The organism is Marinobacter mobilis (assembly GCF_900106945.1).
Taxonomy (GTDB): Bacteria; Pseudomonadota; Gammaproteobacteria; order Pseudomonadales; family Oleiphilaceae; genus Marinobacter; species Marinobacter mobilis.
In genome coordinates, this window is sequence record NZ_FNNE01000002.1 from 449,703 (window position 1) to 493,673 (window position 43,971).

Annotated in this window: 38 protein-coding genes (1 of these 38 cut by a window edge); 22 read left to right on the top strand and 16 right to left on the bottom strand. The window is 52.2% G+C overall.

The genetic code is table 11. The features are described from left to right. Positions 1-175, top strand: the 3' end of a protein-coding gene (locus BLV11_RS04635) for a Nif3-like dinuclear metal center hexameric protein (RefSeq protein WP_091811778.1). 569 nt of this gene lie to the left of the window's left edge; the window shows 175 of its 744 coding nt (coding positions 570-744); its start codon lies off the left edge, out of view; the stop codon is at positions 173-175. Between the two features lie 78 nt (positions 176-253). Here BLV11_RS04635 and BLV11_RS04640 read toward each other — a convergent pair whose 3' ends face one another. Further along, positions 254-691, bottom strand: coding sequence for a Z-ring associated ZapG family protein (locus tag BLV11_RS04640; protein ID WP_091811779.1), 438 nt, complete (start codon positions 689-691; stop codon positions 254-256). A 266-nt stretch (positions 692-957) separates the two neighbouring features. Here BLV11_RS04640 and zapE point away from each other — a divergent pair, with 266 nt between their 5' ends. From zapE to BLV11_RS04665, 5 genes are all read left to right on the top strand, one after another. Continuing rightward, positions 958-2,055, top strand: a complete 1,098-nt coding sequence (zapE, locus tag BLV11_RS04645; protein ID WP_091811780.1) for a cell division protein ZapE — start codon at positions 958-960, stop codon at positions 2,053-2,055. Between the two features lie 68 nt (positions 2,056-2,123). After that, positions 2,124-3,308: a thiolase family protein gene (locus BLV11_RS04650; RefSeq protein ID WP_091811781.1), complete on the top strand. Its 1,185-nt coding sequence runs from the start codon at positions 2,124-2,126 to the stop codon at positions 3,306-3,308. 297 nt (positions 3,309-3,605) lie between these two features. After that, positions 3,606-5,447: a DUF1302 domain-containing protein gene (locus BLV11_RS04655; RefSeq protein WP_091811782.1), complete on the top strand. Its 1,842-nt coding sequence runs from the start codon at positions 3,606-3,608 to the stop codon at positions 5,445-5,447. Positions 5,448-5,478: 31 nt separating this feature from the next. Then, the gene (locus BLV11_RS04660) at positions 5,479-6,840 is read left to right on the top strand and encodes a DUF1329 domain-containing protein (protein ID WP_091811783.1); all 1,362 of its coding nucleotides are present in this window, start codon (positions 5,479-5,481) and stop codon (positions 6,838-6,840) included. 383 nt (positions 6,841-7,223) lie between these two features. Then, positions 7,224-9,923, top strand: a complete 2,700-nt coding sequence (locus BLV11_RS04665) for a LuxR C-terminal-related transcriptional regulator (protein ID WP_091811784.1) — start codon at positions 7,224-7,226, stop codon at positions 9,921-9,923. A gap of 29 nt (positions 9,924-9,952) precedes the next feature. On the opposite strand, the gene BLV11_RS04670 is transcribed toward BLV11_RS04665, so the two are convergent. The 12 genes from BLV11_RS04670 to pilB form a co-directional block, all read right to left on the bottom strand. After that, positions 9,953-10,894: an acyltransferase gene (locus tag BLV11_RS04670; RefSeq protein ID WP_091811785.1), complete on the bottom strand. Its 942-nt coding sequence runs from the start codon at positions 10,892-10,894 to the stop codon at positions 9,953-9,955. Between the two features lie 48 nt (positions 10,895-10,942). Further along, positions 10,943-11,878, bottom strand: a complete 936-nt coding sequence (locus BLV11_RS04675) for a glucosaminidase domain-containing protein (protein WP_091811786.1) — start codon at positions 11,876-11,878, stop codon at positions 10,943-10,945. 144 nt (positions 11,879-12,022) lie between these two features. Beyond that, the gene (locus tag BLV11_RS04680; RefSeq protein ID WP_091811787.1) at positions 12,023-14,218 is read right to left on the bottom strand and encodes a hypothetical protein; all 2,196 of its coding nucleotides are present in this window, start codon (positions 14,216-14,218) and stop codon (positions 12,023-12,025) included. Positions 14,219-14,376: 158 nt separating this feature from the next. After that, positions 14,377-14,934: a YfaZ family outer membrane protein gene (locus tag BLV11_RS04685; protein ID WP_091811788.1), complete on the bottom strand. Its 558-nt coding sequence runs from the start codon at positions 14,932-14,934 to the stop codon at positions 14,377-14,379. 177 nt (positions 14,935-15,111) lie between these two features. Then, a complete protein-coding gene (gene yacG / locus BLV11_RS04690) occupies positions 15,112-15,303 on the bottom strand; it encodes a DNA gyrase inhibitor YacG (protein ID WP_091811789.1) in 192 nt (63 codons plus the stop codon). Next, positions 15,304-17,634 carry a response regulator gene (locus tag BLV11_RS04695; RefSeq protein WP_091811847.1) on the bottom strand — a complete coding sequence of 777 codons (2,331 nt, stop codon included), beginning with the start codon at positions 17,632-17,634 and terminating at the stop codon, positions 15,304-15,306. Between the two features lie 84 nt (positions 17,635-17,718). Further along, positions 17,719-18,507 (bottom strand): tRNA (N6-threonylcarbamoyladenosine(37)-N6)-methyltransferase TrmO, encoded by a 789-nt coding sequence (gene tsaA, locus BLV11_RS04700; protein WP_091811790.1) that lies wholly within the window; start codon positions 18,505-18,507, stop codon positions 17,719-17,721. Further along, positions 18,504-19,577 (bottom strand): hypothetical protein, encoded by a 1,074-nt coding sequence (locus BLV11_RS04705; RefSeq protein ID WP_245725911.1) that lies wholly within the window; start codon positions 19,575-19,577, stop codon positions 18,504-18,506. The genes tsaA and BLV11_RS04705 overlap by 4 nt, the downstream gene beginning before the upstream one ends. Next, positions 19,570-20,172 (bottom strand): dephospho-CoA kinase, encoded by a 603-nt coding sequence (gene coaE, locus BLV11_RS04710; protein WP_091811791.1) that lies wholly within the window; start codon positions 20,170-20,172, stop codon positions 19,570-19,572. Before coaE ends, BLV11_RS04705 begins: the two co-directional genes overlap by 8 nt. Before the next feature lie 25 nt (positions 20,173-20,197). After that, positions 20,198-21,073, bottom strand: coding sequence for a prepilin peptidase (locus BLV11_RS04715; RefSeq protein WP_091811792.1), 876 nt, complete (start codon positions 21,071-21,073; stop codon positions 20,198-20,200). A 9-nt stretch (positions 21,074-21,082) separates the two neighbouring features. Next, positions 21,083-22,300, bottom strand: a complete 1,218-nt coding sequence (locus BLV11_RS04720; RefSeq protein WP_091811793.1) for a type II secretion system F family protein — start codon at positions 22,298-22,300, stop codon at positions 21,083-21,085. Positions 22,301-22,302: 2 nt separating this feature from the next. Next, positions 22,303-24,015 carry a type IV-A pilus assembly ATPase PilB gene (gene pilB / locus BLV11_RS04725; protein ID WP_091811794.1) on the bottom strand — a complete coding sequence of 571 codons (1,713 nt, stop codon included), beginning with the start codon at positions 24,013-24,015 and terminating at the stop codon, positions 22,303-22,305. A gap of 331 nt (positions 24,016-24,346) precedes the next feature. On the opposite strand from pilB, the gene BLV11_RS04730 reads away from it, so the two are divergent. The 6 genes from BLV11_RS04730 to BLV11_RS04755 all read left to right on the top strand — a co-directional run bounded on the left by BLV11_RS04730 (position 24,347) and on the right by BLV11_RS04755 (position 30,532). After that, positions 24,347-24,787, top strand: coding sequence for a pilin (locus BLV11_RS04730; protein WP_091811795.1), 441 nt, complete (start codon positions 24,347-24,349; stop codon positions 24,785-24,787). Between the two features lie 49 nt (positions 24,788-24,836). Continuing rightward, complete coding sequence (locus BLV11_RS04735) at positions 24,837-26,546, top strand: hypothetical protein (protein WP_139173208.1); 1,710 nt, start codon at positions 24,837-24,839, stop codon at positions 26,544-26,546. Further along, a complete protein-coding gene (locus tag BLV11_RS04740) occupies positions 26,543-27,250 on the top strand; it encodes a hypothetical protein (protein ID WP_091811797.1) in 708 nt (235 codons plus the stop codon). Before BLV11_RS04735 ends, BLV11_RS04740 begins: the two co-directional genes overlap by 4 nt. A 119-nt stretch (positions 27,251-27,369) precedes the next feature. Further along, complete coding sequence (locus tag BLV11_RS04745) at positions 27,370-28,260, top strand: glycosyltransferase family 2 protein (RefSeq protein ID WP_091811798.1); 891 nt, start codon at positions 27,370-27,372, stop codon at positions 28,258-28,260. A 2-nt stretch (positions 28,261-28,262) separates the two neighbouring features. Then, positions 28,263-29,492 carry a glycosyltransferase family 4 protein gene (locus BLV11_RS04750; protein WP_217634532.1) on the top strand — a complete coding sequence of 410 codons (1,230 nt, stop codon included), beginning with the start codon at positions 28,263-28,265 and terminating at the stop codon, positions 29,490-29,492. Further along, positions 29,489-30,532, top strand: coding sequence for a glycosyltransferase family 4 protein (locus BLV11_RS04755; protein ID WP_091811799.1), 1,044 nt, complete (start codon positions 29,489-29,491; stop codon positions 30,530-30,532). Before BLV11_RS04750 ends, BLV11_RS04755 begins: the two co-directional genes overlap by 4 nt. Before the next feature lie 40 nt (positions 30,533-30,572). Here BLV11_RS04755 and BLV11_RS18650 read toward each other — a convergent pair whose 3' ends face one another. Next, the gene (locus BLV11_RS18650; RefSeq protein ID WP_091811800.1) at positions 30,573-31,373 is read right to left on the bottom strand and encodes a glycosyltransferase family 25 protein; all 801 of its coding nucleotides are present in this window, start codon (positions 31,371-31,373) and stop codon (positions 30,573-30,575) included. Beyond that, positions 31,370-32,188 (bottom strand): glycosyltransferase family 25 protein, encoded by an 819-nt coding sequence (locus BLV11_RS04765; protein ID WP_091811801.1) that lies wholly within the window; start codon positions 32,186-32,188, stop codon positions 31,370-31,372. The genes BLV11_RS18650 and BLV11_RS04765 overlap by 4 nt, the downstream gene beginning before the upstream one ends. 557 nt (positions 32,189-32,745) lie before the next feature. Between BLV11_RS04765 and BLV11_RS04770 the strand changes: the two genes are divergently transcribed. The 10 genes from BLV11_RS04770 (at position 32,746) to BLV11_RS04815 (ending at position 43,577) form a co-directional block, all read left to right on the top strand. Next, positions 32,746-33,834, top strand: a complete 1,089-nt coding sequence (locus tag BLV11_RS04770; RefSeq protein ID WP_091811802.1) for a hypothetical protein — start codon at positions 32,746-32,748, stop codon at positions 33,832-33,834. A 136-nt stretch (positions 33,835-33,970) separates the two neighbouring features. After that, the gene (pseB, locus tag BLV11_RS04775; protein ID WP_091811803.1) at positions 33,971-34,978 is read left to right on the top strand and encodes a UDP-N-acetylglucosamine 4,6-dehydratase (inverting); all 1,008 of its coding nucleotides are present in this window, start codon (positions 33,971-33,973) and stop codon (positions 34,976-34,978) included. A 2-nt stretch (positions 34,979-34,980) separates the two neighbouring features. Beyond that, positions 34,981-36,150, top strand: a complete 1,170-nt coding sequence (pseC, locus tag BLV11_RS04780; protein ID WP_091811804.1) for a UDP-4-amino-4,6-dideoxy-N-acetyl-beta-L-altrosamine transaminase — start codon at positions 34,981-34,983, stop codon at positions 36,148-36,150. Beyond that, complete coding sequence (gene pseF, locus BLV11_RS04785) at positions 36,150-36,854, top strand: pseudaminic acid cytidylyltransferase (protein ID WP_091811805.1); 705 nt, start codon at positions 36,150-36,152, stop codon at positions 36,852-36,854. Before pseC ends, pseF begins: the two co-directional genes overlap by 1 nt. Beyond that, positions 36,838-37,920, top strand: a complete 1,083-nt coding sequence (gene pseG, locus BLV11_RS04790; RefSeq protein ID WP_175528285.1) for a UDP-2,4-diacetamido-2,4,6-trideoxy-beta-L-altropyranose hydrolase — start codon at positions 36,838-36,840, stop codon at positions 37,918-37,920. Before pseF ends, pseG begins: the two co-directional genes overlap by 17 nt. Next, positions 37,920-39,068, top strand: a complete 1,149-nt coding sequence (locus tag BLV11_RS04795; RefSeq protein ID WP_091811807.1) for a pyridoxal phosphate-dependent aminotransferase — start codon at positions 37,920-37,922, stop codon at positions 39,066-39,068. The genes pseG and BLV11_RS04795 overlap by 1 nt, the downstream gene beginning before the upstream one ends. Beyond that, positions 39,065-40,264, top strand: coding sequence for an ATP-grasp domain-containing protein (locus BLV11_RS04800; RefSeq protein WP_091811808.1), 1,200 nt, complete (start codon positions 39,065-39,067; stop codon positions 40,262-40,264). The genes BLV11_RS04795 and BLV11_RS04800 overlap by 4 nt, the downstream gene beginning before the upstream one ends. Beyond that, positions 40,261-41,079, top strand: coding sequence for an amidohydrolase family protein (locus BLV11_RS04805; protein WP_091811809.1), 819 nt, complete (start codon positions 40,261-40,263; stop codon positions 41,077-41,079). The genes BLV11_RS04800 and BLV11_RS04805 overlap by 4 nt, the downstream gene beginning before the upstream one ends. Next, entirely contained in the window at positions 41,063-42,112 is a 1,050-nt protein-coding gene (gene pseI, locus BLV11_RS04810; protein ID WP_091811810.1) for a pseudaminic acid synthase, read from the top strand. The genes BLV11_RS04805 and pseI overlap by 17 nt, the downstream gene beginning before the upstream one ends. Positions 42,113-42,299: 187 nt before the next feature. Continuing rightward, a complete protein-coding gene (locus tag BLV11_RS04815; RefSeq protein ID WP_091811811.1) occupies positions 42,300-43,577 on the top strand; it encodes an oligosaccharide flippase family protein in 1,278 nt (425 codons plus the stop codon). Between the two features lie 80 nt (positions 43,578-43,657). Here the strand turns inward: BLV11_RS04815 and BLV11_RS04820 are convergent. Further along, on the bottom strand, positions 43,658-43,971 hold a 314-nt coding region (locus BLV11_RS04820), incomplete at its 5' end, for an integrase core domain-containing protein (protein ID WP_091811812.1).

Here is a 43,971-nt window from a genome sequence, read left to right on the forward strand (position 1 = left end):
TATCAGTGGGGAAATATCGGAACCCACGACCCATACCGCGCGGGAGTGCGGTATCCACTATTTTTCTGCGGGTCATCACGCCACGGAGCGATACGGCGTGCAGGCGCTGGGTGAGGCAATTGCTGAGCGCTTTGGCCTGGAGCACCGGTTTGTCGACTGCGACAACCCGGTCTAGGAAAGTCTGATCGCCAGAGCTGGCCCGGAGTAAGTCGAAGTCTTCCGGGCCATTATGTACCGGGCGGGGGAGTGGCGGTTACGCCTTCTCCCCAGATTTTGACGCCAGTCCGTAGTCTTCAGCCAAGGTGCCTTTTTCGCTGGGATCCACTTTTGGTGCATAGTCCCTGGGCGGCTCGACGCCATTGTCACGGTCATCGCCCAGTCGGGCTCGCGATGTTTCCTTGTCCAGTTCTTCCAGCCAGTCTTCGTCGTTACACAGCCGGTTGGCGCCGCGCGCCATGTGCTGGTTGACGTCCCGGTAGGTGTCGTTGAACCGGCGCAGCAGGTGCGCCGACTCCATAAAGTGTTCATTGACCTGGGCCTGATAGCGGGTGTATTCGCTACGAAGCTCGTCAATCTGTTGCTCGGCACGCCGCTGGCGTAGCGTTGAGCCCTGCCCGGAACGGCCAATGAATATACCAATGACAACGCCGGCGGTGAGCGCGACGATGGCTGCCAGAATCAGGTTGGTCATAAGCTACGGTGTCCCTTCATGTGATAAACGACGCCAGAAATTCTGTGGAACAGGCCTGAATTTTTGGTTGTTGGTAAGGCCTTGTCAAACTCCTGTATCCGAGTATAACGCCCTATTGCCTCGCCGCCCATGGGGATTGGCTGCGCCAATCGTCGTATTGCCTGTTGATCCGGTAGCGGAGAACAGTAGCCCCCGTGGCGAAAATAGCCAAAATCAGCGACAATAGCGCGCCGTAAAGAACCATCCAATTTCGGGAACTGCCGTCGATGACACCCTGGGAACGTTACCAGCAAGATCTTACCCGCCCTGATTTTCACAAAGATGCCGCTCAGGAAGATGCCGTCCGTCGGCTTCAGGCGCTCTATGACAACTTGGTGGACGCCGAAAATCAGCGCCAGAAAACGGTGACCCGGCTGCGCCGGAAACTGAAGAAGGGGCGTCAGGAGCCAATCAAGGGGCTCTATTTCTGGGGGGGGGTCGGACGTGGCAAGACCTATCTGATGGACACCTTCTTTGAAGCGCTGCCTTTTGAGCGAAAAATGCGGGTGCACTTTCACCGCTTCATGCAGCGGGTTCACCAGGAGCTCAAATCTCTCAAGGGCGAAAAAAACCCCCTGGAACTGGTCGCGCGCCGTTTTGCTGATGAAGCATGCGTGATCTGTTTTGATGAGTTCTTTGTGTCGGATATTGGCGACGCCATGATTCTCGCGACCCTGATGGGGGCGCTGTTCAGTCGTGGAGTGTCGCTGGTTTGTACCTCGAACATCGTGCCAGACGGCCTGTACAAGGACGGCTTGCAGCGAGCGCGCTTCCTGCCAGCCATTGAGTTGGTAAAAAAGCACACCGATGTGGTCAATGTTGATGGCGGCGTCGATTACCGCCTGCGTACCCTGGAGCAGGCGGAGCTGTTTCATTATCCCCTTGACGACAGCGCTGATGTCAGCCTGGCTCGGAGTTATGAGAGTCTTGCGCTGGAAGCGGGCAGTCATACCCTTGACCTGGACGTTAACGGCCGCAAACTCAAGGCTTTGAGGCATGCCGACGATGTGGTCTGGTTTGAGTTCGCGGAACTCTGCGACGGACCGCGGAGCCAGAATGACTATATTGAGCTGGCGCGGGAGTTTCACGCAGTCATCGTGAGTAACGTGCCGGTAATGGGCGGAGACAAGGACGATCAGGCCCGTCGTTTTATTAACATGGTTGACGAATTCTATGACCGCAACGTCAAGGTCATCATGTCTGCCGCAGCCCCTATCACAGAGCTTTATGCCGGAGGAAGGCTGAGCTTTGAGTTCGAGCGTACGGAATCCCGTTTATTGGAAATGCAGTCACGGGAGTACCTCGAAGCACCCCATCGCCCGTAGTTTCGGGTGGAGATGATCAAAATAATAAAAATACCCCTATCCCATTGAATTAAGAGGTCCAGAGAGTCATGAGTAACGACAGCGTAGTGATTGTTAGTGGTGTCCGTACCCCCATGGGTGGATTCCAGGGTTGCCTGAGTCCAGTATCAGCGATTGAGCTGGGTGCTCTGAGCATTGCCGAAGCTGTTCGCCGTGCGGGTATCGAGTCGGCCGACGTTCAGGAAATCATTATGGGTAACGTGTTGCCTGCGGGTCTGAAGCAGGGTCCGGCTCGCCAGGCCATGCGCAAGGCGGGGTTGCCCGATAGTACCGGTGCCACCACCATCAACAAACTCTGTGGTTCCGGTATGAAAGCCACCATGCTGGCCCATGACCTGATCAAGGCCGGTAGCAATGACGTGATGGTTGCTGGTGGTATGGAAAGCATGTCCAACGCGCCCTATATCCTGCCCAATGCCCGTAAAGGGTACCGCATGGGTGCGGGTGATACTGTTCAGGATCATATGTTTCTGGACGGGCTGGAAGATGCCGAAACCGGTCGTCTGATGGGGGCATTTGCCCAGGAAATGGCGGACAAGAAGGGCTACACCCGGGAAGAGATGGATAATTACGCCATCAACTCCCTCAAACGTGCTCAAAATGCCATCAAGGAAGGTCTGTTGAAGGATGAGATCGTGCCGGTCACGGTCAAGTCCCGCAAGGGTGATGTCGTTGTTGAAGAAGACGAGCAACCGTTGACCGCTAACCTGGACAAGATCCCTACCTTGCGCCCGGCCTTCAGCAAGGACGGCACTGTAACCGCCGCCAACGCGTCTTCCATTTCCGACGGTGCGTCTGCTCTGGTGCTGATGAGTGCTGCTGAAGCTGAGCGTCGCGGTCTCAAGCCGCTGGCACGGATTGTGGCTCACGCGACTCACTCCCAGCACCCGTCCGAGTTCACCTGTGCACCGGTTGGCGCGATCAATACCCTGCTTGATAAAGCGGGCTGGAGCAAGGATGAGGTTGATCTGTATGAGATCAACGAAGCCTTTGCCATGGTTGCAATGATGCCAATTCGCGAACTGGGTCTGGATCCTGAGAAGGTGAATGTCCACGGTGGTGCATGCGCTCAGGGACACCCTGTGGGCTCCACCGGTTCCCGTCTGCTGGTAACCCTGATGTACGCCCTGAAGCGTTACGGCAAAAGCAAGGGTGTGGCGTCGCTGTGCATTGGCGGTGGTGAGGCTACGGCCATGGCGATTGAGCTGATCTGATCCGGTCACTCAATGCTCTGCTAAAGGCGTTCCTGAGGGAACGCCTTTTTTTTAGTTGTAACCCGCTGAGATAGCGAGGGTGTCTGACTGGTTGCCCTCCGAATTGTTGTCTATATTGAGGCAGTGCGGGACATGGGGAGTGATACCCCAAACAGAAAATCATACTTTTGACTGATCAAAGCATCAGGCAGCCTAGCTATAGTGCGAGCATCACGAGCACTGCGCGTGAAGCCTCCAAATACGTAAGCACCAATAATCAGAGCAGCGACTCAGAACAACAAATGGAGTAGCCTTCCAATGACAAGAAAAACTCACCAACGGCTTTCCTGGGCCAAATTGCCTTTGGCCGTAGCTGTTGCAGCTGGCATGTCCGGTCAGGCGTCAGCGTTTTCATTCTACGTAGGGGATGTGGAAGCCTCTTTTGATACCAACCTGTCGGCGGGTGCTACATGGCGTGTAGCTGAACGGGATCGCCGATTGATTGCCCAGGGTAACCAGGGTCCGGAATACGCCCCAGGCGGATCTCTGGCCAACATCGGTTCTTCCAGTAACAACTTCGATGACGGCAACCTGAACTTCGACAAAAACGACACGGTGTCCAAGATCGTCAAGGGCACCAGTGAATTGTTCATGAGCTACGACGTCGACAGCGACGTGCTGACCCGTGTCGGTGGCTTTGTTCGCGGTCGTTACTGGTATGACTTCGAGCTGAAAGACGAAGCTCGTGCCGTCGACTACGTCGGTCAGCAGCGTGAACTTAATGACCAGGCCAAGGGCAACGCCTCTGGTGGGGAGTTCATGGATGCCTACATCTTCACTGACTGGTACGTTGGTGACGTACCGCTGAGTGTCCGCTACGGCAACCAGGTGGTGAGCTGGGGTGAAAGCACGTTCATCCAGGGCGGCATTAATACCATCAACCCGATCGATGTGCAGGCTTTCCGGGCTCCTGGTTCCGAATTGAAGGAAGCCCTGTTGCCGGTCGAGATGCTTTACCTGTCTGCCGGTGTCACCGAAAACATCACCATTGAAGGTTTTGTACAGACCGATTGGGAGCCTGTGCGTCCGGACGACTGTGGCACCTTCTTCTCGACCAACGATTTCGCCGCCGATGGCTGTGGCCCTGTGTTGCTGGCTGGCCAGCTGCCGGATTCCCAGGCTTTCGCTCAAGGGTTCATAGCCCCGCGTGTTGGTGATGAGCAGCCGGATGAAAAGGATCAGTTTGGGGTGGCCATGCGCTGGTACATTCCGGAGCTGAATGAGTCCGAACTGGGCTTTTACTACATCAAGTACAACAGCCGTCTGCCTTACGTGAGCGGCGTTGTTAACGATCCGGCTAACGGCAAAATCTTCCCGGATTACTTCATCGAATACCCGGAAAACATCAATCTGTACGGCATCAGTATCAACACCACCGTGCTGAATGGCTGGTCATTGGGAGCCGAGTACAGCTTCCGCGACAACATGCCGTTGCAGTGGAACGCGTTCGAGCTGATTTACGGCGGCCTGCAGCTGAATAACCCGGTTACCGGTGATCCTGCAAGCCTGTTGCAGATCCAGCGTGAACAAGAAGCGGGTGGCTCTCTGGCGGGCCAGGAAGTGGCTGGTTGGGATACTTATAACGTTTCCCAGGCTCAGTTTACCCTGATCAAGTTCTTCGATCAGGTCATGGGTGCGAGCCGTATGTCGCTGATCACCGAATTCGGCGCGACTTATGTTCACGACCTGCCTGATCTGGATGAAGCCCGTTATGGCCGTTCCGGTAATTTCGGTATCGGTACTCTGGACGGGGGCGCGTGTCAGCTGCTCAACATCAACCAGAATAACTGTACCAATGATGGCTTCACCACGGACTTCTCCTGGGGCTACCGTGCCCGGCTGGTGTGGGACTACTCAAACGCCTTTGCCGGTATCAATTTGAAGCCACAGCTGGCCTGGTCGCATGACGTGAAAGGTTTTGCGCCGTCTCCAGGTGGCAATTTCCAGGAAGGAAGCAAGGCGCTGGGTCTGTCGCTGACGGGCGTCTACCAGAATCAATACTCCGCGACCATTGGGTATACCAACTTCTTTGGTGGCAAACCGTATAACGAAAGAACTGACCGAGACTTCGCGAGTGCGAGCGTATCCTACTCGTTCTGATAGGCCTGAGTTCGTTTTTGAGGAAAACCAGATGAAATTTAACAAGACCCTACTGGCAACCGGTGTGTTGACAGTCTCCATGTTTGCTACTGGTGCTCATGCTGCGGTTTCCGCAGCTGATGCCGCCAAGCTCGGCGATACCCTGACCCCCATCGGTGCAGAAATGGCTGGCAATGGGAATGAAATCCCGGCTTGGGATGGCGGTTTGCAGACCATTCCTGCGGGCTACAAGAACGACGGCATCTACCTTGACCCGTTCGCAGATGAAGAACCTCTGTTCATCATCAATCAGGGCAACGTCAACGAGCATGCTGAGCGTTTGTCCCCGGGCCAGATCGCTATGATCAACAAGTACCCTGATTATGTGATCCCGGTTTACCCGACTCACCGGACGTCAGCGTACCCGGATAACATTGAGCAGGAAACCGTTGCCAATGCAACCAGCGTTGAGTTGGTGCAGGGTGGTAATGGCCTCGCCAACTATCAGAACGCGACGCCGTTTCCCGTTCCGCAGAATGGTCTGGAAGTGATCTGGAACCACATTACGCGTTACCGTGGGGGTTCTGTGCAACGAAATGTTGCCCAGGTTACGCCGCAGGAAAATGGTGCATACAGTCCTGTTAAGTTCCAGGACGAGCTGACCTGGCGGGCATCTCTGACCGATTACGATCCGAACGAAGATGCCAACGTATTGTTCTACTTCAAGCAGGCCATCACCGCCCCGGCTCGTCTGGCAGGTAACGTGCTGCTGGTTCACGAAACCATCGACCAGGTGTCCGAGCCGCGTCGCGCGTGGCTCTATAACGCCGGTCAGCGTCGTGTACGCCGTGCTCCTCAGGTCGCTTATGATGGTCCAGGTACCGCGTCCGATGGCATGCGTACCTCGGATAACTTCGACATGTACAATGGTGCCCCTGATCGTTATGACTGGGAGCTGGTGGGCAAGAAGGAAATGTACATTCCGTACAATTCCTATCGTCTGGTTGACCGCAGCCTGAGCTACGACGATCTGGTCAAGCCTGGTCACATCAACCAGGATTACACGCGTTACGAACTGCACCGGGTATGGCATGTTCGCGCCACTCTGAAGAGCGGCCAACGTCATATCTACGCACAGCGTGACCTCTATATTGATGAGGACACCTGGCAGGCGTCTGTCATCGATCACTATGATGGCCGAGGTGAGCTGTGGCGCGTCGCAGAAGCACATAACATGTACTTCTACGATCGTGACGTTCCCTGGTATGCCATTGAAACCCTGTACGACCTGCTGTCTGGGCGTTACCTGGCGAATGGTCTGACTAACGAAGAGTCGAACCCGTACCAGTTCGGTGTTGACCGGGCTTCCCGGGATTACACGCCGGCGGCGTTGCGCCGTGCTGGTACCCGTTAAACCTTCGGGCCAGCAATAGAAAACGGCAGGACCTGTGTCCTGCCGTTTTTTTTTGTCTGGATTCAGAAGGTTGTGACTGGCTATAGATGTAACAGTTTGTTCAATATTTGTCGCAAACAGGGCTCAAGCCTGTCAAATATTTTGCAGGTTGGTCCTTTTCTGGTTTAATCGACATCGCATTCATACTAAAGGCGTACCCTATGCCGGTCGCCACTACCGGGTCATACCTGAATTACCCAGAACGTAATACTTAAGGTGCGTTAAGGGCGTTCTTCTGGTTTGGCTTGAGTTCAGATTCTTAATCAATTCTTTGGCGTGCGACCTTGGGGGTATGTTCATATCGTCACCCGCAAGGCTATGTGCGCCCGGTACAGGGGCAGCGAGTGAAAGCATTCGACAGCAATGCGGCAGCGAACGATGAAGGCCAGGTTTCCCGTGACGATCGGGGGAGCGGCGAACTCATTTGGGAGCTGGTGCGACACCGAGTTCAGCCCGCCCAGCTTTCACAGAATCATTACCGCCGGCCCGAATTAACCCAGAAGCTGGCATCCACCCTAAAACCCGGTGCCATCCTGCACCTGGAGGCGCCGGCCGGTTACGGCAAGTCCGGGGAGCTACGGGCGGCGCTGGCGACACTGAGTCCGGCGCCGGCCAACATACGCTGGCTCTCGCTCAACGAGCAGGATAACGATCCCCTGCGCCTGTATGCACTTTTGGCCGTTGCGCTGACAGACCGCATCGATTCCCGTATGTCTTCCCTCGAACGCCGTGGTCAGGTGTTTGCTGATGCGTTGGAATTGCTGCTCAGTACAACGACCTTCGACCAATCAACCATTCTCGTGCTGGATGGCGTTGATCTGGTGTGTAGTCAGCCTGCTCTGGTTGTGATGAAGCACCTGCTTCGGCACCAGCCGAAAAACCTGACGCTGGTGCTGATTTCCAAAAAGTCATTGCCGTTTGAGACGCACAGCTTTGAGCTGGAAGGACGCTTTACCCGAATTACCGCAGAATCCCTGGAGTTCAGCCGGGAGGAAACAACCGAGTTCTTCCGCCCGGCGCTGGAAAGGGGGCTGCTCACCCAGGTTGCCATTGAGCATCTGTACAGTCTCACCGAAGGCTGGATTACGCCGTTGGCGCTATACCTCAGGGAGCTTGAGTCACAGGGGGCAGGGCGGGTACCGGTACAGGAATCCCGGAGTGTGGTGGCGTTCCTGCGAAGTCTGGTGCAGGAGCAAATGTCTCCGGCACAGGTGCGCTCACTCGCCATCATGGCGGAACTCGAAGTGATGAACGACGAGCTTTTTCTGGCCATTGCCGACGGTCAGTGTGATCGACAGTTCCTGCCGTCTGTCGCCGTTGCTCAGGGCCTGCCGGTTCGCTGTATTCCCAATCGTGGTCACTGGTACCGCATGGTGCCGCTGGTTCGGGAATGGTTGCTGGCGTCGCCGATGTTGGGACGGGAAGCCCGGGCAACCCTCGCCTGTGAATGGTTCTACGAGCACGGCCAGTATGGCGAAGCCTTACGCTACGCTCTGATTTGTCATGACCCGGAGCGTGCTGGCCGAATCGCGGCAAAAGGTTCCGAGGCCTTGCTGGTGGGTCAGGATACGGCCTCCTTGCTTAGCCTGGCGCAGTCCTTGCCCAGTGAGCTTATAGATGGCAGCCCCCGGCTTCGTGTGGTCTATAGCTGGGTCCATGCCTTTGGCGGCCAGTTCGCAGAGGCGCGCGCGTTGCTGGATGGGATTCCTGATAGCTCACGCCAGGCGTTGAGAGGGCGTCTGGCGGCATCGCGGGTGTTCCTTCTCAGTGGCGAAGGGCATGTACAGAAGGCTCTGGCCGAGGCCGAAGCTGCATTGGATGAGCCGGACCTGACCCCCCATGGCCGGCTGATCACCCTGTTGGTCAAGTCCAGTGCCCTTTGTGCATTGGGCAAGTCGGCGGCGGCTCGTGAGGCGCACCGGGATGCGGCCAAGCTGGCACGCCAGTCCGGCGACGCGGGCGCTGAGTTGCTGGCGGTCTACGCCCATTCCAAGATCGAGCTGAGCAAGGGGGCGCTTAAGCACGCCGAGAACCTGCTCAGAACAGGGCTGGACGCTGCCGCCAGTGAACCAGTGCGGCCGCCGAGAGCCGGTGAATCAAGGCTGATGCTCAACCTGGCTCTGGTGTTGTGGCATCAGGGACGGTTGGCCGAGGCGAACCATCTGTTGATCCGCTTTGTACGTCAGGCCGAAAAAGGGCGCGATCTGGTGCTGCTGGTGGCCTTGTCGCTGAGGACACTGAGCGCCAAGGTGCAAGGCCGGCTGGAGGAAGCGTTTTCGTGGATAGGGCAGGCGGAACGGGTCATGCAGGCCTGGCACGTGGACGAAGTGGTGTATGAACCGGTACTCGAGGCGCTGAAGATCAGCTGCTGGCTGGCACAGGGCCAAACTGACAGTGCTGCTCAGGCGATGGCTCGTCTGAAACCTTACCGTGAACAGCACCGAATTCTTGAGCTGTTCCCGATGATGCCAGGCTTGCTGGATACTCTGGAAGTTCGTCTGGCCCTGGCCAATGACCAGATCGAAGAAGCCCGTACGCTGCTCGATAGCAAGGCCTTTCCAGATGACCATGACACCCCGTTTGGCCATCGCCTCCATGGTGGGTTGTTGAAGGCTTTGGTGTTGTTCCGTCAGGGCTCAAGTGGCAAAGCGTTTGAGCTGGTAGCGAAACTGGTTGATCAGGCTGGTGCGGAGCATTACGTCAGCCCGTTTTTAGAGTTGCGAAGTGAAATCCGCGACTTGGTCGTTCAGGTACTGGCTGGCATGGGGCGGTCGCCGTTTACCGATACCCTGCGAACCCTTTACGGTGTAGAAGCCAGTGCCGGCGAGGGTGGCCGGGGGGTTGAGCTCCCCGAACCGATCAGTGACCGCGAATTTGGGGTGCTCGAACTGATTGCCATGGGCTTGTCCAACCAGAGCATTGCCGACAAACTCCATATCTCATTGCACACCGTCAAGACCCATGCCCGTCGTATTAATGCGAAGCTCGGTGTGCGGTCCCGCACCCAGGCGATTGTCCGGGCACGGGAATTGGGCTTGCTGTAGCCGTGGCTTCGGCCCAGGCCCCCCCAGTGTCAGGATGATTCGGCGACCGGCTTGGATTCGGGGTTTCTTGCGGAGGAAGGGGCCTGTTTCAGCTGGTCGATCAGGAGGTCCTTCTGGCCCCATAACCCACTTACCCATTGCTGGAATTCGTCACGGATGACGTCGTCGTTCTGGTAGTCCATGCCCAGAAACTGCTGTGGAATTTCCACGGTACGTACATCGATCACCACGCGCTTGATGCGCCCGCACAGGAAGTCCCAGAATCCCGCGTGGTTATCAGGATAGACAATGGTGACGTCGAGCATGGTGTGCAGCGTGTCGCCCATCGCCCCCAGAACAAACGCAGTGCCGCCGGCTCGTGGTTTTAGCAGGTTCCGATAGGGGGACCCCTGAGCGGCGTGCTTGGCTGGTGTAAAGCGGGTGCCTTCCATGAAATTGAAGACGGTTACCGGGGTATAGCGGAACTTTTCACAAGCCTGGCGGGTGGTTTCCAGGTCTTTGCCTTTCAGCTCTGGGTTCTTTTCAATCTGTTCGCGGGTATAGCGACGCATGAACGGGAAGTCGAGGGCCCACCAGGCAACGCCAAGTAACGGAACCCAGATCAACTGCTGTTTCAGGAAGAATTTCAGCAGCGGGATGTGCCGGTTCAGGGCGTACTGAATGGCGGGAATGTCGGCCCAGGTCTGGTGGTTACAAGTGACAAAATACCACTGGTCGGGGCTGAGGTTCTCAACCCCGCGGATGTCCCACTCGACCCTGTGCAACAGGTCGTTCACCCGGTTGTTAATGCCAATCCAGATAAACGCTATGAAGTTCAACGCGATGGTGCACAGACGGCGAAAACCTTCGGCAGGCACAATCAGCTTTGCCAGGGCGAATGCCAACAGCACAGGGAACAGCAGCAGGGTGTTTAGCAGGATCAAGGTGACCGCAAGGATTCCCCGGAGGGGGGCGGGCAGGAAGTTCAACATGCTTTGACTATCTCCGGTGTTATGAATCGCGGGCTGGTTAACAGTGACTCAGCCTTCATTGTCTGAAGCCTGACGACTGGATGCCAGAGGCTCGGAAATCTGCTGTTCATCGTCACTGGCGGCAATCAGGCGAAGGGTCCGGGCGCTTCGATTCTCCAGTAACGCGTTGAACTGACGATCAAAGTAGCCCAGGTTATTGTGGTGAATCATGCTGCGGATTTCCTCAACATAAGCCTGGCCACGCTCGGAATAGCGGGAAAGCCCCTGGGCGAGAAGGGCTCCGTCCGCAAATTGTCCGTTATCCCGGGCCTGTGTACGAAGTTGTCGTAGCTCCCGGTAGGAGCGATGGCGATTGATGTTGAGAATGTACCCGGTTACTGAATCGTAGGGCGAATCAAAAGATGCCACCTCGTGGTTGGCGCCGTCAACGCGATTCAATGGCACCAGCCCGCAGCCACGGGTAAAGCACCACTGGCCAAAAAGGTTGTTGCCAACACGGGCAAAACGGGAGGTTCCCCAGGCCGATTCATTGGCAGCCTGGGCGAGAATGAGCGAGGGCGGAATGGCGTCCAGCTTGTGTGTAAGTTCCGTCAACGTGGCCGCACTGCCCGGCTCACCGTCGACCCGCAGCCGCCCCATCAGCTTGTCGAGCCATGCCAGTTCGTCTGGTGACAGCGCGGGCTTCTGTGCCAGTGTCAGCAGGTATTGGCGGGCCAACAACAGGCGGGAGTTGGCGAGCACAATGCGGGGGTATAGGAATGAAAAGAACGCGGCTTTCTTTTCCGTTGTGTCCCGGTAGTCAGAGAAAACGGGTAGCGGGGCTTTGGCCCACGCCGGCAAGGCGGGTAACTGGCCGGAAGCTGACAGGCTGAAATCGTCGTTACCGTCGGGATCGAGACTCAGGTTGCTGCCATGAAATACGCTGAACACCGCCACCATTGCCAGCGGCACGAGTAACAAACTTGCCCGGAAAACAGCAGACATAAAACCTCACTCTGTATACAGCTTGTAGGCAGTATAACAGGTAAGGCGGTGGAGGCCGTTAGCTGAGGCAACCCTGAGACTGGGCCATTGTGGCAAATGGTTGGCTGCGGGCTGCACTGGCAGGGGGTGCGGGAAAGGGCGAATCTAAGGCAGCTTGGTCGCCATTACCAGACCTATGACTTTTTCAGACGCCCCGTTGTCCACTAATCGAAAGAACATCTTTTCCTGGTCGTCGGTGACGAAGCCGGTAAGTTCGAGGCTGTTCCCGGTGAGCTGAATCTGGCCATTACCGTTATCGATGTAGTTCAGAGTGAGCGTTTGCGAGGCATCGGCGGGCTTGCTGACGAACTGGGGCAGTACCGTATGCTCGACTTCTAGAGCGGCCAGCTGAAGGGTGGCTGTGGTGGGAGAGTCCAGGGTGAGGGTCGCGTCGCTGAAATGGGTCAGCCGGTTGCTATTGGTGTCCAGTCCAAGGGAAAAGCCCTGCATGCGGTAGCGACCTTCCGCTGGTGCGGGCGCTGAGGCCTGCTGTGCGGCAATGAGCACACCGTCACCCAGATCTTCCGGACCGGTCACATCGAGGACATTGTCGAGGTTGAACGCAAGCAGCGATCCATCGGGTGAACTGGCGCCGATGAGCGTGCCGGTGTAGCCAGCACCGGCGGAAAGGTTGAGCCGCCCGGTTTGTTGCTCGCCGCTTGTCAGCCGGGATGGTCGCAACGACAGTGCGCGGCCTGTCGCCGTTCTCGTGGCGCCGGTTGTGGTGACAGTGGCGTCGGAACCATTACGTTCCAGCCCCTGATAAGCCAGCAGTTCGGCAACGGCAAGTCCATCCGGGTCACCCGTGTCGGTCACACTCCAGGTTCCAACATCGGCTTCAATAACCATCGGCGTGATGGCGCCGCCGCCGGAGAACAGCAGGTTTAGGCGGACGATGTTGTAGTCCTTGTCGACCAGGTTGCTCAGGGCGAAATCCTGGGTCTGGGCCAGATTGACCTCAAATACCGACAGATAGTGATCTTCCAGAATGCCTTGGCGGGTCAGTTTGCCACCGGATTCGTTAAGTTCGATGGCCTTGCCGGCACTGAAATACCCGCTGAGGACTTCCGTGGGGGTCTCGCCACCCCCGCCAAGATAGGCGTCCAGATAGAACGGATTACGGGTCCAGCCGATGATCTCTGAGCTGTCACGACCACTGATGCTCTGGTATAGCGCCCGCCCGGTTACCAGACGAAGGCTGTCTTGCAGGGTGGCTGCGCCGGGCGCGGTGGTATGGCCATTGAGATCCCAGGTGTCGGTGCCGCGCTTATAGAAATCATTTCCGGATGTTTGCATCAGGGTCTCACGGTCGTAGGGAACGTCGCTGGCAAGGGATGTGACGCGGATATTGAATACCTCGAAGTTGGTCAGGGTGAGTCCCGGGTAGACATGGGCGACGCCGTTCTGATCTTGCAGAACTTCTTCCTGTGCAATTCGAACACCCCACTGGCCTGGGCCATTCAGGCTGGGCTCGCGAAAGCTTTGTCCCAATTCGATACCAAGCAGAACGGTATTGAAGTCGATGGCGGAGGCGGTGATGGCTCCCGCGGAGAGGGCATCAATCAGAGCGTAGTCGGCCATGTTGGTGACGTAGCCGGCGAAGTCGGGCCGTGCCGCCAGGCTGCTGACGGCCTGTGAAACAGAAAATCCATCGGGAACATCGATCTCGAAATCATGGATCTGGTCGTTGAGGGTGGACCAGACATATTTGTTGAGGCACAGACTGTTGGCATCGTTTTCGACGCAGGCCATCACCTGATCAAACTCAGTGCTGGTATACCCACCAAGCCCGTTATTGACCAGGTACTCCGAGAAGGGGTTGATCTTGACGTCGCGATCCTCATCGGTGGCCAGCGAGCGAAGAATGGTGTTGCCAACGTAGGCCTTGATGATGACATTGGGCCCGATTGGAAGGCCGTCATTGAAGGTGATTACCCGGCGACCACTGTCGTCACGACGGATATCGACATCCACCGATACACCTTCACGGAGAGAGGCGTCGCTTTCATAGACCTGGAGGCGATCCGGTTCGACAATACGGAGGTTACGGCGGGTCAGCTCTCCGTCGGGGGCAATGGATGCAGGCACTTCGACGGTTACCCGGATTTCATTAGCGGCAAGCCCGGAGGCGTTGTTGGAATCGCCAGTGGTGCCGGAATCGAAGTCGTCCAGTGAATTACTGCCCTCGGGGAAGGTGTTGGGACGGCTGCCGGCTTCAGACACGGCATCGCTGCCACTGCAGGCGGCAATCAAGGCGGTACAGAACACAACAGCGAGAGCCGGAAGACGAACCGTGGGCATGTCTGGGAGTCCATTCGCTAGAATTGGCGCTCAGTCTAGCAAGGACGGTGGGGCAAAAAAGTGAGTCAGGGCACGAATTGGTGTGGCTCAAGACTGGGAATCGCCGGTGAAGTGGGGACTGGCCCGACTTCACCGGCGGAGCCGATGAGGCGGGCGGATCAGAAGTACAGCTTCATACCTGCGAGTACGCCTTCATCCAGGTTGAGGTCTCCCGGAAAATCTTCAAAGTCGGTGTTGAGGTATCGGTAGCCGGCAAAGACTTCGGCGTTACGGATTACACGGTAGCTACCCCGCAATTCCAGGCTGGTCATGTCCTGGGAGTCGCCAAAGGCCAGGATGTCCGGTGCGTAATGAGCCATTCCGGTAAAGGACAGGCCTGGAACGTCTGGAATATTCACGGTGGCAAAGCCGCCCAGTCCCAACGCGCCGCCGTCCAGGCGATCTACGTCCCAGTAGATGCCACGCAGGCCGATGCCGGCCGTAGTGGGCAGGTTGCCAAGGGCGGTGCGGCCCTGGGCATGGAGGTCCAGGTTGGTAATGTGGCGGCTGCCTTCGTGATAGGTGTAGCCGACGCCGACCTGGGTGTTGGCGTTGGCATCGAACACATTGACCTGGCCCTTGACGGAGTCGTCAGTCAGGCTCAGGTCCAAGTCGGTTGCAAAGGCTGGCGCTGAGGCCAGCGTCAGGGCAACCACAGCAATACGGGAAATGTTCATGGAGCTACCTTTTGCTTGGTTCATTACATAGAAAATCGTTGCCACCAGGCCCGGTAGGGCAGGTGAGCGCCCGTTATCGGTATCTGATTACTGTTGGCGCCCATGGTAGCCGCGTACCTTGGGGAGCTCAACTTACAATCGGGTAAGTGACTGGCAAGCAATACCCTGGCGGGAAAGTCAGTGCTGGGTGTCCGTATGGTCGCCCTGGTCAAGATCGGATGGGTCTGCGTTCTCGGCAGGTACCCGGTATTCCTCGTTGGCCCAGGCCCCGAGGTCAATCAGCTTGCAGCGTTCCGAGCAGAACGGACGATGGGGATTGGACTCACTCCATTCCACGGATTTTTTACAGGTGGGACAATCAACTAGCATTCAGGAAACCGCCTTGCAGAATTGTTCGAGTACAGCTCTTAGCATTTCGATATTAACGGGTTTTGCGACAAAGGCATTCATGCCGGCCTGGCGGCAGTGCTCCTCATCCTGTTCCATGGCGCTGGCGGTCAGTGCCACCACCGGAATGGCGGTCCGGCCCTCCGCCTCTTCCCATTGCCTTAGCCGTCGGGTTGCTTCAAAGCCATCGACTTTGGGCATGACGCAATCCATAAATATGATATCAAAAGGATGCCACATCCACAGGCTTGCCGCGGCCTCGCCATCGTTGGCGGTCATGACGTCGCAGCCAAGTTTTTCCAGCAAGCGACGGGTGAGGGTACGGTTGACCGGGTTGTCTTCCACCAGAAGCACTCGCATCCGCCCGCAGGGAAGGCTCTGCTGTCGGGAGGTGGTGTGCACGCTTTGGAGTGAGAATCGGGTGAGAAACCGGCGTTTGTCCCGTTCTACATCAACAAAGAGCTGGTGCAGGATAGGGCTCAGACAGGATTCCCTGAGCGATTTGCTGAGAAAGGCATCCGCTCCGGCCTGGCGAAAGTGCTCTGCATCGCCCCGCTGAGGGTTGGACGACAGAATCAGCAGGCGGGTTTGGGTCCAGTCCGGGTTACTGCGGATCTGGCGACAAAGCAGATCGCTGTCCATATCCGGCACAAAACCATCCAGTATTACCGCATCGAACGGGCGCTGGCCATCGGCGGCGAGCCGCAGGCTGGTCAGGGCTTCCCCGGCGGACTTGACCGCTTCGATATCGATGTCATAGCGAGACAGCATTTCGAGGGTGATCTTCCGTGACAACTCGTAGGAATCCACCACCAGAATATGGCGCCCGTTGACCATTCGGGTGTCGGGCCTGATACGCGTGGCGCCGGACGGTGCCATTGGCAGAGTCAGTTCCACCCAGAAGGTGGTGCCTTCGCCGGGCTGGCTTTCGACGTCCAGCGATCCACTCATCAGATTGACCAGTTGACGACAAATGGCCAGGCCCAACCCGGCACCGGGAGACTGGCGCTGGAAGCGCTGGCCGAGCTGAACGTAGGGTTCGTAAACCAGGGGTAAATCTTCCGGATTGATGCCCACCCCGGTGTCTTCCACCGCCAGCCGCAGGCGAACATGGTCATCCTGACGGCCAAGTACCTCGATGCTGATGAGCACGTGGCCGGAGTCGGTGAACTTGATGGCGTTGGAGGTCAGGTTGAGCAAAATCTGGCGAATCCGCACGGGGTCCCCTTCCAGGGCAAAGGGCAGGTTCTCGTCAACCCTCAGTTCCAGCGCCAGACCCTTTTCCCGGGCCCGGCTGCCGAGCATGTGGACCAGATCATTCAGGGTTTCCCGCAAATCGAAGGGGATGGGCTCAAGGATCAGCTTACCGGCTTCGATGCTGGAAATATCCAGCAGGTCGTTGATGATGGCCGAGAGGTTTTCTGATGCGCTTTGCAGGGTCTGGACGTATTCGTGTTGCTCCTGATCCAGCTGGGTGTCGGCCAGCAGGCTGGCATAGCCGAGTACCGATTGCAGGGGGGTGCGGAGCTCATGGCTGACATTGGCGAGGAACTGGTTCTTGGCGTGGTTCGCCTTGATGGCTTCGTCCCGCTCGTCCCTGGACTGCAGACTGCTCTGGCGCAGGTTGCGGGTTTCTTCCAGTAATTGCTCCCTCATGATGTTTAGAGCCAACTCCATTTCGCTTAGCTCATCCGGGTGCTTGGGAGGTTTGCGCTTGAGCTTGAGGGGCTCTATCAGGGCATCCAGGTTCAGCCGTGCGGCGTATCGGGACATGGCTTCAAGATGTCTCGACAGCGTAATGCGAACGATCAACAGCAGCCCGAGCGTGCCCAGCATCACGATGAACGATTGGAACAGCAGGGTAAACAGCGCCCGCTCAATCATTTGCTGGTATACCAATTCCACTGATGAGGTCAGGGTCAGTGTTCCAAGCGTCTGGGGTTCATTCAGCGGGGAGCGGTCGTAGATCAGAGGGAAGGTCTGGGTAATGACCCGGTCGCCAGAGGGTTTGCCGGCGCTGAACTGATCGCCGTCGGACACGGTGACCTGGGCGTGGGCGATATCGGGAAGCCGGACAATGTCGTCGGTGGCGTTGGCGACTTCACTGTAGTTAAGCAGCCAGAGGTTGGTCGCGAGTGTGCCCGAGATGAGATCCGCTGCTTTGGCCTGGACGTTTTCAAGATCCCGGGTGCGGCTGTCCAGTTCACCGATCATTTGCAGGCCGGTGGCAACGAGAGAGAGAACAACACTGAATAGCATCACGTAGACGAGCAATCGAGCCGCCAGGGGGCGAACACCCATCTTTTTCAGCATGCTGGTCAGTGGCAAATCACGAATTCCCTGTGGAGAGTCTGGTCGTGTCCTGAATGACGTTGTTATTCAGTGATGTTCCCGAGTTTAACAGACCGTCAGAATCTCGACACCATCCGCAGAGGTCATTTCGCCAGCGTTACCCGATTTCTGGTTACTGCTCGAAACAAAGCGAAAGCGGACGTTAACGTCATACAGATGGGCACCGTAAACTCGATCTTCGTCGCGCCCGCGCCGGAACGATGGGCGGGGGTCGTAACTGACCACGTCTTCGATGAGTGCCCTGAAATCGGGATAACGCAGAGGATCAAGGTTGGCAAGTTGCTGTTCCGCCTCGGCGCTGAAAACCACCGGCAGTCGCCCGGTTGGTGGTTCCTCTGCCCACCCCAGGCGGGCGTTAGGGACTGCGTCGGCAAAGGGAAGGTAGGGTTTGATATCGAGAATCGGTGTACCGTCGATCAGGTCGTGGTCACGGATCCGCAGCAGCAGTTGCCCGTTTTCCCGTCGTAATCCCTGATTACTGACTACCGACAGGCCAAGGCTGTTTGGCCGGAAAGGGGAGCGGCTGGCGAATACCCCGACTTTCTTGTTGCCCCCCAGGCGCGGCGGCCGCACCACTGGCCGCCACTCGGCCCGCACCGCTTGGTGGAACTGAAAGGTCAGCCAGATATGGCTGCAGTCTTCCAGGCCGCGAAAGGCGTCTTCGCGATCAAACGGTGGCTGGATTACCAGGTCGGCCCAGGCATGCCGGGTCAATCCCGGTTGCCTTGGCACACCAAACTTGTCGCGAAAACAGGAGCGGGTGATGGCCACAGGCGTCAGCGTCAAGGCCTCCGAGGCGGGTCTGGAGGCGTGTCTGGTGGGAGCTCTGGTCATTGATTGAGGTTGCCTGATAAGTACATTTCGATACGGAGCACCAGCGAAGCCTGGTCCTTAAAGCTCTTGTCACGGGGGAAGTCGAAGGCAGGGATGATTTCTCCAAACAACCAGTCATCATAAAGCCGGTAACGATAGGTAACGTCGGCAAAGTAGCTGGTGGTTCGCCAGCCGGGCTGGCTTTCACCCAGTACACCCAACCGGGGGTTTATGGAGGAGCGGTTGTTCAGGTCCTTGTAGACGTTAAACACCTGGGACATCTCAAATTCGCGGTTACTGTGTACCCACTCCAGTTCTGAGGAGGTCAGGAACAGCCAGCCATTGCCGATATCCCTGCCAATGCCCATCCAGGTGCTCTCCCCCCAGCCACTCAGGTGGTAGTAAAAAACACGTTGCTGGACCTGGAGCTTCCAGTGTTCATCCAACGGCCACTGCTTGCGTGCCGTGGCCCGCCAAAAGGCATCTACCGGCAACCGCAGACGAATACCAATATCGTTATTAAGGTTTATGGCATCGCCTATCTCGGAGATGAATCGCAAGGCGCCGGTAGGCTCATTTTCGGTACGCTCATCGGATGGAATCTGCCGGCTCCGGCGCCGTTCGGCCAGGGGTATCAGTTCGTCGCTCTCGCTCTCGACAATCAGTCGCAGTTTTTCCTGAACGGTAGGAATGTCCAGGCGAAAGCGACCTTCCGGTTCAAACTTGAACGGATCACCGTACTCGGAGGCGGTTGCAAAGCCAATGCGCAGGTAGCTGGCATTGCTCGGCAGCGCCTGGGGACTGCCTGAGAGCGTTCGGTCAGCCCATTCGCCGAACTTTTCAACGAGTGCGGAGTTCGCACGCTGGCTGGCGATCACCCAATTGGAAAATTGCAGCCAGTAGGAGTCATCCGGATGCTGCCAGAACTCGGCTGGCTGGAAGGTGTAGATGTCCGGGGGCAGCACATCGCCGGGGAACAGAGGGGCGGGTGTATCGGTAATGACGACCGGGTCACCGTCAGCATGCACGAACCCCGAAGACATGGCCAGGCAGGCACACAGGACGACAAGACGAAGTTTAATGCTATCCAAACGCCACCAGTAATGTCTTGTGAATGGCCTCAACCTGGCGTTTCACGTCGTTTAGGGAAACATCATTATCGATGACTTCGTCGGCTTTTTTAAGCTTTTCTTCTCGGGGCATCTGGGCTGCAATGATCCGCTCCACCTGTGAGCGGTCATTGTTGTCCCTTGCCATGGTACGGGTGATCTGGGTTTCAACAGGCACATCGATGACAACAATGTTCTGCACCATCGTGTGCTGATCGGTTTCAAGCAGCAGTGGCGATACCAGAATCGAGTACGCCTGATCATAGTGTTCCGGAACCAGCTGGCGCTGCAGTTCCTGCCGGATCAGGGGGTGTAGCAGACCCTCTAGCCAGGTGCGCTGGTCCGGGTCGCGAAACACAATCGCCCGGAGAGCGGCCCGATCCAGCCCGCCTTGTGGATCGAGAATGCGGTCACCGAAGTGCTGACGGATCTGTTCCAGTGCGGGTGTACCAGGCTCAACCACCTGGCGTGCGACATCGTCGGCGTCGACCCAGTGAATTCCTAACTCCCCAAACAGGCGGGCAACGGTCGATTTGCCGCTGCCAATTCCGCCAGTCAGTCCAATAACGGCTGTCATTATGTGTCAGACCTTCTGTTGCAGATCAGAGCCCGAGGTAGCCGAGCCACCAGGCCTGCAGTTGCTCGCCAAACCAGAGTGCGAGCAATCCCGCGCCGGCCAGGTAGGGGCCAAACGGAATCGGTGTTTCCCGGCCATGCTGACGGAATACCATCAGGCTGATGCCAACCACAGCCCCGACCACCGAGGACAGCAGAATAACCACCGGCAGCATCTGCCATCCCAGCCAGGCGCCAAGGGCGGCCAACAACTTGAAATCTCCATGCCCCATGCCTTCCTTGCCAGTGACCAGTTTGAACAACCAGTACACCGACCACAGCGACAGATAACCGGCAACCGCACCCCAGAACGCGCTGTTAAAATCGGTCATCACGCCAAAGTAGTTGAGCATCAGGCCCAGCCACATCAGCGGCAAGGTCATGCTGTCTGGGAGTAGCTGGGTGTCCAGGTCGATCATGGTCAACGCAACCAGTACCCAGACCAGTACCAGCGACCACAACCCCGCTTCAGTCGGGCCCAGCAACCAGACCGTGAATACCGAAAACAGGGCTGTCAGGGCTTCGATGATGGGGTAGCGCGGTGAAATCCGGGTCTTGCAGGAACCACATCTACCCCTCAGCAGAACGTAGCTGATGACCGGTATGTTTTCCCAGGCACGAATCTCGTGGCCACAGGAAGGGCAGGTGGAGTTAGGTGTCGACAGAGTGATCCTGTCCGCCTTGCCCCGCTGCTTTTCCGGAACCTCCAGAAACTCCTCACACTGGCAGCGCCAGTCCTGCTCCATCATCTTGGGAAGACGAAGGATCACAACGTTCAGGAAGCTGCCAATACAGAGAGATACGAAAACGACAATGAAATAGAGCAGCCAGGGGCTGCTCGTGAAGATGGAAATGTCTGGCATAGGAATCGCTTATACAACCTGGCCCATTTGGAAGATTGGCAGGTACATGCCGATAATCAGGCCGCCGACCAGCACACCCAGTACGGCCATGATCATCGGCTCCATCAGCGCGGTCAGGTTGTCGACCATGTCGTCAACAACGGCTTCAAAGTGGTCGGCTACCTTTTCCAGCATTTCGTCGAGGTTTCCTGATTCTTCACCGATGGCGGTTAGCTGAACCGCCATGACAGGAAATACGCCGCTTTCCCTCATGGACGCTTGGAGTTGGGTTCCGCCTGAAACATCCTGCTTGATCTTTTGGATTGCATCTCGATAAACGGCGTTACCTGTTGCGCCAGCAACTGAGTCTAAAGCGTCAACCAATGGGACGCCCGAAGCAAAGGTGGTAGAAAGTACCCGGCCAAACTTGGCAACGGCGGACTTGTCAAGGATCTCTCCAACTATCGGCAGTTTCAGCATGTATTTGTCGACTGCGTCCGAAAATTTCTGGGATCGGGTTTTAGCTTCCTTGAAAACAAATATTGTGGCTGCGATGCCTAAGAGAACGATAAACCACCAGGCTTGCATCCACTCTGACACGTTGATAATAAATTGAGTGAATACGGGGAGCTCAGCTCCAAACCCTTCGAACAGAGACTCAAACTGGGGTACAACCTTTACCAGCAGAATGGCCGTTACTACGATTGCCACGACGACAACCGCTATCGGGTACGTCATGGCTTTTTTGACCTTCTTCTTCAGCCGTTCAGTCTTTTCCAAGTATGTAGCGACACGGTCAAGCATCTGCTCTAGAGCGCCAGCTTTCTCCCCTGAATCTACGAGGTTGCAGTAGAGGTCGTCGAAGTGTTTGGGGTGTCGGCGTAGTGCGCCGGCAAAGCTTGTGCCTGCGGCAACATCGTTGCGGATGCTGCTAACGAGGTCTTTCAATCCTTGATTTTCCAAACCATCAGTGACGATATCAAAGCTCTGAACCAAGGGGACGCCGGCTTTCATCATTGTCGCCATCTGGCGCGTGAACATGGCGATATCGAACGGCGTAATTTTCTTACTGCCGCCGAACAAGGGCTTGGGCTTTTTGCGGACTTTATCCGGGACAATACCCTGCTTACGTAATTGGGCCTTGACAAGGGCAAGGTTGGATCCGGAAATTTCGCCTTTTGTTTTATTGCCTTTCCGGTCTTTGCCTTCCCAGACGAATGCCTGAAGTTGTTGTGCTTTCTCTGCCATGTTTAATCCTTAGTCACCCGGTTGGCTTCTTCTAGGCTGGTCACGCCCTGCATCACTTTTAAGAGGGCAGACTGCCGTAAGTTACGGAAGCCTTCAGCCTGGGCCTGCTTCGCAATCTGGATGGAGGTGGCCTCCTCCATAATCATATTCGCGAGTACATCCGTGATCTTTACGACCTCGTAAATGCCGACGCGCCCTTTATATCCACCATTGCATTTATCACAGCCCTTGGGGCGGAACAACGTAAAGCCTGTATCAATTTGTTCCTGTGTGAACCCTTCCTTCAAAAGCACGTCCTGAGGGATATCTGCTGCTTCTTTGCAACTACTGCAGAGCCTTCTTCCAAGTCGTTGGGCAATGATAAGGCTCACTGATGTTGCGATGTTGAATGCTGGAACCCCCATGTTCATCATCCTGGTGAGGGTTTCTGGTGCGCTGTTCGTGTGCAAGGTAGAAAGTACCAAGTGGCCGGTCTGGGCGGCCTTAATGGCAATGTTGGCGGTTTCAAGGTCCCGAATCTCGCCGACCATGATAATGTCCGGGTCTTGCCGCAGAAATGCCCTAAGTGCTTCAGCAAAGCCTAGCCCGACTTTGGTGTTGACGTTAACCTGATTGATCCCCTCAAGGTTAATCTCCGCCGGATCTTCAGCGGTGGATATATTGAGTTCTGGTGTGTTGAGGATGTTCAGGCCGGTATACAGTGAGACGGTTTTTCCTGAACCAGTGGGGCCGGTCACCAAGATCATGCCCTGCGGCTGTTCCAGCGCTTTCAGGTATAAATTCTTTTGATCTTCTTCATAGCCCAACACGTCGATGCCCAGTTTTGCCTGGCTGGGGTCAAGTATTCGAAGCACTATCTTCTCACCCCACAACGTTGGCAGGGTGTTGACTCGGAAGTCTATGGCCTTTGTTTTGGACAGCTTCATCTTGATCCGGCCGTCCTGAGGGACTCGCCGTTCGGAAATGTCCAGTTGCGCCATGATCTTAACGCGGGCCGCAATCTTGGGGGCAAGCTTGATCGACGGCTTTGATATTTCCTTTAGAATGCCGTCAGTGCGGTATCGAACGCGGTAGGCTTTTTCATACGGCTCAAAATGAATATCCGAAGCGCCGGTGCGAATAGCATCCAGAAGCATCTTGTTGACGTATTTTACGATCGGGGCGTCGTCAAGGTCTGCCGTGCCAACAGACTCTTCTTCCTGTTCCCCGCCTTCGGTTTCAACACCTTCTAAATCGGCGTCATCCAGGTCGCCCATCGTCGTATCCTGGGCTTCCAGGAAACGATCGATAGCGGCATGTAGAAGTGTCTCGTCAGCAAGAACGGCATCTGTGCTCAGGCCAGTATTAAACTTAATTTCGTCTAGGGCCTGAATGTTGGTTGGATCAGAGACTGCAATAAAGAGACGATTGCCTCGCTTATACAGGGGGAGGGCGTTGTGTTTGCGAATGAGCTTTTCGTCTACCAGCTTTTCCGGAAGCATCTCCGGAACGAAGGCTCCCAGATCGATCACTGAGACCCCAAACTCCATGGCTGCCGAATAGGCGAGGCCCTTGCTCTCGGCCAAGTTGTTCTGAACGAGGTAGGAGATTAATGGGATTTTGTTATTGGACGCCTGGATAAAGGCGTCCATGGCGGTATCTTCATCCAATAACCCGTCTTCGACAAAGCGACGGGCAAGGCCGGTGAGCGTGATGCTTTTCTTGTTGGTAGACATAAGAATGGATGAACGAGTCCTAAGTAACTGAATGTCGGTTCCTAAATCCTACGCAGAGTTTAGTTGCCTGTGGAGGGTTTGGAAAGGTGTAGCTGCGCGTAACCTCAGAAGAGCACAAGAGACGGCTGTCAGTGACGTTTTTTGTCACCCAATGACGGAAGAGGGCAGTATTCTTTGTCGGGCTTGGTTATGGTGGGTTTTATGAAAAGCCAATAATTACATGAATTTGGTGGTAAATTTTTCATTTTCTTGCAATTGGCACGGTCAATGCTACAGTTCTGGCAGGTCGCTCTGCAGAGGGGCGTCACTGTCAAACTTCCGGAGATGAAGCATGAAAAAAGTTCAACAAGGTTTTACTCTGATTGAATTGATGATCGTTGTTGCGATCATTGGTATTCTGGCTGCGGTCGCGATTCCTGCGTATCAGGATTATACCATTCGTGCCAAAGTGACCGAAGCAATGTCCATTGCTTCCCAGGCAAAAACTGCGGTGTCTGAGTACTATATTTCTCAAGGTTCAATGCCGGCTGATCAGACCACTGCCGGTTTGGAGACTGCAGCTAGCTACGCAACAGATGTTGTTCAAACTATGACGTACACCCGCACCAGTGCAGATGTAGGTGCGATTGCAATGGCAGTTCAGGACTTGGGTGGTGATACTGCTTTGGGTCAGACCTTTACGCTGACTGGTACTGGTAACAACGTAGGTATTACTTGGGTGTGTGCTGCAGGCACTATCAACTCCAAGTACCTGCCGTCTAACTGCCGTTAATTGGCTCTGGCCAATTAGTTGAGAAAGCGCCTTCGGGCGCTTTTTTACTATGTGGATAATTCATAACTCTTATTTTCACCTTCTCTGTGCCTCCATTCTGACTGTTTCGGTTTATATGGTGGGGCTGCCTGGTGGTTTCTACTTTGATGACGAGTGGAATATTCTCCAGAATCAGGCGTTGCAGCTTGATACTTTGTCGCTGGAGGGGCTTTGGGCTGCGATGGCGTCCGGTACTGCTGGGCCGTTGGGGCGGCCGGTGGCGATGCTGAGCTTCGCGCTTAACCACGCCTTCTTCGGGCTAGACCCCTACTACTTCAAATCAGTAAATCTTTTTATCCATCTAGCGTGTGGTTGGGCAATATATGGCCTGGTGGTGGTGTTGGCTGGATATCTTCCCGTAAAGCTCGATAGCCGTAAGCATTTGTTTGCCTTTTTTGTGATGCTGCTGTGGCTGTTGCATCCGCTTAACCTGACTGCAGTCCTGTATCCGGTCCAGCGCATGGCGGGGCTAAGTGCACTGTTTTGTCTGCTTGGGATGCTGTCATACGTTTTGGCCAGGCGGTGCAGCAGAGATCGCATGGCAGCTAAGGCTGGGCTGTACATTTGCAGTTTCGTGCTGTTTTGGCCTTTAGCCCTTGCCAGTAAAGAAAATGCAGCCCTGTTTCCGGTTTATCTGTTCCTGTTGGAATTGACATTCTTGAGGTTCCGGCCAATCGGTCGAGACGAGGTGAGCAGGCCTTTGGTTCTGGCGTATAGTGGGTTCCTGGTTATGCCAGCAGTTCTGACGGCTCTGTACTTTATTGTGTTCCCGGATTGGATTCTGAATGGCTATTTAAATCGGGACTTTAGTTTTCAGGAAAGGCTGCTGACGGAAGCCCGTATCCTGATATTTTACCTGGGTCAGCTGTTGGTTCCGTTGAACAGTTCCTTGGGGATGTTCCATGACGACTTTATTCTGTCTACGTCTTTGATAAGCCCCTGGACCACCTTGCCAGCCGTATTGATAGTGATATTCTCTATCGTCTGGGCGTTGTTGCGGGTGGGCAGGTATCCTGTTATTGCCTTTGGGTTGTTGTTTTTCTTCGCGGCTCATTCCCTTGAGTCCAGTGTGCTGGCGCTTGAATTGGTACATGAACACCGTAATTACCTGGCGAGTTTTCCTATTCTGATGGCAATCGCCTATTGCCTGCTAGCTTGTGGGGAGGCTGGTCTCAGATTAAAAATGTTACTTTCAGTATCATTGATCCTTTTTCTGGCTGTAACAACATTGTTTAGGGCTGCCGTGTGGGGATCTCCTGCACTGCATGTGATGAGTGAGGTCATGAATCACCCCCTGTCGCCAAGAGCAAACTATGGAATGGGCAGGCAGTATGCTGTTTATGCAAGCTCACTTCCCGATTCACCTCAGAAAATGGACGCTCTGCAAGAAGCCGCCGGTTACTTCAAAAAAAGTACCGAGCTTCGTGCTAGTTATACCGACGGTTTATTTGGCCTGTTAATGATGGAGGCTATGGAGGGGCGTGACATGGGTGATACCGCTTTCCGGGATTTGTTGAGCCGGTTGGCCGGGGCTCCGTTTGCCAATAATAACTACAACTATCTCAACAGCTTGATCTCCTGTATCGAAAATGATGACTGCCAGGTGTCCAAAGATAAAGTGGCGGCTATTATCGATGCCAGCCTTGAGAATCCGATGTTTACCGGGCGGCATAGGGAGTTCATTTTGAGGCGTTATGAGGCCTATCAGAAGCGGCTATGAAGCTGAATCGCCTGGTTGTCCTCATCGCGAGCATGTTCGAAACGCTGGTTTTAGGGTGTGTAGTTTTTGTTTGCTTGAAAAACTGGTATCCGGGGGTCTATTTTGACCTATTTGGTAGCAGTCTTAATCTGGCTTTTTTGGTAGTGGCCCTTCTGGTGCTCGGGCCGTTCCTGAATGTGCTCGTGTACAAAAAAGATCGTACTAGTTATATCAATGACCTTAGTGTGATCTACCTGCTCAAATTTTGTGTATTGATTCTCTGGCTACATAATTTTTATAGTCAGCGTCCTATATTGCTTGTGTTTTCTGTGGACCGGCTTGTGGTTGTGCAAGCGCACCAGGTGCCCTTGGGGCAGCTCCCTCCGGAGATTGCCGTGATGATACTGAATAGCAAGCAACCTCCGGTCGTGGCGGCCAGAAAGTTCGCTGGTGACGATGTCGGGATGATGATTCAGGTTATGGCCGGGGCTCCTGATATTGAGTATCGGCCAACACAATATGAGCGATTTGATTACCAGCGCAAAGATTTCTTAGAAAGACTATGTGTTGGTGGTATAGCAAGTGCTCTGGAGCAGAGTGCATTTATGACGGAATGTTTCGTAGTAGAGGCCCCGTTGGTATATAAAGCGGATCAATATGCGACTGCTGTTTTTGAGGTTGAGCAGGCAATATTATCTCAGGTATTGGCGAAGGATCCTTGGTGATTGCCTTCTGAACGCTATTTGTCTGGAGCTTGGGCGCGCTCTATAGGTTTTGGTTTACTGAGTGACTCGCTACAACTAATCAATCGTTTCCTGTTATGGAAGCATACTTAGGATTATGCATGGTTCCTCTTGAAAAAAACGCTGAATACTTGAGTAATATAAAAGTATCAGCTGTTATTCCGGCTAAAAATGAAGCAGCAGCTATTGGCAATGTGTTGCGAGAGATCTTTGCTCTGTCTGTTGTTGACGAAGTCCTTGTAATCGATGATGGCTCAACGGATCAAACTGCGGAGATTGCAAGAGCTGAAGGTGCCCGGGTGATTTCGCACCCCTATTCCATGGGTAATGGTGCAGCCATTAAGGCAGGGGCCCGCGCGGCGACTGGCGATATTCTGGTGTTTATGGATGGAGATGGCCAGCATTCACCCAAGGATATTTCAAGATTGCTCAAGCAACTTCACCAGGGCCTGGACATGGTCGTAGGGGCTAGAACGGCTGGCTCACAAGCTAGCTTTGGTCGGGGAGTTGCCAATCGGATCTACAACCGGTTGGCAAGTTATATGACGGGGCAGAAAATTGAGGATCTGACATCGGGCTTTCGTGCTGTGAAAGCCTATAAATTTCGTCAGTTTCTGTATTTGCTTCCTAATGGGTTTTCTTATCCGACGACATCGACGATGGCGTTTTTTCGGGCGGGTTACAAGGTTGGCTATATTCCGATAAGGGCTGCCAAAAGGGTTGGGAAGAGCCATATCAAGCCTCTCCAGGATGGTGTTCGCTTCCTTCTTATCATCTTCAAGATCGGAACGCTTTACTCGCCCCTGAAAGTGTTTGTTCCGATATCATTTTTGGTCTTTTTCACTGGCCTTAGCTATTACGGGTATACTTATTTTACATCGGGCCAGTTCACCAATATGAGCGCTTTGATGTTCACTACATCGCTTGTTGTGTTTATGGTCGGGTTGGTTTCCGAACAGATCACCGCTTTAATGTATCGTGATAGTGATTAGGTGTGATCAGGCTGGAGAATAATCCATCAGAAGCCAAGCGCAGGCTTTTGGTTGTCTCATCAACCTATCCGAGGTGGCTCGGCGACTCGGAGCCTGGCTTTGTCCACGAGTTGTCCAAGCGCCTGGTTAAGGATTATGAGGTTTTTGTCCTCAGTCCTCATGCTGAGGGTGCGAAGAAAAAAGAGCTCCTGGATGGAGTCAATGTCATACGATTTAAGTATGCTCCTGAGCGGTTTGAAACGCTTGCCTACAATGGAGGTATTGTTTCCAATTTGAAGGCAAGCCGTATCAAGTTTTTACTGGTTCCAGCATTTCTCGTTGCACAACTCTTTGCTCTTTGGCGATTGGTAAGGGTGAACAACATTGACATCGTACATGCTCATTGGTTGCTTCCTCAAGGCATTGTCGTTGCCATCTTGAGTGTAATCTGGCCGCGTTTCCCTCCTTTCTTTCTTACGTCCCATGGTACCGACCTGATGGCATTCCGGGGCAGCATATTTCGGCGTTTAAAGCGATGGATGATCAATCGGTCGGTGTCGTATACCGTTGTTAGCTCAATGCTGAGAGGTGAGGCAAAGGCTCTTGGTGTTGAAGATCAAAAAACAGCAGTTGTGCCTATGGGGGTTGATCTGGAAAGCGGCTTTACACCTGGCTCATGCCCTCAAGCTGGCCAGTACGAGCTCCTGTTTGTAGGACGATTGGTCAAAGGCAAGGGCCTTGAAGAACTTATTTCCATTATGCCAGCGCTATTGGGTGAGTTCCCCGGGGCTTCATTAACGATTGTCGGAGCTGGTCCTGAGGCCGTACCCTTGGGCAGATTGGTGGATTCATTAGGCGTTCGTGACCAAGTGTCCTTTGAAGGGGCTAAGCCCGCAACCAAGATGCCTGATTACTATCGCAGAGCCTGCTTGTTCGTCGCCCCCTTTCAGCCTTCGGAAGGACTGGGGCTGGTTACTATTGAGGCTCTGGGTTGTGGCTGTCCGGTCGTCACTACGGATATCCCCGCAACGCGGGAAGTACTGAAAGGCATTAAAGGTTTCGTTACTGTGCCCTCAGGTGATTCGAAGAGATTGCTCAATGGTGTCATCGAAGTTTTGAGGAATCGCAAACAGTACGCGGACGCCGTAATTCTTTCCAATGAGGCTATAAAGCGGCGTTTTGATTGGTCATCTGTATCTGCTCAATATTCGCAGTTGCTGAATGTCGTGATTCAGGAAGAAAGAGGCGAATGATGCAGAATTCTTTTGGGGTCTGGTTTCCTGCCATTCGGACCGGAACTGGAACCGATCTGTATACATTACGATTAGTGGATGCATTGAGTAGGCGAGGGGTAAAAGCCGGTATTACCTGGCTTCCGCGTCGGGCTGAGTACCTGCCATGGTCGGTTCGTAAGCCGCCAACTCCGGCTTGGGCTGATCTGGTTCACGTAAATTCCTGGCTGCACCCTCACTTCATTTCGAGCGATTTGCCGATAATTGCAACCATCCACTCTTGCGTTCATGACGAATGTCTATCGTCTTATAAAAGCTTTTCGCAAGCGCTCTACCATGACAACTGGGTTTATAAGATAGAACATCAAGTCGTCAGTTCTGCAAGGCTGGTGACCGCTGTAAGCGAATATTCTGCTTTGGTCGCTGGCAAGGCTTTTCGCAGATCTGATGTTATCCCAGTGCATAACTGGATCGATACGGAACAGTTTGCCCCGCGTCGGACGCAAGAAAGCCATCGTCCTTTTAGGTTGCTGTATGTTGGGTCAATGATTATTCGAAAAGGAGTGGATTTACTGCTCAATATCATGGAGGCGCTTGGGGGTGGATACGAGCTTCTATTTACGGGAGAAATGGTTGATCTAGAAAAGTATGGCTCTGTTCCAGCCAATATCAGACCGATCGGACGGGTACATGGTGACAGAAATCTTGCGACTCTCTATAACGATTGTGATGCGCTGTTGTTCCCTTCCCGTCTGGAGGGGTTTGGGTTGGTTGCCCTTGAGGCGGCTGCTTGTGGGCTACCTGTAATCGCGTCGAGAAGCTCGTCGTTGCCGGAAGTTATTCTTGACGGCGAAACCGGTTTTTTGTGTGATGTTGATGATGTTGAGAAGTTCGTTGAAGCGGCTAGGCGACTGAAGGAAGATGCTCGACTCTGTGAGCGTTTATCACGCAACGCTAGAATTAGAGCAGCGACGCTATTCTCTGAAGACAAGGCGATTGATGCTTATCTGGAAATTTACCGAAAGGCGTTGGAGAGCCCAACGCCTACTTTTATGAGCTAATGCAATTGATTTGCTCTTATCTATTCTTCCGGTAACCAGCCTATGCGCTGGGACGGTCAATTTCTGTGCCTTGATGAATTCTATGCAAGTGAAGGTAGCGAGCAAGGAATGGCGTAAATATTCTGGTTAATGGACGCCCAATGCTTTCTTTCCATCCATCCTGATACCAGCGTTTTATTAATCCCCCGTTGTATTGATGAGACCGGCCTTGCTCGATGTGGCTATTGGCCGTATCGGCTGTAGGGTGTGCGAGGACCGGGCTGTAAAAGACGTTGTACTCTCCTTTTAAGAGTGCAGCCCAGTCATCAGCTCGGTGCAAGCACCTCTGTTGTTGCTGGAGTAAATGTTTTGCCATTTCAAAATCAACAGCGTAACAGCATGTGCGCGATAGATTGCGACGTTGAAGTTCAGGGATTCTATATACGCTGGCTCGAGAAGATTTAAATCCATGTAAATGTCGCGCGCGACTCATTCCTTGTAAGCCTCCAAGTATTGCCAGGCTTTTAGGGGGGAGGGCTAACAGAATCTCCCCAATTTTCTCAAGCCGGCCGCAATCTCCTATAACGTCGTCTTCAAGGATCAGGTGAAATGATGTTGGGTTCGCCTTTGACTCGACAATCGACTGAAAGATCTTCAGGTGTCCAAGTGAACACGCGATTTCTGGGCCAGTTAATGGTCGATGTCGGTCTTTGGCGCATGGGGGTATATCTGTTATCGGGGATGCTGATCGTCCGTCAACGGCATCAATAAACCGAAATTTGGGCGCATAGCGGGGGAACTGAAGCTCTAGAGCTTCCCGCCTTTGGTGGTCATCCGGCAGAGATAGAACGTATATGTTCATCGCTTTGAAGAGGGCCTCTCGTCTCCGGTCGGTATTTTAACCCAACCTTTCAGCCTTGCCACAATCGGTAAGGTAGCTTTCAGAATTTGGGTTAACGTAGTGTAGGTGAGTCCATCCTTATAAACCCTTTTCCAAAAAGGCTCATGGCTAAGCATTGACCTGTCTTTTTCTAGATGGCTCCCGCTCAGGTCTCTCGGGTGTTGAAGGTGTTGGGAGTAATAAAGCTCCCGCTCGCCGGAAAGCAGGTGGCGCCAATCATCGGCGCGTCTCAGGTTGTCATTTTGACGTTTCAGGATTTTGCCTGCCATAGACGGGCTGACAGCATAACAGCAGGCCCTGGCAGTGAATCTCAGTGTGATGGGGGGCAGGCGAAAATAGTCCTGTTCTCTAGGGGCGTACAGGTAACTGGAACCTCGCAGGCCTTCTTGGCCGCCACAAAGAAGGAAGTGATGGTGCGGAAGGTTTTGAGAGATCTGCGATATTGATTCAATGTCCTGGTCACCGCCAATGACGTCATCTTCCAATATTAGTACGGAATGTGCTTTGCTTTTTTGAGCAATTTCAAGTGCTTTAATGTGGCTTTGTGCACACCCGATTTCAGTATTGCTTAACGTTAAATGAGAGTGGGGGAGGGGTAAGCATCTGAAGTCTGTTTCGGGGGATCGGGGGGCTGTCAAGTCGATGCCATGAACTAATCGGAAATTGTGGTAGTTGGCTGGGAATCTTGATTTTAGTTTATGTCTCCTATGATTATCTTTATCTAGGGATATAAGGAGGACTTCTACATTTTTTGGGGGGTTATCAATATTGGTCATTCATGAAGAACCGTAAATAAAATATGCTAATATATTGAGGCAAATTCTATAATTAAAAATGATGGATATCAATGTGCTGTTTTATATGCGTATGGGGATTTTATCAGGCGGGCGCCTGAACTGGAAATTTGCTTTGGTTCTGCTAGGGATGCCTCGCAATAGTTGATCCTCATTCCGGTACACTGAAGCGATTGTTTATTTAACGAAAATTTTGTGGGTTGCGAGAGGGTCGTTGATCATCTATTTTTATTTCTGAAGTTTTCTCCCAAGCAGGTTTTTAGGTACCTTTAATGCTTTAAGGGAGCTGAAAATCATACGGTAAGTCTAATTTTTTATGCCCCTTTTGTGTGAGCTTGGTGTCAAGTTTTTTGCTTTTGCTTCTCGTTCAGCCTTTGCTTCGAGTGCTATAATCGCGCTGAAACAAAGCCTTTCTTGATCGAGGCAGTAATGGTTGTTTTATGTCTTGTGCTTTTGTGGGTTTTTGTTTGTTTATTGTGTTTTTTGGTTGCTGATGAAGTTGCCTTTCGGAAAGCAGCACGGCTATCAGGGTATTTTCAATGGAAATTAGTGAGCTTGAAAAATATCGGCCGCTGTACCTCTCCATGGAGAGAATGGGAGCTGGCCGTATCCTGAAAGAGTTTTTGCGTAGAGATCTTCGACAAACTCTCCCATTTTCAGTTTCTCATGGCGTGGATTTTGGTCATTGCTTCGATGCTATGGATATTGAAGATATCGAGCCAGTACACTGGGCATACAATGATGTAATAAAAGATAGGGTCTCAGGAAAGAAGAATTATATTTTAGCTCCGCACCCCTGGGCTATCTTGCATCAAAAACTGGGAGAAGAAAGAGGAGCGGGAACATTAATTATAGGGCCTCCTCCCGGAGTGGATAATGACAGGAAACTTTATGATTTAATTCGCCATTGTAATATAGGTAAAGCAAATATACTAATCAAAGGTGTTGGGAATTACTTAGGCTCAATTGAATTTTGGAAGAGTAAAGGGGTAGAGCCTGTTACAGCAGGATTTAGAGATATTGAGTTTTATGATCGATTGTTTTCTCTTCTGTCTCGGTATGATCGAGTTATAGGGTCTAATCTTTCTAGTGCTATTGTATTTGCGGCCAGTATCGGGAAGAAAATTGAGTTTGTTGATGGTTTCTCCTATGAGTTTTATGATAGGGGAGATTATTTGAATAGAGTGAACTTTGAATCGGAGGATGCAAGGTCTTTTATTAAATTTTTTTTCTATGGAGGGGGGCGTGAAAGAAAGGAGTTGTCGCAAAATTTACTTGGGTATGAATATTTGAGTTGTTCGAAAATGATTAATAATAACATTGAAAATGTTTTGTCTGAACTGAAGTCGCCTGTCTATGTGTCAAACAATAAAAAACCATTTCATCTATTAAGGCTGTTTGCGGCTGTTAAATTTAATAGGCCTGGCTTGATTCGGTCTGATTTTTTTTCTCTGGTTCGAAACTATTTTTTTTCAAATGGACATAAAAATAAAGTTTGTAAGGTTGAGCTCAATGAGTTGTCTGCTTGGTTAAACGGGGTATCTTCTGACAATTTCCAAATAACCCCAACCCCCTATGTCAAGGGTGTAACTGTTCCCGGTCAGGCGGTGACTCAGTACCCGGAATGACCGGTTGTGTAGTGTAAGCTGGATTCATGTTTGCTGGTTTTTTAATCTTGCCCCCATGTGGCCTATCCCAGCGGTCAGTTCCAGGAGTTAAGCGGACTGTTTTGAGCTTTTCAACCCTATAAGGTAAATCGTACTGATGGATAATACGTTAAGTGGGAAAACAATTTTGGTTACGGGAGGAACTGGCTCCTTTGGCCATAAATTCATTCCGATGACTCTGGAAAAATATAACCCAAAGAAGATTATCGTATTTTCTAGAGACGAGATGAAGCAATGGGAAATGTCCAAGCTGTTTAATGGGGACGATCGCCTGCGGTTTTTTATCGGCGACGTGCGGGACCGGAATCGGCTATACCGCGCATTGGATAATGTGGATTACGTTGTTCATGCTGCGGCAACCAAGATTGTGCCTACTGCGGAATATAATCCTTTTGAGTGCATAAAAACAAATATCAACGGTGCCATGAACCTGATTGATGCATGCATCGATAAAGGCGTTAAAGGTGTAGTGGCGCTGTCTACGGATAAGGCAAGTAGTCCCACGAACTTGTACGGCGCTACTAAACTGGCCTCAGACAAGTTGTTTGTGGCGGGGAACTCCTACGCAGGCGGGCATGAAACAAAGTTTTCAGTGGTTCGCTATGGAAACGTGATGGGCTCGAGAGGATCGGTAATACCTTACTTTATGTCCATAAAAGATAAGGGAATTTTACCGATTACCGATCCTAGAATGACGCGATTTATGATTTCACTTGAGCAAGGGGTTGAGTTGGTTTGGCACGCTTTTGACGATATGGTGGGAGGGGAGGTTTATGTTAAAAAAATCCCCTCCATGAAAATGACGGACTTGGCTCGTGTCGTTGCACCTGAAGCGAAAATCGAGGTGGTTGGAATCCGTCCCGGTGAAAAGTTACATGAACAGATGATTAGTTCTGAAGATTCCTATTTCACTTATGAATATTCAGAGCATTTCAAGATTTTGCCAAACATACATAATTGGGGAATTTGTTCTCTACGCATTAAAGACGGAAGAAAAGTGCCCGAAGGTTTTGTCTATTCCAGCAACACCAACGCGGAATGGATGAGTGACAAACAGCTTCAGACTTGGATTGAACTCAATTACGCTGATATCGGTAAGATCTGATCATGATTCCCTATGGCAAGCAAGATATTGATCAGGCTGACATAGATGCGGTAGTGGACGTGTTGCAGTCTGATTTTTTGACTCAGGGGCCGAAGGTTCCAGAATTTGAGGCGAGTGTTGCACGCCATGTTGGTGTCGAGCATGCCGTTGCAGTAAATAGTGCCACATCTGCCTTGCACCTCGCATGTCTGGCCTTAGGGCTCGGGCAGGGGGATTGGTTGTGGACCTCTCCTATTTCCTTTGTCGCCTCTGCTAATTGTGGCTTGTATTGTGGCGCCAGCATCGATTTTGTGGACATTGACCCAAAGACATACAACATATGCCCCAATGCTCTGGCTGAGAAGCTTGAAGTGGCAAGCCGCAACGGAAGACTGCCAAAAGTTCTTGTAGTGGTGCACCTCTGTGGCCAACCCTGCGACATGGCCCGAGTTCACGAGCTGGGAGAGCGATATGGGTTTCGCATAATAGAAGATGCCTCTCACGCCATTGGGGGAAAGTACCGTGGTGAATTCATAGGAGCTGGCCAGTTCAGTGATATCACCGTATTTAGTTTCCATCCCGTGAAAATCGTGACCACTGCAGAAGGTGGTATGGCACTGACCAACGATGAAGATCTGGCCTCGTACATGGCTTTGTTGCGCAGCCATGGAGTAACTCGTGATCCAAACCTAATGAATCAGGAATCAGACGGCCCTTGGTATTACCAGCAGGTGGATTTGGGATTCAACTATCGTATGACCGATATCCAGGCAGCTTTGGGTATTAGCCAGATGAGACGAATAGATGCATTTGTGGCTCGCCGTCATCAACTGGCAAAACGTTACGATAGTCTGTTGAAGGAATTACCAGTTACGCTCCCCTGGCAGCACCCTGATAGCTACTCTGGTATGCACCTTTATGTAGTTCGACTTGAATTGCAGAATATTACGCGCACTCATTCAGAAGTTTTTGAAGCCATGAGAGCTCAGGGGGTCGGCGTCAACCTGCATTATATTCCAATACATACTCAACCGTATTACCGCGAGATGGGGTTTCATGAGGATGATTTTCCTGAGGCCATGCGTTATTACCGTGAAGCTATCAGTCTGCCAATGTTTCAGGGGCTGACCTATGGTCAGCAAGATGAAGTAGTCCGTGCTTTGACGTCGGCATTAGGCGTGGAGAGAGGCTGATGAAAAAACGCGTAGCAATCATTCCTGCTCGTGGCGGCAGCAAACGCATCCCAAGAAAAAACATCAAAGACTTCTGCGGCAAGCCTATGATTACCTGGTCGATAGAAGCCGCGTTACGCAGCAAGTGTTTTGACTGTGTCGTAGTGTCAACGGACGACTCGGAAATTGCCAAAGTTTCGCGAATCTCTGGTGCTTCTGTTCCGTTTGTTCGTCCGGCTGAGCTTTCAGATGATCATGCCGGAACACTCCCCGTCGTAATGCATGCTATGGAATATCTTGAGGCAAGTGGTGTTGAGTTGGCGGAAGTATGCTGTCTCTACGCAACCGCGCCATTTGTGACAAGCGAAGATCTGAGTAACGGTTTGGAGGTGTTGTCATCTTCTGGTGCAGACTATGCGATTGCGGTAACCCGTTTTTCATTTCCAATACAGCGCGCACTCCGGATATCGGAGAATCAGCGCATCAGCATGTTAAATCCGGAAACTTTTTCATTGCGATCACAGGACCTTGAAGAAGCCTACCACGATGCGGGGCAGTTTTATTGGGGGACGCGTAACGCATGGCTAAGTGGGGTTCCGTCTTTTCTGGCGGAAACAGCACCGGTGGTACTCCCAAGATACAGGGTCGAGGATATAGACACCATGGAAGACTGGGCGCGGGCTGAATGGTTGTTCCGAGCAAATTTTCGTGACTCTTCCAGATAAGATTTATTTTCGCGTCGATGCCGGCCTGCAGATTGGTAGCGGTCATGTCATGCGCTGCCTTGCGCTTGCGTCTGCGTTTGAAAATCTAGGGCTGAAATCAGAGTTTCTATGCAGAGCCCATGAAGGAAACTTGATTTCACTGATAAGGCAGAGTGGATTTCCGGTGACTGAGCTTGCTGTGGCTCGTGAGAGTACGGCGGGTTGTAGCGAGTATGAGTCCTGGTTAGGCGCCAATGTTCTTGCTGATGCTGAGGATTCCATATCTGCAATGCTATGGGGCGGAAGGGTCTGGGTTGTCGCGGATCATTACGGAATTGATGAGCGTTGGGAGCAAGCAGTCTCAGGCAGGGCAGGCAGGATAATTGTAATAGACGATCTCGCTAACCGAGCACATCAATGCGATTTTTTGGTTGATTCCAGCTACAAGCGGACGGCAACAGATTATATTAATTTGGTTCCGCCTGATTGCCAGGTTCTTGCAGGAACGCGTTACTGTCTTTTAAGAGCCGAATTTTCGGAATTTCGCCAGAGAGTATTGCCGCGGCTTTTCAATATGCCTCCGAGGCACATTTTAGTATCACTTGGAGGAATTGACCGTCGAAACTTTACCAGCCTCATCATTGACGAACTTGAAACTACGCAGTTGCCTGACTCAGTTAAAGTTGATGTTGTGATTGGTCATGCAAGTCCCTACCGGGAGATGCTGGAAGAGCGGTCTCGCAGCTCCCGACTGTGTGTAAGCATCAATCAGGGCGTAAATGATATGGCTAGGCGACTTGTATCCGCAGATATTTGTGTTGGTGCTGTTGGTAGTAGCGTCTGGGAGCGGTGTTGTCTTGGTTGTCCATCTTTCGTTGCAATATTGGCAGATAATCAGAAAGAGGGGGCCCAGAAGTTACAGTCTGATGGAGTGGTGCAGACCTTTTCGCCCACTGCCCGAGGAGAGCTTCGTGCGCTTGTAGATGGGGTGGCGCGCTTGACTATGCAACATCTATCAGAAAACGGAAGGAGACTTGTGGATGGTCTTGGTGTCCAGCGGGTGGTTAAGGCCATTTTGGAGCAGTAATGAAAACACCTGATTTTAGTCGTCGCGTTAGCAACATCAAACGTGCAAGGTCTATACATATAAACGAGCTGGTTTATAGAGCGAAGCGAAATGGCAGAAAACCCATTGTTTTGTCTTTGGGAGAAGCGTTGTTCGATATTCCGAATTATGGGTTTGATGATGATCTGGTATTTGGGGGATATCACTACAGTGATTCTCAGGGCTTACCGAGCCTGAGAAAAAAACTTGTAACTTACCTCTTAGACAAACATAGCGCAAAGAAGTTGAGCGCTGACGATAATGTCATGGTTTCTATGGGATCGAAAGCGTTGACTTACATGTCGATGCTTCTAGCGCTTAATGAAGGTGATGAGGTATTGCTTCATGAGCCCGCATGGCTTAGCTATGAGGATCAGGCAGCCCTATGTGGAGCATCGGTTAGGTATATACCCTATCAGTGTTCGCTTCGGGAAATATCAAGGAAAATTTCCGGGAAAACCAAAGTTATCGTTATCAATAACCCCAATAATCCTGCTGGCTGGGTCTACGATTTTAATGAATTGGAGTGCCTGATTTCGGATGCTGAAAAAAAAGGTGTCTTTGTTCTCGTAGATGAAGCATATAGCGATTTTGTTGGAGATGAGAGGTTTCAGTCTGCTGCGTGCTTAGTTAATGACTATGGGAACCTGATTGTAGTTAACTCAATATCAAAAAATTTGGGGATGTCTGGCTGGCGGGTTGGATTTGCCGTGGCAGATAAAGCAATTATCCAAAAGCTAACGGTTATAAACCAGCACTTGGTGACCTGTGCTCCGACTATGCTTCAACTCTATCTTGAAAAAAACTTTGATGAGATTTGGAATGTTTGTAATCGACAGATAGAGTCGCTATTGGTTAAGCGAAAAAAAGTAAAGGAACTGCTGGATAGGTACGGCTTTAGAGTGCTTGAAGGTGGCGCGACTTTCTATTTCTTTGTTGAGCTCTGGCCTAAAGGCAAAAATGCAGCAGATTTCACAGAAAGACTGTTGATTGAAGATGATGTGGCTTTGGTTCCAGGCGAGGCATATGGAAGAACAACATCACATTTTGTTCGACTGTCATTTGGGACTGAAACCCTGGAGCGAATTGAAATGGCGCTTCAAAGAATCAGTGCGAGAATCCAGTCATGAGAAAGCGCTGGGTCGTTCATGTCGGTGCTGGCCCATGGCAGGCCTCTGCCATTCGTAGGGTGAAGGAACTCGGTTATCGAACCCTGGCTATTGACGGAAATCCTGCGTCAATAGGATTTAGCATTGCAGACGACTTTCTCGTAGCCGATATAGGGGATGTTCAGGGTGTCGCCAAGGCTGTTCTTGCCTACTTTGGAGCAAGCTCGGAGTCTCCGGTTGCGGTTGTTTGCACTGCATGTGAGATCGGAATGTTAAGTGCGGCAAATTTGCGGCAAGTCTATGATCTTCCCGGAACTAAGTTAAATTTGGCAAGAAGGCTGACCAATAAAGGAGCGCAGCGGAGTGCCTGGTCGTTATTGGCGTCTCCGAAGTATTTTGTTTCCGGCGGGCGAGATTTGCCATCAGAATCCGAGTTGGCAGAGTTTCGTACGGATAAACTCATCATAAAGCCTGTAGATTCCTCTGGTAGTAGGGGGATAACGGTGGTTCCCCGGGGTGAACTCAGAGCGGAACATCTTGAAAAAGCGTTGCAGTTTTCGAAGAATGGCGAGGTCATAATAGAGGAATTTATTCAGGGGACGGAATACACCATTGAGAGTGTGAGACTAGCGGGAACGAGTTATCCTGTTTTGGTCACAAAAAAGGGAAAAGTTGCCGGGACAGAGTCTACCGTTGCCAATGTATTGAAATCTTTTCCTCTAGATGAGTGCCGGGCTGGTAAAATAGGATCCCTGCTGCAATGCGCCCATGATGCTTTAGGCTACCAAAATGGCGTCTGCCATACAGAGGTTATTGAAGATATCAGAGGATCTTTTTGGTTAGTCGAGACGGCTGGTCGGGGGGCGGGGTTTGGTGTTTCAGAAAACTTCATCAAGTATGCCTCAGGATATGATTACTTCGAGGCTTCTCTGTATTTCGACTTGGGCTTGCCAGTCGATATTCCGCCTCCAAAACTTCCGGAGATAATATCTGCTGTGAGGTTTATGGAATGCATTCCAGGAGTATTTGTCGATATTGTTAATGAATCAAATTTCGTAGTATACCCGCTCTTAGAGCCCGGCACTTTGATGTCGTCGCCCAAATCGGATGCAGACCGAATGGCTTACTTTTACGTCCAAGGTGCCTCTGAATATGAGGTGGATAGTAAAATGTCTAATATACTCGAAAAGATTAAAATAAAGGTAGAAGCACGATGACTTTCGAGTTTTTTGACTCCTTAATGCATATTAAGGTTGACCAGAAATGGTACAAAACTGAAAAGCGTGCAGATGTGGAGATTATAAAGTCATTTCATTCTGCAGGCGAATTGAAAGGGGGAGTTGTTGCATGTATGCCGGACGACGACCCTGCAGATATTGCTGAGATAACCAACAAAGAGCTACCTTTCTGTTATCTGGTAATAAGCATAAAAAAGGAATGGCTTTCCTACTCAAAAAACAAGCTTAAAGAGATTTTTAATAAATTCAAAGTTCAATATCGCGCAATAGGTATCAAGATACATCCACGTTTTTCTCAGCTGAGTCTTGATAACCATGATACCGTTGACCGAGTTATTGGTGCTGCCCACGAATGTGGCCTTCTGGTTTATGTCTGTACTATTTTAAGGGCTCCGGTTGGCCCTAACCCCTCATTGCCGCATTATTATATTGCCAAGATTGCCGAGCGAAATCAAAAGGGCGACATTGTATTTTTACATGGCGGATATACGGATGTTTTCCATACTGGTGAAGTAATTAGAGATTACCCCAATGCTTGGCTTGATCTATCATTTACTTTCATGAGATTTCGAAAAAGTGCCCTAGCTTTGGACTGTGGTTACCTTATAGAGACTCTAGACCAGAAGGTTATGATTGGGACGGATTTTCCTGAGTACACACCGCGCCAGCTGTTTGAAGAACTGGATCGATATGTATTTCAACGATCTGATTTGGAGTTATCACAAGAGAAGATTCAGAACTTGTTGGGCCGAAATATTGAGAAGTTGGTAAAAAAATATGCCTCAGGAAATTGAAATAGATGGTAGGAAGATTGGTGCCGGCTTTCCTCCGTACGTAATCGCAGAAATGTCTGCAAATCATAATGGCTGTCTGGAAAATGCCAAGAATATCATAGCTGCCGCCAGGGAGTCCGGCGCAGATGCCGTAAAATTGCAAACTTATCGGCCAGATACCATAACGCTCAATAGCAGCGCCGAAGAGTTCATCATAAAAGAGGGGCTTTGGGCTGGTCAGTCCTTGTATCAGCTTTATGAAAAAGCATTCATGCCCTGGGAGTGGCATAAGCCTCTTTTTGATCATGCCCGTCAGCTGGGCATTACGCTCTTTAGCTCGCCATTTGACAACTCGGCCATTGATCTGCTTGAAGACCTTAATGCGCCAGCCTATAAGATAGCTTCGTTTGAAGCTGTCGACCTTCCGTTGATTCGCTACGCAGCGTCAACAGGCAAGCCACTTATTATCTCGACGGGCATGGCGGACATCGACGAAATTCAGGAGGCTATTGAGGCTGCTCAGGGCGAAGGCTGCAATGAGTTGGCAATTCTCCACTGCGTAAGTGGTTATCCTGCGCCACCAGAAGATTATAACCTCCATACGATTCCGGATATGATCAAGCGCTTCGGTCAAGTGACTGGTTTGTCTGACCATACCCTGGACAACACAACGGCAATAGCAAGCGTGGCTCTGGGGGTGTCTATCATTGAAAAGCATTTCACCCTGGATCGAAGTGGCGGAGGACCGGACGATTGTTTTTCTCTCGAGCCAGATGATCTTTCGGCATTGTGCAGAGATAGCAAGACCGCCTGGAAGGCTTTAGGGTCTGTGAATTATGGCCTTAAATCCAGTGAGCGAGGTAATGTTCAGGCACGACGGTCTCTGTACTTTGTGAAGGACATGGCGGCCGGAGAGATTATCACCACTGAATGTGTGAAGAGCGTTCGGCCTGGTTTGGGATTACCTCCGAAGTATTTGGATTTTGTAGTTGGGAAGGTGGTAAAGAAACGGATCCTCGCCAATACGCCTGTGTGCATGAGTGTTATTGAGTGAGAGGCATGCTCGCTCTGTGCGTGGGTAGCTGGCTGGCCCGGAATACTCAAGAAATAGCCATGCGAATGTCTGAATCACCTGAAGACTGAACGAAAATCGCCGCCCCTTCTCGATGCGGGAGGGGGGCGTCAACTAAGCTTTGAAGCTAGGAATGTCAATCGCGTGCTGAAATACACAGAGAGCAGCCATGTTTAAGCTTGTCAAAGGCAATACCCTTGTTGCCGGCGCTGCTATCTATCTTGCTTCTAATATTCTGAATGCTGCGATTCCCTTTGCATTGATGCCAATTCTGACCAGGTACCTTAGCCCGACTGAGTATGGTGAGGTGGCGATGTTTCAGACATTGTTGGGGGCGTTGGCAGCAATAGTAGGCCTGAGTATGCATGGCGCTGCGGGGCGTAAGTTTTATGATGGCAATTTGAGTGAGGTCGAACTGAAGGAATTTGTGGGTTCATGTCTTCAAGTATTGCTTGTTACCAGTACCCTCACAATTTCAATAATGTTTGCCACGATAGATGTATTATCCGAGTGGCTAGAGCTTGGCTCTCTATGGGTATTGCTGGCTGTACCGGTTACTGCTGCCTCTGCCATTATTCAGCTTAGACTTGGCCAATGGCAGGTTCGCAATCAAGCTAAAAATTATGGAGCTCTTCAAACCTTCCAAAGTATTGTAAATACGTTGCTTTCGCTACTTCTGGTCGTTGTGTTTTTACTGGGTGCAGAGGGGCGAATCGTTGGGATGGTAGTTGCAATGACGGTCGCTGCTTTTCTTTCCATGTGGTTGCTAAGCCGTGATGGCCTTCTGAGCTTCTTTGTCTGGAGGCCACACTTTATCCGAGAAATTGTCCAGTTTGGTGGCCCCCTTGTTCCTCATGTTGGCGGCATATTTTTGCTCACTTCAGTTGACCGCTTTGTGATTAACGGGAAGTTGGGTTTGGCGGAAACTGGAGTCTATATGGTTGCGGTTCAGTTGGCTGGCGCTTTGGCGCTAATTTTTGATGCAATAAATAAGGCCTACGTACCTTGGCTTTATGAGCGTTTGAAGCGCGATGATAAGCGAGAAAAAAGGAAGATTGTGCGATTCACTTATGCTTGGTTTTGTTTAATTGCTTGCGGTGCAGTTCTGGCATTTCTGATTGGTCCCTTGGTAGTTTCTCTTGTCGCGGGCGATGATTTTTCTGGGGCGGGTGATGTTATTGGTTGGTTGGCTCTGGGCCAAGTTTTTGGTGGGATGTACCTTATGGTGACCAATTATATTTTTTTCTCCAAGCGCACAGGCCTTCTGTCTTTCGTCACTGTTTTTTCTGGTTTGATCAATGTATTGCTTCTTATCATTTTAATTGAAGTTTTTGGGATTCTGGGGGCGGCCTATGCCTTTTGTATTGCGATGGCCATCCGTTTTTTTCTTACCTGGTGGGTGGCGCAGATGCGTTACCCTATGCCCTGGTTTAATCTTAAAACATAAAGCGGAAAGTTATTAACGACATTTTTTGTACTCCCCCCCTTAGAATTGGTGCATTCGTAACTAGAGTTCTACTGTAGTGGTCAACTAATCCCGGACAGTATTTTAAGTTTTTCCTCGGCAGCAACCGGAGAAATGCCACCGTTGAATGAGTGTGGTCGCTGCCGGTTGTAGTAGCCCATCAGATAGCCACCAACATCCTTCTCTGCCTGCAACAGGCCTCGATATCCCAAGGCCGGTATCCACTCTGATTTCAGGCTTCGGAACAATCTCTCCATCGGTGCGTTGTCCCAACAGTTGCCGCGCCGGCTCATGCTTTGCGTCATCCGGCAGCGCCAGAGCCGCTGACGGAACTTGCGGCTGGCGTACTGGCTTCCCTGATCCGAGTGGAACATGA

Excerpts from the sequence above, each read along its gene's own strand:
- BLV11_RS04640 (WP_091811779.1), bottom strand. The coding sequence starts at position 691 with ATGACCAACCTGATTCTGGCAGCCATCGTCGCGCTCACCGCCGGCGTT.
- zapE (WP_091811780.1), top strand. The coding sequence starts at position 958 with ATGACACCCTGGGAACGTTACCAGCAAGATCTTACCCGCCCTGATTTT.
- BLV11_RS04650 (WP_091811781.1), top strand. The coding sequence starts at position 2,124 with ATGAGTAACGACAGCGTAGTGATTGTTAGTGGTGTCCGTACCCCCATG.
- BLV11_RS04655 (WP_091811782.1), top strand. The coding sequence starts at position 3,606 with ATGACAAGAAAAACTCACCAACGGCTTTCCTGGGCCAAATTGCCTTTG.
- BLV11_RS04660 (WP_091811783.1), top strand. The coding sequence starts at position 5,479 with ATGAAATTTAACAAGACCCTACTGGCAACCGGTGTGTTGACAGTCTCC.
- BLV11_RS04670 (WP_091811785.1), bottom strand. The coding sequence starts at position 10,894 with ATGTTGAACTTCCTGCCCGCCCCCCTCCGGGGAATCCTTGCGGTCACC.
- BLV11_RS04675 (WP_091811786.1), bottom strand. The coding sequence starts at position 11,878 with ATGTCTGCTGTTTTCCGGGCAAGTTTGTTACTCGTGCCGCTGGCAATG.
- BLV11_RS04680 (WP_091811787.1), bottom strand. The coding sequence starts at position 14,218 with ATGCCCACGGTTCGTCTTCCGGCTCTCGCTGTTGTGTTCTGTACCGCC.
- BLV11_RS04685 (WP_091811788.1), bottom strand. The coding sequence starts at position 14,934 with ATGAACATTTCCCGTATTGCTGTGGTTGCCCTGACGCTGGCCTCAGCG.
- yacG (WP_091811789.1), bottom strand. The coding sequence starts at position 15,303 with ATGCTAGTTGATTGTCCCACCTGTAAAAAATCCGTGGAATGGAGTGAG.
- BLV11_RS04695 (WP_091811847.1), bottom strand. The coding sequence starts at position 17,634 with ATGCTGAAAAAGATGGGTGTTCGCCCCCTGGCGGCTCGATTGCTCGTC.
- tsaA (WP_091811790.1), bottom strand. The coding sequence starts at position 18,507 with ATGACCAGAGCTCCCACCAGACACGCCTCCAGACCCGCCTCGGAGGCC.
- coaE (WP_091811791.1), bottom strand. The coding sequence starts at position 20,172 with ATGACAGCCGTTATTGGACTGACTGGCGGAATTGGCAGCGGCAAATCG.
- BLV11_RS04715 (WP_091811792.1), bottom strand. The coding sequence starts at position 21,073 with ATGCCAGACATTTCCATCTTCACGAGCAGCCCCTGGCTGCTCTATTTC.
- BLV11_RS04720 (WP_091811793.1), bottom strand. The coding sequence starts at position 22,300 with ATGGCAGAGAAAGCACAACAACTTCAGGCATTCGTCTGGGAAGGCAAA.
- pilB (WP_091811794.1), bottom strand. The coding sequence starts at position 24,015 with ATGTCTACCAACAAGAAAAGCATCACGCTCACCGGCCTTGCCCGTCGC.
- BLV11_RS04730 (WP_091811795.1), top strand. The coding sequence starts at position 24,347 with ATGAAAAAAGTTCAACAAGGTTTTACTCTGATTGAATTGATGATCGTT.
- BLV11_RS04735 (WP_139173208.1), top strand. The coding sequence starts at position 24,837 with ATGTGGATAATTCATAACTCTTATTTTCACCTTCTCTGTGCCTCCATT.
- BLV11_RS04740 (WP_091811797.1), top strand. The coding sequence starts at position 26,543 with ATGAAGCTGAATCGCCTGGTTGTCCTCATCGCGAGCATGTTCGAAACG.
- BLV11_RS04745 (WP_091811798.1), top strand. The coding sequence starts at position 27,370 with ATGGTTCCTCTTGAAAAAAACGCTGAATACTTGAGTAATATAAAAGTA.
- BLV11_RS04755 (WP_091811799.1), top strand. The coding sequence starts at position 29,489 with ATGATGCAGAATTCTTTTGGGGTCTGGTTTCCTGCCATTCGGACCGGA.
- BLV11_RS18650 (WP_091811800.1), bottom strand. The coding sequence starts at position 31,373 with ATGAACATATACGTTCTATCTCTGCCGGATGACCACCAAAGGCGGGAA.
- BLV11_RS04765 (WP_091811801.1), bottom strand. The coding sequence starts at position 32,188 with ATGACCAATATTGATAACCCCCCAAAAAATGTAGAAGTCCTCCTTATA.
- BLV11_RS04770 (WP_091811802.1), top strand. The coding sequence starts at position 32,746 with ATGGAAATTAGTGAGCTTGAAAAATATCGGCCGCTGTACCTCTCCATG.
- pseB (WP_091811803.1), top strand. The coding sequence starts at position 33,971 with ATGGATAATACGTTAAGTGGGAAAACAATTTTGGTTACGGGAGGAACT.
- pseC (WP_091811804.1), top strand. The coding sequence starts at position 34,981 with ATGATTCCCTATGGCAAGCAAGATATTGATCAGGCTGACATAGATGCG.
- pseF (WP_091811805.1), top strand. The coding sequence starts at position 36,150 with ATGAAAAAACGCGTAGCAATCATTCCTGCTCGTGGCGGCAGCAAACGC.
- BLV11_RS04795 (WP_091811807.1), top strand. The coding sequence starts at position 37,920 with ATGAAAACACCTGATTTTAGTCGTCGCGTTAGCAACATCAAACGTGCA.
- BLV11_RS04800 (WP_091811808.1), top strand. The coding sequence starts at position 39,065 with ATGAGAAAGCGCTGGGTCGTTCATGTCGGTGCTGGCCCATGGCAGGCC.
- BLV11_RS04805 (WP_091811809.1), top strand. The coding sequence starts at position 40,261 with ATGACTTTCGAGTTTTTTGACTCCTTAATGCATATTAAGGTTGACCAG.
- pseI (WP_091811810.1), top strand. The coding sequence starts at position 41,063 with ATGCCTCAGGAAATTGAAATAGATGGTAGGAAGATTGGTGCCGGCTTT.
- BLV11_RS04815 (WP_091811811.1), top strand. The coding sequence starts at position 42,300 with ATGTTTAAGCTTGTCAAAGGCAATACCCTTGTTGCCGGCGCTGCTATC.